Origin of the sequence: Streptomyces sp. NPDC017448, from assembly GCF_044330565.1 — a bacterium.
In the GTDB taxonomy this organism is placed as follows: Bacteria; Actinomycetota; Actinomycetes; order Streptomycetales; family Streptomycetaceae; genus Streptomyces.
Map to the genome: position 1 here is coordinate 47,518 of NZ_JBIRLM010000002.1, position 55,858 is coordinate 103,375.

The 55,858-nt window shown below is 62.1% G+C and carries 61 protein-coding genes and 1 pseudogene; 3 read left to right on the plus strand and 59 right to left on the minus strand.

From position 1 onward, the window contains the following. The 36 genes and pseudogenes from ACH4K1_RS04815 to ACH4K1_RS04990 all read right to left on the minus strand — a co-directional run. Positions 1-231, minus strand: a pseudogene (locus tag ACH4K1_RS04815) (hypothetical protein); the annotation flags it as partial. Next, on the minus strand, positions 228-464 hold the full coding sequence (locus ACH4K1_RS04820) for a hypothetical protein (RefSeq protein WP_398086708.1): 237 nt from the start codon (positions 462-464) through the stop codon (positions 228-230). The pseudogene ACH4K1_RS04815 and the gene ACH4K1_RS04820, both read right to left, overlap by 4 nt. Then, positions 461-931, minus strand: a complete 471-nt coding sequence (locus tag ACH4K1_RS04825) for a MerR family transcriptional regulator (RefSeq protein ID WP_398086710.1) — start codon at positions 929-931, stop codon at positions 461-463. The genes ACH4K1_RS04820 and ACH4K1_RS04825 overlap by 4 nt, the downstream gene beginning before the upstream one ends. Continuing rightward, complete coding sequence (locus ACH4K1_RS04830) at positions 931-1,356, minus strand: hypothetical protein (RefSeq protein WP_398086712.1); 426 nt, start codon at positions 1,354-1,356, stop codon at positions 931-933. Before ACH4K1_RS04830 ends, ACH4K1_RS04825 begins: the two co-directional genes overlap by 1 nt. Before the next feature lie 266 nt (positions 1,357-1,622). After that, positions 1,623-3,275: a DEAD/DEAH box helicase gene (locus tag ACH4K1_RS04835; RefSeq protein ID WP_398086713.1), complete on the minus strand. Its 1,653-nt coding sequence runs from the start codon at positions 3,273-3,275 to the stop codon at positions 1,623-1,625. Further along, positions 3,275-4,219, minus strand: coding sequence for a toprim domain-containing protein (locus ACH4K1_RS04840; RefSeq protein ID WP_398086715.1), 945 nt, complete (start codon positions 4,217-4,219; stop codon positions 3,275-3,277). The genes ACH4K1_RS04835 and ACH4K1_RS04840 overlap by 1 nt, the downstream gene beginning before the upstream one ends. Positions 4,220-4,244: 25 nt before the next feature. Next, positions 4,245-5,546, minus strand: a complete 1,302-nt coding sequence (locus ACH4K1_RS04845) for a DnaB-like helicase C-terminal domain-containing protein (RefSeq protein ID WP_398086717.1) — start codon at positions 5,544-5,546, stop codon at positions 4,245-4,247. After that, a complete protein-coding gene (locus ACH4K1_RS04850) occupies positions 5,543-5,833 on the minus strand; it encodes a hypothetical protein (protein ID WP_398086718.1) in 291 nt (96 codons plus the stop codon). Before ACH4K1_RS04850 ends, ACH4K1_RS04845 begins: the two co-directional genes overlap by 4 nt. A gap of 136 nt (positions 5,834-5,969) precedes the next feature. Then, positions 5,970-6,635, minus strand: a complete 666-nt coding sequence (locus tag ACH4K1_RS04855; RefSeq protein ID WP_398086719.1) for an ATP-binding protein — start codon at positions 6,633-6,635, stop codon at positions 5,970-5,972. After that, complete coding sequence (locus ACH4K1_RS04860) at positions 6,632-7,699, minus strand: helix-turn-helix domain-containing protein (protein WP_398086721.1); 1,068 nt, start codon at positions 7,697-7,699, stop codon at positions 6,632-6,634. Before ACH4K1_RS04860 ends, ACH4K1_RS04855 begins: the two co-directional genes overlap by 4 nt. 70 nt (positions 7,700-7,769) lie before the next feature. After that, a complete protein-coding gene (locus tag ACH4K1_RS04865) occupies positions 7,770-8,837 on the minus strand; it encodes a hypothetical protein (protein ID WP_398086723.1) in 1,068 nt (355 codons plus the stop codon). Between the two features lie 357 nt (positions 8,838-9,194). Then, on the minus strand, positions 9,195-10,928 hold the full coding sequence (locus ACH4K1_RS04870) for a hypothetical protein (RefSeq protein WP_398086725.1): 1,734 nt from the start codon (positions 10,926-10,928) through the stop codon (positions 9,195-9,197). Next, positions 10,928-13,702 (minus strand): phage tail protein, encoded by a 2,775-nt coding sequence (locus ACH4K1_RS04875; protein ID WP_398086726.1) that lies wholly within the window; start codon positions 13,700-13,702, stop codon positions 10,928-10,930. The genes ACH4K1_RS04870 and ACH4K1_RS04875 overlap by 1 nt, the downstream gene beginning before the upstream one ends. A gap of 13 nt (positions 13,703-13,715) precedes the next feature. Then, complete coding sequence (locus tag ACH4K1_RS04880) at positions 13,716-14,540, minus strand: hypothetical protein (protein WP_398086728.1); 825 nt, start codon at positions 14,538-14,540, stop codon at positions 13,716-13,718. A gap of 2 nt (positions 14,541-14,542) precedes the next feature. Next, positions 14,543-16,039 carry a baseplate J/gp47 family protein gene (locus ACH4K1_RS04885; RefSeq protein WP_398086730.1) on the minus strand — a complete coding sequence of 499 codons (1,497 nt, stop codon included), beginning with the start codon at positions 16,037-16,039 and terminating at the stop codon, positions 14,543-14,545. A gap of 86 nt (positions 16,040-16,125) precedes the next feature. After that, positions 16,126-16,527: a GPW/gp25 family protein gene (locus ACH4K1_RS04890; protein ID WP_398086731.1), complete on the minus strand. Its 402-nt coding sequence runs from the start codon at positions 16,525-16,527 to the stop codon at positions 16,126-16,128. Next, on the minus strand, positions 16,527-17,180 hold the full coding sequence (locus ACH4K1_RS04895) for a phage baseplate assembly protein V (RefSeq protein WP_398086733.1): 654 nt from the start codon (positions 17,178-17,180) through the stop codon (positions 16,527-16,529). The genes ACH4K1_RS04890 and ACH4K1_RS04895 overlap by 1 nt, the downstream gene beginning before the upstream one ends. Further along, positions 17,177-18,337 (minus strand): hypothetical protein, encoded by a 1,161-nt coding sequence (locus ACH4K1_RS04900; RefSeq protein WP_398086735.1) that lies wholly within the window; start codon positions 18,335-18,337, stop codon positions 17,177-17,179. The genes ACH4K1_RS04895 and ACH4K1_RS04900 overlap by 4 nt, the downstream gene beginning before the upstream one ends. 16 nt (positions 18,338-18,353) lie before the next feature. Then, positions 18,354-18,638, minus strand: coding sequence for a hypothetical protein (locus ACH4K1_RS04905; protein ID WP_398086737.1), 285 nt, complete (start codon positions 18,636-18,638; stop codon positions 18,354-18,356). Positions 18,639-18,649: 11 nt separating this feature from the next. Then, a complete protein-coding gene (locus ACH4K1_RS04910) occupies positions 18,650-19,396 on the minus strand; it encodes a hypothetical protein (protein ID WP_398086738.1) in 747 nt (248 codons plus the stop codon). A 2-nt stretch (positions 19,397-19,398) separates the two neighbouring features. Then, the gene (locus tag ACH4K1_RS04915) at positions 19,399-23,358 is read right to left on the minus strand and encodes an NlpC/P60 family protein (protein WP_398086740.1); all 3,960 of its coding nucleotides are present in this window, start codon (positions 23,356-23,358) and stop codon (positions 19,399-19,401) included. 146 nt (positions 23,359-23,504) lie between these two features. Continuing rightward, positions 23,505-24,371: a hypothetical protein gene (locus ACH4K1_RS04920; protein WP_398086742.1), complete on the minus strand. Its 867-nt coding sequence runs from the start codon at positions 24,369-24,371 to the stop codon at positions 23,505-23,507. Between the two features lie 42 nt (positions 24,372-24,413). Continuing rightward, positions 24,414-24,992, minus strand: a complete 579-nt coding sequence (locus ACH4K1_RS04925) for a phage tail protein (protein ID WP_398086744.1) — start codon at positions 24,990-24,992, stop codon at positions 24,414-24,416. 12 nt (positions 24,993-25,004) lie between these two features. After that, a complete protein-coding gene (locus ACH4K1_RS04930) occupies positions 25,005-26,558 on the minus strand; it encodes a phage tail sheath subtilisin-like domain-containing protein (RefSeq protein WP_398086746.1) in 1,554 nt (517 codons plus the stop codon). Positions 26,559-26,571: 13 nt separating this feature from the next. Then, positions 26,572-27,264, minus strand: a complete 693-nt coding sequence (locus ACH4K1_RS04935) for a hypothetical protein (protein WP_398086747.1) — start codon at positions 27,262-27,264, stop codon at positions 26,572-26,574. A gap of 51 nt (positions 27,265-27,315) precedes the next feature. Beyond that, the gene (locus ACH4K1_RS04940) at positions 27,316-29,253 is read right to left on the minus strand and encodes a glycerophosphodiester phosphodiesterase (protein WP_398086749.1); all 1,938 of its coding nucleotides are present in this window, start codon (positions 29,251-29,253) and stop codon (positions 27,316-27,318) included. A gap of 1 nt (position 29,254) precedes the next feature. Next, entirely contained in the window at positions 29,255-29,833 is a 579-nt protein-coding gene (locus tag ACH4K1_RS04945; protein WP_398086750.1) for a hypothetical protein, read from the minus strand. Further along, the gene (locus ACH4K1_RS04950) at positions 29,834-30,649 is read right to left on the minus strand and encodes a hypothetical protein (protein WP_398086752.1); all 816 of its coding nucleotides are present in this window, start codon (positions 30,647-30,649) and stop codon (positions 29,834-29,836) included. It lies immediately after the preceding gene. 45 nt (positions 30,650-30,694) lie between these two features. After that, positions 30,695-31,597 (minus strand): hypothetical protein, encoded by a 903-nt coding sequence (locus ACH4K1_RS04955; protein ID WP_398086754.1) that lies wholly within the window; start codon positions 31,595-31,597, stop codon positions 30,695-30,697. Further along, positions 31,597-31,893 carry a hypothetical protein gene (locus ACH4K1_RS04960; protein ID WP_398086755.1) on the minus strand — a complete coding sequence of 99 codons (297 nt, stop codon included), beginning with the start codon at positions 31,891-31,893 and terminating at the stop codon, positions 31,597-31,599. The genes ACH4K1_RS04955 and ACH4K1_RS04960 overlap by 1 nt, the downstream gene beginning before the upstream one ends. Continuing rightward, positions 31,893-32,243, minus strand: coding sequence for a hypothetical protein (locus ACH4K1_RS04965; protein WP_398086757.1), 351 nt, complete (start codon positions 32,241-32,243; stop codon positions 31,893-31,895). The genes ACH4K1_RS04960 and ACH4K1_RS04965 overlap by 1 nt, the downstream gene beginning before the upstream one ends. 108 nt (positions 32,244-32,351) lie before the next feature. Then, complete coding sequence (locus ACH4K1_RS04970; protein ID WP_398086759.1) at positions 32,352-33,350, minus strand: N4-gp56 family major capsid protein; 999 nt, start codon at positions 33,348-33,350, stop codon at positions 32,352-32,354. A gap of 28 nt (positions 33,351-33,378) precedes the next feature. After that, the gene (locus tag ACH4K1_RS04975) at positions 33,379-34,146 is read right to left on the minus strand and encodes a hypothetical protein (RefSeq protein WP_398086761.1); all 768 of its coding nucleotides are present in this window, start codon (positions 34,144-34,146) and stop codon (positions 33,379-33,381) included. Then, the gene (locus ACH4K1_RS04980; protein ID WP_398086762.1) at positions 34,146-35,861 is read right to left on the minus strand and encodes a phage portal protein; all 1,716 of its coding nucleotides are present in this window, start codon (positions 35,859-35,861) and stop codon (positions 34,146-34,148) included. Before ACH4K1_RS04980 ends, ACH4K1_RS04975 begins: the two co-directional genes overlap by 1 nt. 172 nt (positions 35,862-36,033) lie before the next feature. Further along, on the minus strand, positions 36,034-36,501 hold the full coding sequence (locus ACH4K1_RS04985) for a hypothetical protein (RefSeq protein WP_398086763.1): 468 nt from the start codon (positions 36,499-36,501) through the stop codon (positions 36,034-36,036). 586 nt (positions 36,502-37,087) lie between these two features. After that, complete coding sequence (locus ACH4K1_RS04990; protein ID WP_398086765.1) at positions 37,088-37,510, minus strand: ATP-binding protein; 423 nt, start codon at positions 37,508-37,510, stop codon at positions 37,088-37,090. A 198-nt stretch (positions 37,511-37,708) separates the two neighbouring features. Between ACH4K1_RS04990 and ACH4K1_RS04995 the strand changes: the two genes are divergently transcribed. After that, a complete protein-coding gene (locus ACH4K1_RS04995; RefSeq protein WP_398086766.1) occupies positions 37,709-38,569 on the plus strand; it encodes a helix-turn-helix domain-containing protein in 861 nt (286 codons plus the stop codon). Continuing rightward, a complete protein-coding gene (locus tag ACH4K1_RS05000; protein ID WP_398086768.1) occupies positions 38,566-38,763 on the plus strand; it encodes a DUF397 domain-containing protein in 198 nt (65 codons plus the stop codon). Before ACH4K1_RS04995 ends, ACH4K1_RS05000 begins: the two co-directional genes overlap by 4 nt. Positions 38,764-38,822: 59 nt before the next feature. Here ACH4K1_RS05000 and ACH4K1_RS05005 read toward each other — a convergent pair whose 3' ends face one another. From ACH4K1_RS05005 to ACH4K1_RS05115, 23 genes are all read right to left on the minus strand, one after another. Beyond that, positions 38,823-39,218 (minus strand): hypothetical protein, encoded by a 396-nt coding sequence (locus tag ACH4K1_RS05005; RefSeq protein ID WP_398086770.1) that lies wholly within the window; start codon positions 39,216-39,218, stop codon positions 38,823-38,825. Positions 39,219-39,273: 55 nt separating this feature from the next. Beyond that, the gene (locus ACH4K1_RS05010) at positions 39,274-39,639 is read right to left on the minus strand and encodes a hypothetical protein (protein WP_398086772.1); all 366 of its coding nucleotides are present in this window, start codon (positions 39,637-39,639) and stop codon (positions 39,274-39,276) included. Between the two features lie 136 nt (positions 39,640-39,775). Next, positions 39,776-41,347 (minus strand): hypothetical protein, encoded by a 1,572-nt coding sequence (locus ACH4K1_RS05015; RefSeq protein ID WP_398086774.1) that lies wholly within the window; start codon positions 41,345-41,347, stop codon positions 39,776-39,778. A 96-nt stretch (positions 41,348-41,443) separates the two neighbouring features. Continuing rightward, complete coding sequence (locus ACH4K1_RS05020) at positions 41,444-41,713, minus strand: hypothetical protein (RefSeq protein WP_398086776.1); 270 nt, start codon at positions 41,711-41,713, stop codon at positions 41,444-41,446. Next, positions 41,706-41,966: a hypothetical protein gene (locus ACH4K1_RS05025; protein ID WP_398086778.1), complete on the minus strand. Its 261-nt coding sequence runs from the start codon at positions 41,964-41,966 to the stop codon at positions 41,706-41,708. Before ACH4K1_RS05025 ends, ACH4K1_RS05020 begins: the two co-directional genes overlap by 8 nt. A 32-nt stretch (positions 41,967-41,998) precedes the next feature. Further along, on the minus strand, positions 41,999-42,169 hold the full coding sequence (locus ACH4K1_RS05030; RefSeq protein ID WP_398086780.1) for a hypothetical protein: 171 nt from the start codon (positions 42,167-42,169) through the stop codon (positions 41,999-42,001). A 56-nt stretch (positions 42,170-42,225) separates the two neighbouring features. Next, positions 42,226-42,585: a hypothetical protein gene (locus ACH4K1_RS05035; protein WP_398086781.1), complete on the minus strand. Its 360-nt coding sequence runs from the start codon at positions 42,583-42,585 to the stop codon at positions 42,226-42,228. Positions 42,586-42,622: 37 nt separating this feature from the next. Continuing rightward, complete coding sequence (locus tag ACH4K1_RS05040) at positions 42,623-42,925, minus strand: KTSC domain-containing protein (protein WP_398086783.1); 303 nt, start codon at positions 42,923-42,925, stop codon at positions 42,623-42,625. A gap of 276 nt (positions 42,926-43,201) precedes the next feature. Beyond that, positions 43,202-43,384: a hypothetical protein gene (locus ACH4K1_RS05045; RefSeq protein WP_398086785.1), complete on the minus strand. Its 183-nt coding sequence runs from the start codon at positions 43,382-43,384 to the stop codon at positions 43,202-43,204. Positions 43,385-43,639: 255 nt separating this feature from the next. Continuing rightward, a complete protein-coding gene (locus ACH4K1_RS05050) occupies positions 43,640-44,281 on the minus strand; it encodes a hypothetical protein (RefSeq protein ID WP_398086787.1) in 642 nt (213 codons plus the stop codon). 70 nt (positions 44,282-44,351) lie between these two features. Further along, positions 44,352-44,687 carry a hypothetical protein gene (locus tag ACH4K1_RS05055; protein WP_398086788.1) on the minus strand — a complete coding sequence of 112 codons (336 nt, stop codon included), beginning with the start codon at positions 44,685-44,687 and terminating at the stop codon, positions 44,352-44,354. 1,514 nt (positions 44,688-46,201) lie between these two features. Next, positions 46,202-46,543 carry a hypothetical protein gene (locus ACH4K1_RS05060; protein WP_398086790.1) on the minus strand — a complete coding sequence of 114 codons (342 nt, stop codon included), beginning with the start codon at positions 46,541-46,543 and terminating at the stop codon, positions 46,202-46,204. Positions 46,544-46,545: 2 nt separating this feature from the next. Then, a complete protein-coding gene (locus ACH4K1_RS05065) occupies positions 46,546-47,058 on the minus strand; it encodes a hypothetical protein (RefSeq protein ID WP_398086791.1) in 513 nt (170 codons plus the stop codon). 986 nt (positions 47,059-48,044) lie between these two features. Then, complete coding sequence (locus tag ACH4K1_RS05070) at positions 48,045-48,227, minus strand: hypothetical protein (RefSeq protein ID WP_398086793.1); 183 nt, start codon at positions 48,225-48,227, stop codon at positions 48,045-48,047. 49 nt (positions 48,228-48,276) lie between these two features. After that, positions 48,277-48,690, minus strand: a complete 414-nt coding sequence (locus ACH4K1_RS05075; RefSeq protein ID WP_398086794.1) for a hypothetical protein — start codon at positions 48,688-48,690, stop codon at positions 48,277-48,279. Positions 48,691-48,765: 75 nt separating this feature from the next. Continuing rightward, complete coding sequence (locus ACH4K1_RS05080) at positions 48,766-49,083, minus strand: hypothetical protein (protein WP_398086796.1); 318 nt, start codon at positions 49,081-49,083, stop codon at positions 48,766-48,768. Between the two features lie 480 nt (positions 49,084-49,563). Beyond that, positions 49,564-49,851 (minus strand): hypothetical protein, encoded by a 288-nt coding sequence (locus tag ACH4K1_RS05085; RefSeq protein WP_398086797.1) that lies wholly within the window; start codon positions 49,849-49,851, stop codon positions 49,564-49,566. A gap of 1 nt (position 49,852) precedes the next feature. Then, on the minus strand, positions 49,853-50,206 hold the full coding sequence (locus ACH4K1_RS05090; protein WP_398086798.1) for a GNAT family N-acetyltransferase: 354 nt from the start codon (positions 50,204-50,206) through the stop codon (positions 49,853-49,855). A 224-nt stretch (positions 50,207-50,430) separates the two neighbouring features. Beyond that, the gene (locus ACH4K1_RS05095; protein ID WP_398086800.1) at positions 50,431-50,769 is read right to left on the minus strand and encodes a hypothetical protein; all 339 of its coding nucleotides are present in this window, start codon (positions 50,767-50,769) and stop codon (positions 50,431-50,433) included. After that, the gene (locus tag ACH4K1_RS05100; RefSeq protein WP_398086802.1) at positions 50,766-51,134 is read right to left on the minus strand and encodes a hypothetical protein; all 369 of its coding nucleotides are present in this window, start codon (positions 51,132-51,134) and stop codon (positions 50,766-50,768) included. The genes ACH4K1_RS05095 and ACH4K1_RS05100 overlap by 4 nt, the downstream gene beginning before the upstream one ends. Further along, positions 51,131-51,415: a hypothetical protein gene (locus ACH4K1_RS05105; protein WP_398086804.1), complete on the minus strand. Its 285-nt coding sequence runs from the start codon at positions 51,413-51,415 to the stop codon at positions 51,131-51,133. The genes ACH4K1_RS05100 and ACH4K1_RS05105 overlap by 4 nt, the downstream gene beginning before the upstream one ends. 257 nt (positions 51,416-51,672) lie before the next feature. Continuing rightward, positions 51,673-52,188: a hypothetical protein gene (locus tag ACH4K1_RS05110; protein ID WP_398086806.1), complete on the minus strand. Its 516-nt coding sequence runs from the start codon at positions 52,186-52,188 to the stop codon at positions 51,673-51,675. Then, positions 52,188-52,343, minus strand: a complete 156-nt coding sequence (locus ACH4K1_RS05115) for a hypothetical protein (RefSeq protein WP_398086808.1) — start codon at positions 52,341-52,343, stop codon at positions 52,188-52,190. The genes ACH4K1_RS05110 and ACH4K1_RS05115 overlap by 1 nt, the downstream gene beginning before the upstream one ends. A 1,595-nt stretch (positions 52,344-53,938) precedes the next feature. Between ACH4K1_RS05115 and ACH4K1_RS05120 the strand changes: the two genes are divergently transcribed. Further along, on the plus strand, positions 53,939-54,712 hold the full coding sequence (locus ACH4K1_RS05120) for a hypothetical protein (protein ID WP_398086810.1): 774 nt from the start codon (positions 53,939-53,941) through the stop codon (positions 54,710-54,712). The last annotated feature ends 1,146 nt before the right edge of the window (positions 54,713-55,858 follow it).

The following is a 55,858-nucleotide window of genomic DNA, read 5'->3' on the forward strand; positions in this document are numbered from 1 at the left end:
CCGCCGACGGCGGCGAGGGGCCTCCTCAACGTCCTCGTCCTCGTCGTCCTGGACGGGCCGCCGACGGCGGCGAGGGGCCTCCTCAACGTCCTCGTCCTCGTCGTCCTGGACGGGCCGCCGACGGCGGCGAGGGGCCTCCTCAACGTCCTCGTCCGTGGTACGGCGGCGACGGGGAGTTTCCTCCTCCTCGTAGACGTCATCAGGCCGACGGCGGCGGGCAGTTGTGCTCATGGGCGCTCCAGGGCGGGATGCTCGGTGATGAAGGATGCTTCGTCGGTGGGAACGAATGCGAGGGCCCGCCGACGGTGCGGGTTCAGCAAGGTGTCCAGCTCATCGCGGGCGAACTTGGCGGGAGTTACTCCCGGCGGAATGTCGTCGGTGTCGAACTCCACACCGCCATTGATTTCTACGTACTCGTAGTTTCCGACATTTACGCGTTCAACAGTTGCGAGGCGGTATTTCACGGAGCTTCCTCAGGGGTAGCAGGAACAGCGCCGTTCAGAGGCTGGCGAGCCAGCGCCAGAAAGAGATCAAGAACGAGCGAGCGAAAGTTGGTCTGCTCGATTCGCGGCCGGGCTTCATGGAGAATCCCCGTTTCTTCAGCGATTCGCCTGATACCTTCGACCTGAGGCCGGGTGTAGATTCGCTGTCGCTTATCGGTGTGCGAGGAGGGGGATCTCATTCCGCGCGGAATATGCCCCTGTCTCTCCCAGAGACGAATGGTTCCCGGCCTACGGTTCAGTGCGGCTGCAAGGTCTCCGATGGAGAAGAACTCGTAATCCACTCCGTCAACCGAGTAGATGCGCGGGCTGGAAGACCAGTCATTCTCGGGAGTTCGCAGAGGAGGCTCTGACCGAGGGCGGCCGATCTTCTTACTACTGCCGGGATAGTACTCCTCAGCCAGCGTCGAGAAGTTCCGCTCCCAATCCATCAGTCATCTCGCAGCTTGAATGCATAGTTGACCGTGGTATCGAAGAGCGAGTCAATCTCCTCTTCCGAGACCTTGCCGCTGGCATGTGCCTCGTAAAGGGCGTCCATGTCGATGGTGGGAACCTGGACCACCACTTCAGCCTGGATGTTCTTTTCGACGGCAAGCGCTAGCGCACGGTCTTCGTTGAGGGTTGTGGAGATACGCGCTTCGCGCTTGAGCTCATCGTAGGTCTTTTCGCCCACCACTACGGGGGAGGTTAGGGACAGGCGGGTGCTGCCCTTCTCGTCCTGGTCGCCGCGCAGGAGGATGACTTCCATGAGCTCATCCCTCAACTTGTTCATACGGGTAGTCAGCAGCTTGTTCTGCTGGCGCAGTAGCGCCCACTGCCGCACTTTCTCCGCTGTCGGATCAAGGTCCATAGACATGCAGGCAGCTCCTTACAGCTGGCAGGAGACCGGATACGGGAAGAGCCGCCGTATCCGGTCTCCGCGATGCGCCCAGCCTACATGGTAGCCACTTAGATGCCAACTAAGTGGCTACATAGTTCACTAGGAAGCTGTCACCGCGTCACCTGGGCGTGCTGACCAGGGATTCTCTGTACAGCTTGGGCCACACTCTTCTCGACAGAGTTGGTTGATCCGGCGGCGCGTCACTGGCCCGTCTGCTGGGGCGCTCCCTTCCTGGCGCGAGGTCAGGCGGCGGCACGGTTGAGGTGTTTGCCCAGGTGGGCCCCCAGCGTCTCCACGTTGTTGTCGATCTCGCCGGATGCGCTGGCGCCCTTGCGGTCGAGGGCCGCTGAGGCGACCCGGCGCTTGAGACCGAGCTGCTCTCGCTTGCGTTCTTCCAGCGTTCCTTCCATCAGGAAGTCGATGACGTAGATGGTCTTCCACGTGCTGGAGGTACGGCGGTGGCGCGTGTTGCGCTGGTCCTGGGCTCCGGCGGAGACGGCATAGTCGACGTTGATCAAGTGACTGGCCTCGGGGAGGTCGAGGCCGTAGCCGCCCGCGTCTGAGGCGAGGAAGAGGCGGCAGGAAGCAGACTGGGTGAACTTGCTTTTGGCCGCTGCCTTGCCGGTCTGTGTGAGCTGTCCGTGGAAGACGACGCTGCCGTACTCGGGAAGGGCTTCCTGGAGCAGGTGGCCCATGCCTCGGAAGAAGGAAAAGACGATGACCTTGTGGGCGGGGTCCTGTTCCAGGATCTCCTGAATCTCCTGGATGACAGCGTCGAGTTTGGGTGTGGTGTGCACTCCGTTGAGGTAGCCCGCTTCGACTGCCTCGTAGGCGTACTTGGAGCCGGGCCAGGTGGCTTTCCGGGCTCCTTCCTGGCGGGCTCGTTCGGATTCCTCGAAGTCCTGCGCACTCTTGCGCAGGAGGTCCGGGTGGTCAAGGAGCATCTGAGCCGCGAGCATCCTCGCCATGATCTTTCCCTGCGCGGACTTTTCGTCGGGCTGCTTACTTCCGGCGTAGTAGGCGGCAAGGTCAAAGGTTCCCTTTCGCTTTCCTGCCGCTTCGAGTTCCTCCGCCAAGTCCTGGGCGATGCGGCGGTATGCCCTGCGAGTGGGGAAGTCCATCTGCACCTTGCGCTCGGAGAAGGCGACCTTGGGCATGAAGGGGGCGACTTCGGGGTCTTCCGGTGTTTTGCGGATCATGGCTGTGGAAAGAGTGGCGTGGAACTCGTTCATGTTCTTGTAGCGGACGACACCGCCGAAGTGATTGCGTTCCACGTAGGTTTCGTCGAACGTGTCCCAGCGGCCGAATACGTCGGGGTCAACCCATTCCATGATGCTGAAGACTTCTTCGGGCTTTCCGTTCTCGATGGGTGTGCCGGTGAGGGCGAACCGGAATGGCGCCCACATTCGCTTCAGCTTCTTTGACCTTTCGGCTTTGAAGCCTTTTACCTGGGTGGCTTCGTCTACCACGATGCATTGAACGTCGAGTTGTCTGATCTGAGCCCAGTCATCAATGACGTTGTCGTAGGTCGCGATGATGTATTCCGGCTGGGTTTCCCTGATCTGACGGTACAGCTTCGCACGCTTTTCTGGTGAGCCGTCCAGCATCACGCACTGGTCCTCGGCCGGTACGCGTATGTGCTGGTCCTTGACCTTGATCCATCGGGTGCGGACGTCAGTGAACGTGGCCAGCGCTTGGGCCCACTGGAGCTTGAGGGAGGACAGAGCCACGATGAGTGTGGTGGTGACCTCGCCCTCCCCCATGAGTTCCTCGGTGGCGGCGATGGTCACGACGGTCTTGCCCAGGCCCTGTCCGTACGCAAGCAGAAGTGAGCCGCGCTCCACCATGCGGTCGACTGCCTCGTCCTGGTAGGGCCGCAACTCGCCTACAAACATCAGCTAGGGAACCTCACTCTTAGCGGCGAGAGCCTGTGGTCCACGCCGAATCGGATCTCTTTTCCGGACTGAGCTCCGGGGTCTTTGGCTGTGCTCTGCCCGTAGTTGTAGAAGGCCAGCCTCCGTCCCATTCCTCGGTACCGGAGTTTCAGTTGTTGTGCAGATTTCCACCCTGCACTGTCATTATCCAGTGCCAGTACAACAAGGTCTGCATATTCGAAGAGGAGCTGCATCTGCCAGTCGGAAACCGCGACACCGTACGAGGAGACGGCGTTCTCGACGCCTACCGATAGAAGGCGCAGGCAGTCGAGAGGGGATTCGACAAGGACGGCCACTCCTCCTCTAAATTTGTGGAAGCCGAAGAGGTATTTGCTCTTCTCGATGGAGTCCGGGCAGTTCCGGAAGTGCCGTTTGTTCTTCTCCTGCCACCCGAGTAGCTTTCCGCTTCGGTCCCGGATAGGGGTGATCCACATATCTCGGGTAGAGTCCCAGAGCACTCCGTAGTGCGCGCAGGCTTCTTCCGTGAGTCCCCTCTCGATACGTGCGTGCCGGGGTGGCGTGGTGTACAGAGCCAAATCTGCTTCCGTTATCAGCGGGACAGAAGCCTCTTCCACCAACTCCTTGAGATATTTGCCTCTTCCTAGAATCTGGTTGACGCGCTCAATTCCACCCCGTTGGCGGACCCAGATTACTGCGTCGTCCCAGGAACCCCCCAGTACGTCGACTACTAGCTGCACGAAGGGGCCGGTATAGCGGCAGCTGAAACAGTTGAAGACTCCTGTTTCGGTGTTGCAGGACCAGGAAGGGTGCCGGTCTTCCTTCCCGGTGCGTTCCACGTGCATCGGGCATTTCCCGGTCGCCTCTTCTCCGACGAGACGCAAGGTTTGGATACCCAGGTCCGCCAGTGCTGCTGGGATGTCGGCGGGAATGGGGTATTCCCGCACTTCCAGCCACCCTCTTTTGAACTTCCTAGAACGCCCCGAAGTCATCGTCGTCCTCCGGGCCGTCGGATTCGAATGGGTTGTAGTCGAGCTCTTTGGACGTGCCCTTGTCCCAGTCTCGTTGGATGTAGAAGTCCAGCGGTGGGCAGTTTCGGCTGGCGAGAATCTTGATGATCTGTAGTGTGGGGTCTTCTTCGGATGCCTCTACACCGATGACGACGTCCGAGTCCTGGATGAAGCTGCTGCTGTATCCGATGGCTGCGCGGGTGAGTCCGCGTTTCCGGTCGCCTTTCCATTCGAGGGACTGGGTGGAGATGACGATGGGGATCTTGTATTTCTGGGCCATGCGCTTGAAGCCGCGAGTGATGTTGGTAAGCGCCTGGGACGATCCTTTGGCCTCGCCGTTTTCGTCATCCATCATGTAGACGCCGTCGACGAAAAGAATCGTGGGTTTGATCTGGTCGAGTTTCGCTGCGATCCCGGAGAGCGTCATGGTGCTGGAGCGATCTGCGGACAGAACGAAGCTGTGCATGTCCTCCATGGATCGGACAGCGCGCTCCAGCTTTTCCCATTCGGCCTCGGAGAGGGTGCCGTCGCGTAGCCGGGTGAGGGAGACGCCCGCTCGGGTTGAGTCGAAGCGCTCTCCCTGCTCGCGGTTGCTCATCTCGAAGCCGATGAAGAGGGGGCGCTCGCCGGAAAGGTGCGCGGCTCGGGCGACGTCGATCATGAGGAAGCTCTTTCCGGCCTTGGCGTAGCCGGTGAAGGTGACGAGCTGCTCAGGTTGCAGTCCGCTGGTGGCTCGGTCGAGGCTGGTGAAGCCGGTGCTGATGCCTACGAGGCCATCGTCTGCGTCTTGTCGCTGGAGGTACCAGGCAAGGCGTTCGTCGGCTGTCTTGGTGAGGTCCATGTCGTCCGCGATGGGGACGGCGCGGTGGACGGCGGCGACGGCGGCGTTGAGGGCGAGCTCGACTGCTGTGAGGTCGTTGGCCTCCCAGGCGGTGGAGCCTGCTTCCAGGGCGAGTTCGAAAATTGCGGATTTTCGGGCTGTCTGGAGTTCGTTGATGAGGTAGTCGATGGGTTCGTCGACTTGGAGGAAGCGGTAGGTCTCGCGGGGGAAGTCTTGCCGGAGGATGGCGAGGGTCGGAACGCTTTGAAATTCTCGGTGGAAGTCGGTGATGGCGTGCCATACGCGACGGTGCTTGGGGTTTTCAAAGAATTCTTCGGTGATCTGGGCGTTGGCGACGGCGGTCCAGTCGCCGGGTTCTGCGATGACGCGGCAGATGATGCGGTGTTCGATGTCCAGCAGTTGTGGTTCGGTTGTGGTAGTCACTGCTCTCCCAGGTGTGCTGCGTTTTCGGGGAGCAGGTGGCGTCCCAGGCTGCCGTACGTGGCGAAGGCTCGGTTGTGGTCGGGGTCGTAGATGGCGGCTACGTCCGGGCGTGTGATGTGGACGCGGGCGAGCTCTTGTGGAGTGGTGTTCCAGACACGGCGTACCAGTGCGTGGTGGAATTCGAGGCGGGTTTCGATGGGCTCTGGGAATTCTGATCCCAGGAAGGTTACGACTTCCACCGGGTAGGGGGTGTGCTGGATTTTGGCCAGGAGCAGCATGTTGATCATGTACTCAGCGACTAGTTCGCGTGGTGTGGGCTTGCGTATCCATCGGCGCCTGGTGCTGGGGTCTCGGGACGGGATGCCGAGTAGTCCCTCGAATACCACGAGGAGGCAGGGCTGGAAGTCGTTGCTCAGGTCACCTTTATGCACGGCGCCAGTCCTTTCCGCCGATGGAACAGAGGTCGTATGCCTCTTTCAGGAAGGAGAAGAGCGCGGCGTCGTAGCGCTTCCACTCTTCCAGGGGAAGGTTGCTGGTGATGATGGTGGGGAGGCCATGTACGTAACGGGTGCGGAGGATTCGGTGGATCTCTGTGCCGACCCAGCCGGAGGCGGCGCTGTATTCCTTGCCCATGTCGTCGAAGACCAGTAGAGGGGTTTTCATGACGCGGTCCAGGAGTTCCTGGAGTTTGAGTACGCGGGCGAGAGCTTCTTCGTTTCGGAATTTTTCGGCAAGGTTGGTGAATTTTTGCTGGTCTTTGGTTGCCGCAAAGTATCCGGTGACGGGAAGAAACAGTCCGGACAGGTTTGTCTGGTAGTGAACTTCGGTGAGGGCGGCGCAGGCCATGCGGGTCTTGCCCGTTCCGGGGTTGCCTCCGAGAACGAGTCCTTTACCAAGGAGCTCGGGACGTTCGCCGGTCGCGGTGGGAGCGTACCGTTCGGCCCAGGTGGTGATGAGCTGCTGCGTTTGCAGGAGAGCGTTTCGGTTGTCCCCGGTCATCTGTGACTGCGTAAGCCGTAGTCCTTGGTACTGGACGGGCAGGTTGAACCGTCGCCAGCGGCGCGCGTAGTCGATTCGCTCGTCGATCATGCGGCGTTCCAGGCTGCGATGTCCTGGTCCACGTCGTGCGCATCCGGGGCGGGCTGGGGGGCGAGGGAGCCCAGGAAGTACGTCTCCGCGTTGTCTCGGGAGGTCTCCAGGGCGTCTGCCTCAACCGCTTTGCGTGCGATCGTCAGAAGCTGATAGCGGGCTGCGACGAAGTTGATCCACGGGGCTCTGTCGGGCCGGTGCAGAGCCGGGGTGGCGATGAAGGTGGCCATCATGCTGCGGATCTGCTCAGCGGTGATGCCATCTCGTTTCCACTGGGCGATGTTCCGGGCGAGTCCGGCGCGGTTTACCGGTGCGGGTCCTGCCTTGGCGGGCTGCTGGTGCAGAAGGTGGTCAAGTTCCGTGGCCAGGGCGTAGGGGGTATCCAGCTGGGCTTGCGTCGGGCCGGACCGGCGAGCTTGTGTGGTGCTGCGGGGGGCCGGGAAGAGTGCCGCAGGATCGTCGGTGTCGTCGGGGATTTCCTGAGAGGACCACAGGCCGAGCGCAGTACCGGGGTTGAATTCCTCGTCGTCCTGAGCAGAGTTCCGCTTCCAGCTCATGCTGCCTCCTTGCTGGGCTTTCTGGGCCGCTGCCTCTCCCGAAGGGAGAGGGTTGTTGTTCTGGCTCTGGAAAGGTGGTTCTTTATAGGAAGAGGAGGCGACAGTTTCGGGCGTATCTGATGCGACGCTTCCTGTCGTATCAGAGGTGACAAGTTCCGCCGGAATGATCACGTTGCCGCTGAGCAGAATACGGATTTCGTCGATCGTCGCGTGGCAGAAGTTTACTGAGTATCGGTTGGCTCTTCCTGTACGACGGGGGGCCAGGGCCCCCTTGCTGACGAGTTCGTCGAGCGTGCGTTGGATCGTGCGGACCGACTTTTTCATGGATTCTGCAAGCTGGCGCTGTGTGGGGAATGCGTCAGCCTTGTCGCCTTGCAGGTGCTTGATCACGATCAGCAGGTCGTGTGCGCGCCCAGAAAGTCCGAGGAACGCGGTTCCCACGTCTGTGACGACGTACCACCCGCGTTCTAGAAGGTCTTTCCGGGTAGCCTTTGCAGGGAAGCTCATGTATCGTTTACCTCATTGGTGAGTTGCGTTTCGGGGCCCCTGAAGATTCCCTCTTCAGGGGCCCTTCGTGTTAGTCTTCTACGACGGTTCCGGCTGCGTCCATCAGCCCGGTACGCACACCGGCTCGGGGACGCCCGCGTCCGGCCTTCTTCCACTCCTGCGCTGTCTCGTCCCAGATCACCTTGACCGGCTTTCCGGCGGGCTTCGGCTTGTCTGCGGCACCGGAGGCGGCGGGCGCTTCCCGGTAAGGCTCGGAGGTACTCAGGAGGGCGTTGACAGCCTGCATCTGGGTATGGAGCGCGACAGTGAGCGGACTGTACAGGAGGCCGTCGGCCAGGTTCTTCCGCGCGTTGGAGAGATCGATCGCGCTGAAGTAGTCGTACGCCGCGTTCAGAGCATGGTGCACTTCCCGCAACAGTTCCGAGCTCACCTCCACCTGCCCCACCACGAGCGCGCTCTGCGTTACAGCTCGATGAGCGGCGGCGACCTCCCCCTCCAGAGTGGAAGGGCCTTCCGCCGCAGCAGCCGACGGCTTCTCGTCGAGTTCCTTCGGCTTCTCGTCGAGCTCCGCAGGCGCCTGGGCCTTGGAAGCTGTGGCAGGCGGGGTCTCCTGGGGCTCCTCTGCCTGCTCCTCTTCCGTCTCTGCTTCCTCCGTGTCCGGCACGATGGAGACAAGGCCCTGCACAAGGTCGCTCACGCGGATCGCGGGATACTGGTGAGCTAGGTTGATGAGCTGTTCGTCGTCGGGGTCGGACTCATCCCAGCTGACGCAGAGATGCGGCCGGGGCTGGTCGCTGAGGATGTCCACGAGCTCGGTGAGCGGGTCATCGAAGCGCAAGATGGAGTCGACGTACTCGCCGTACGAGTCCAGCGCGTCCCCTAGGGCGTTGGGGACCACGAGGTAGACCTTGGCCTCTTCGACGCTGAGCGCGAAGTTGAGGGAGTGCTTGACTCCCTCGGGGAGTGTGGCTTCGGTCGCCAGCACGTAGAAAAGGATCTCGCCCCAGCGTTCGGGCTTCTCATAGTAGCCCTGCGCGTCCGGGGAGGCCAGGTGCAGGAAGTCTCCAAGCAGGGCGGTGACGTTGCTCTTGCTGGTGGGAGCGTGGCCAGCGAAGGCCACGGTGAGGTCTCTGGGCACGGGCACTCCTGTGTGGTCGCGACGCTGATCAGCGGCGGCAGCACAAGACTACTCGGTAGCTACTTAGATGCCAATTAAGTCGCGACTTAGATGCGAGGAAGCCCCCGGGCTCCCGGCCGCCGGGAAACCGCAGCCGGACCGGCTGAGGCCACCACCTGGTCCAGGAGCAGAAGGAGCCCAGCCACCGCCGCACCCCGCAGCCACATCTCCGGCACCGTGGTCGCTGCGACGGCGAAACCGCCCATAACAAGCCCAAGCAGGGTAGGCGGGACAGACCAGGGCAGCAGAGCGCAGACCAGATGTACCGCCCAGAAGACGGCCAGCACGGTAAACAAGAAATCCATGACTCCCCCAGGGCTACAAGGGCGGCTGAGCGTAGCGAAGTTCGACCTGCATCCCATGTGGCAGAGCAGATCGGGCGATGTCATTCAGTCGATACAGGTTAGCCCGGAAGCCCCGGTAGTAGTGACTGGAAGAAAAATTTTCCGTCCCGGCCCAAAGATAATCGGCACCCGGGGAGTTCCCGTCGAAATACGGGTTGAGCGCCGCTCCTTCCTCGGTCAGCGCATCATCCACCCAGAACAGCGCCCCTACCCCGGTTGCTTGCGCCTCCTCGGAGCTGAGTCGGACGGCGAGAACCACAGGGCCTGCCTCGTTGGGGCCGGTCATGTAGGTCGCCCATAGGCGAATCCATTCCCCTTCGATGAGTTCAGGGTGTTCTGCTCTTGCTGAATCCGTAGAAGTCACTCCGGCGATGACCGGACTGTCCAAGGCCAGTGAGACATTCGGGCAGTTCGGTCCGAGGCGCACATAGATGCTGGCTGTGTACACCGTGGACGGCTTCCTGCCGAAACCACCAACGGATGCGGTAGTCCAGGTAGTCAGCAGCCCGCAGCCCATAAGTGGACTGACACCGAAGGGCGTCAGGTCTGCTGGCATTGAGAACCGGTAGCTTCCTGGTTTTCCCCTGCCTACGGTGGCGTCGTAGGAACCAGGGAAAGGTGCTGATCCGTACCCCGACGACCCCCAGCCCGAGGACGCCGTAGCTATCGACGGATTGTTGACCAGGTTGACCCGGGTGGCCTTGACGTCAATGGTTAGCTTGCGCGGCGGGGTGTACGGCGTGGGCTTTCCGAACACGTAGTACGGATAGGTCCAGATTCGGTGCATGTCCGTGTAGACCACCTCGCCTACCGGCGCGACGTTGTCCCGGGCGTCCCAGCTGGAGTTCACTGAAATACGAGGAACAGCGGCTACCCAGGCGGTGCCAGCTGGAGCGGTGAAGTACTGCGCGACGCTTACCGCCCATTCGCCCCCGCCAGGATGCTTGCTCTGGGTTCTGTACCACCAGGCGGATTCTCCGACTTGTTGGAAGTTAGCGTCGAAGAACATGATGCCCACGGTCCACCATGCCTGGCGTTCCATCTTGACTGCGACGGACCCGCCGACACGCTCACCTTCGGAGCACGGTGTCATTCCCACACGAGAGATGGGAACAATTCCATAGCCCCAGATGCCGTTCGGTTGCGAATGACCTGTGTAAACAATCTTGCCGCTGTGTTTACCTGAATAGGCAGCTTCCGAGGAGCGGGATACCGTGCAGAAGTAGCTCAGCTCGTGCGCGGTGTAGGCGGGTGCCTCTTCCCAGGATGTGGCTGCCCAGGGAAGCCGGTTCCCAAGATTGACCTCCTCGAACTGCACCTGCGAAAAGGCATGAGTCTGCGCGCTGGGCATGTTCGCCCACTTGATCCCCACAGCCGCGTATGCCGCAGAATTCCAAAGAGGAAGCTGCCCCGAGGGGTTGTACTCTTTGGGCGCCGTCGCGGAAAGGAACGTCCGGGAGGCGACCACGTCAGTACCCGAACCAGTGCCTACCGGAGTGATGTCCCGCGTCATTACCGGGTCGGGCAGCGGGCTCTCCCACAGGCCGAAGTCAGTCAGTCCTCCTGCTGGGAGCGTGCGCATCAGACTGGCCGAACCTGAGGACTTGGCTGCGCCGGTTGCGGCGAGCTCTGCCGCTCGCTTGGTGGTGATCAGTGCCGACGGTGCCGCTGATACCGCGTCACCGGATGCGGTAAGAAAACCTGCCATCAGTAGCTCCGCTCGAAGAATCCCACATTGGTGGCAGTTGAATTGAACGCGTCTGTTACGGACCCCAGCTGAACAGGTGCCAGCCCAGCACCCTGATACCGCAGAACTTGGATGGAAGATCCGTTCAGGTTTACGCGGATGCGCGATCCGTCCGGCAGGGGTGCCCATGAAGCCATAGTGGTGAGGGTACCGGAGACCATCTTGGCAATACGTGTACGAGAGACCGTCCAGCAGTTCAGCGAATTCGAGCTGCGGAAGACAAGCCCGTGCTCGGTCCCGGGAGGCGGCTCCGTAGAGAAAGTGAGACCAAGGCTAATTCCGGTTGCCACGTTGAAGGAGAACACCAGGTGGCGGCCCTCCGCGTTCTGATTCGAGTTCCGGGTTGCCCAGTAAAGCATTCCAGAGCCCGCACGCGGCGTGTCTGTACCGACCTTTGACCAGGTTCGCCCGTAGAGGTCTCCAGCAGCAAGGGGGTCTGCAAGATAGTCGGAAGCAGCCCGAGTGAAGGGCACGTGGAGCGGGGCATAGGAAGTCGCGGGAGTGATGGTGGAGATCAAGTTGCCCACCTGGTCATACCACTCGATATACATTGACCGGGTAGGGCTTCCCGATCCCGATAGCCGGGAGGTCCACGCAGACGCGCTGTAGGCCGACTGTGCGGGTCCGACCCATGCCCACTCGGCATTGTCTCCGAGGGCAGCGGACGGCGACGCATTCTTGTTGGCCGTTGAGGCGCGAAACAACTGGGACCGGAACTCTACGGTGTCGCCTGCGTTGTACGCGATCCCGGGTGACCATACCCGGTTGGCGGCCAGGGGAATGCCGTACGAGGTGACCAAGTAGCGGTCTGCTCCGGTGGTGGAAATGGTTTCCGGAGTCCAGTACGTACGGTCGACATCAGGAGATACCCCTACGCTGGGAATCAAGGCCAGATAGTTGCGCCCCCCGTGCGAGACGTATGCGTTGCGCTGGTACACCGTTGTTTCGTTCCATGGGGTTACCATCGCGCGCGGTATGGAGTGGACGCCAAGAGTTGCCGATACTCCGGTTCCATTCTTTGTGCGGAGGATGTTCCGTGTGAAGTCGCCTCCGCCAGAGAGTTGCTGATATCCGGACAGGACTTCTACATTGTCATTGCTAGGGTTGGCTCCCGCCGTAAAGGAAACCTGCTCCCACGATGAGACGCCGCCGGTCAGATGGTTGTCCAACGCATTGGAAAGTGCGGCTGTGTACCGGGTCCAGAACGCATTGTTCGCAGTCGTTCCGCTGGGCGCTACGCCAACTCCCGTGTTAGCTCCTGACGGAGTGTACGAGAGAAAGTCGACCCCCATCTGGTAGCCGTTGTTCACAGACTTCGGGTCCTTGCCGGAGTTCCCGTTCTTGCGAGCGACAACAAACTTTATGGTGTGCGTTCCCGCCGTCAGTGTGTACGTCCCGAGCAGAATGCTGGTGGCGGGCGACGGGGTCTTGGCGTATCCGTCGAAGTACAACGGGATGGGTGCCCATTTCGACGCGTGCACGCTCTGCCCGTCGACCTCGAACCTGACGATTCCGTAATCGTAGGATTTCGTCATACCTACGGCGAGGTCGTATGGGCCGGTAGCGGGGACGGTAAAGGTGAGCGAGGCAGCCTGATTGATGGCATTACTCCTGAAGAGCACCTGCTGGTTGCTGTCCTGACTTCCGGAGCTTTTCTCCTGAATAACGTAGGACGGGACTCCGGACAGCGTGATCGGCAGGAGTTCAGCTTCTTCCCTGACGGTCGCGCTTTTGGCGCTGTACAGGTAGTCCCCGTACTGAACCACGGCGCCGGGTTGGTAATTGATAGACGCGTCCCAGCTACTCCATCGGGGGTAGTACGCCTCTGCCTGGTCGGCGTCCAGCATCAAGTTGCGGCTTATGCTGATGTCGCTGTCGTAGCCGGTCAGGTCATAGATGGTTTCTTTGACCGACTCCAGGGTTCCCCTCCGCTGCCCCAAGTCCGCTGCATGCTCCACGCGGTAGCGGCGCAGCCGTGGCGTGACCGAGGCTTCATTGGAGACACCAAGCTGACTGGCCAGCAGCTCCAGCCGGGAGAGAGGCATGCTGGAGACGCGATGCAGGTTCTGCTGTTCTCCCAGCTCGGTTCGGGTGATCGAGAGGCCCCAGGCCAGTACGGACATGTACCGGTAGAAGACGTCGTTCGTCGGATCTTGAGGTGCTGATACCTCTGTCTGTGCCGTCGCGTAAGCCGTCGGAATGAGCTGGTACAGAAGGTCGCGGTAGCCGTAGTCCCGGACGGCCAGACTTGCCGCCTGGCCCGCGCGGTTCCATGCCGAGCGCACTTGCGTGATCTGCCACTGTGCAACACCCGTGCCTGGGGCTACTCCAATCACGTTGGAGGTCGTACAAGTCCAGCGGAAACCGCCGTAAGACACGGTGTCTCCGGGCTGGTAGGTCGCGGTCGACGAGTACTGCTGAAACTCGCTGGAGAGAAACACCGAATAGTAGTAGAACTTTCCCCCGGTCAGTCCGGAGTCCGTGAAGGAGTTCTGTGGCGCCTGCGCGTTGAACTGGAGAACCGTGTCCCCATCGTCCTCGGATACGGGGAAGCCCGAAGTGTTCCGTACAAGTCGAAGCTCGCCCCAGTTCTGCACACTTACTGGCGTTACCCACGTGACGGTGATTTCCCCGTAGCCCGTCTGTCGGGCATCCATGGGTTCCACGGAGTAAGAGACGTAGACGTCCGCGCCGTAGAAGTCCTCCCCGTACAGGGAAAGAGCATAGGTAGCCATAAGTTCTCCGAGCCTAGTTTTCCGGGTCGAGCTCGTCAGGGAGGTAGAATGCCGTCATCGTCGGCACACTTCCAGGTAGCGCCCGGATATAGGTCAGCTGCATACGCGCGGCGGCACTCAGCGTCTGCTTGTTGATCGGCGCTGGGTCCTGGGCGATGTAGTCGTGGCGGACTTCCAGATACACACGGTCCCCGGCAAAGAGGTGCACACCGCAGGAGGCCGACATTCTGTGCCACCCGCCGGACCGCATAGGTACGCTGGATTCCCCCTTCGCGATCTCGTAGGGGAAGGACTGCGTACTGATCCCATCGATTTTCAGGCGTACCCAGACGTTATGCTCCACATCTACGCTGCCGACCGGATTACGCATGGTCGTGGTAGAGGTGACAATCCACCAGCCATCCTTGGGAATGGTGACGTAGAACCCGGGCGAGTAGGCTCCGTCTGTGTCGAGCACCTTGCTGGTCCAGCGCACCTTGTACCAGTCGGTGGGGTAGGCCACGTGGTTGTTCGACTTGGTCGGAGGAATCCCTGTTCCTGACGCGAATACGTTCGCGATGGGAAGACTCCAGCCATTCTTGGAAGCGTCAAGCAGGGTATCGATGATGCGCTGCTGCTCGTCGATTTTCTGCTGTGCAGCGTTAAGCCGGGCAACGACCGTGGGGTACCGTACCGTAGTGCCATTCGCCCGGGTGTACGTGTGGGGGTTAATCCCAAGGGTTCCTTGGATAGCACCGATTTCATCCTGCACACCGTTCATGTGTGCAGCCATGACGTACTCGGTGCCGTCCTTGTGGTCGGTGAAACGCCGCACGATCGTCGGATAGTTGGCTGCCATGGTCAGACTCCGCCCACTGCGCTGATGTTGATGGTTCCTGCCACCGGGACCTCCCACTCCCTGCACAGCACGTCGGCAGTCCCGGTCTGCACCTGGTCGGCTCGCGCCATGACCGGGATCTGGATGTACAGGACCCCAGGAAGGCCGTGTACAGCCGCGTAGGCGTCTGCGATGGTGATGCGCTGCCGGAACGTCGTCCTGGACGGCGCCAGGAGCTCCTGGAGGGCCTGCGTGACCAGAAGCTGCGTGTCTGCACGCCGGTACTGCGGCATGACGCCCACCACGACGGGGTTCGAGGGAGTGCCGAACGCTACGGGAATGAGTGTCCCCGTTTGGACCGTCACCGCAGTACCCGCCATTGCCCGCGCCTGGAGGTGCCGGGTTGTGGCTTCCAGCAGCCCTTGGGACGGAGCAGAATTCAGCGCTCCCAGAATGAAGGTAGTGATGAGCGAGGACGACCCGGCGAGCGCGCTGGCCTTGTCCACCCCGGGTACCGCTAGGGCCAGGCTGCTGTAATCCCGGACTGTGACCGCACGGTTCTGTGTTCCCCAGGCCCGGGACGCGTTACGTCGGATGCTGTCGGTGCTTTCGGCGTCCCAGCCCCCGCTCATTTCGCTGCTGGACAAGACGCTGACGCCTGGAATCACTGAAGCCACGTCAACCAGCTCGTTCGCCGCGAGATTACCGCGACTTCCACTTCCCACACGGTAGGACAGCATCAGCGGAATTCCTGCCTCGGGAACAGCTCCGTTGACGTCGTCGCCCAGCAGCAGAACCACAGATCCGTCTGCTTCCACGTTCGCTTCGAATACGCGGTCGTCCGAAGTGGCGTCCAGGAGCGAGGAGGTGAGAACCCATTCCACAGGTGCGCCCGGGTACACAGCGAAGAGGCGCACGGTGGACAGATCGACCGGCTTGCTCGGAACGGTGAAGCGCTGGTCTGCCGTTCCATCGGATACCGCGAGCTCGACCACGGAAATGGTCTGGTCGCTAGCGTCAGGCCGCGTAAGGGTAATCGTGGAGGTTTCCTGCGTCGCCCCTTCCACTACGGGAACGTCGGCCACGCCTCCGCTGGGAGGGACCGAGGCAGCCTGTGTGGTTTCAAAGATCAGCGGGCCTTGCAGGTCGTCCTGGAAGGTGGTGATGAACTGTGTACCGACAGGAATGGTTACCGGGGTCAGCTGAGTCTCGTCGCTGCGCAGCGATACTGTCCCGGTGGCTGCTTGCGCGGGGTACGGGGTATAGCTGAGCAGTCGAGCGATATCCAGGACAGACGAACGCTGGGTGGCGGTACCAAGATATGCCTCTCCCACCAGCCGGTCCTGGTAGTAGGACAGTGTATCCAGGCAGTAGGAGAGCAGCTCCACCATGACGACGCCGAAATCTGCCGGATTACGGGTCGTCCATTCCGGAATGGCCGTGCGCGCGTAAGAGAGCATGGCCTCACGAAACCCGCGAAAGTCCTTGGCTGTGTAGTCGATCGGGGGTGGTGTTGTCACGCCGCTCCTCAGTTCCTGTACTGGCAAGATCCGGGAAATGTATCCGGCAGGCCAATTCTACGAGGTGGGCGATGGCATCGGGTAGTTCAGCCTATGCGGCGTACATCGCCATCGCTTCCGATGCGTACCGAATACTGGGTAGCGGATGCCGCCTGTACTGGGTCGCCAGCGGAGATATCGACATTCACCCCGATGATCTGAGCGCCGTCGGAGCTCAGGATGGGCTCGACCGAGGCGAGGCGCGCGGACGGTTCCCACATAGCCACTGCCTCCGCCACCATCTGCTCCAGCTGAGCCTGTCCGGCGACGGCGTCCCAGGCGAACAGCACGTCGATGGTGCGGACTCCGAAGCTGGCACGCATAACGCGCTGGGTAGGAAGCGTGGCCACGAGTGCTCGTACCCGCTCCGAAAGCGACTTCACCGGATCTGTCACCGTAGCGACTGCACCGTCCGGACCGATCCTGAAAGGAATTGCCATTTGGCGCATCAGCTGTGCCCTACTCGTTCGATGTAGAGGTGTCCGTGCTGCACGAGGACATTACCTGCCGAATATGAGGATACGTTCCAGTGCGGAACTACCGTGATAGCAGCTCCCGCAGCAACGGTGGAGACAAGATACCGGTGGCTCGCCTGCTGCCTGGCTGAGTTAGCGCTGGTCAGCCCCCACCGGTCCGTCGGGCCCTCTTCATGTTCCCCGGTAATCTTCCATGTCATCCAGACGGTACTTTCCGCACCGTTGATATTCCGAATACGTCCGCTGATCGTGACCCAGAAAAGACCGCTCGGCGGCACAGTGAAAGAGAGCGAGGGCCACTGGGCTTCGGTAAAAGCAACCCAGGTCGACGTCGGGCTGTACGACGGCTCGGACACCTGCTGGGATACGAGCGGGGCAAATGGTTCCGGGGGAACGGGAGGGGCTGGGAGCGGCGGTATGTACGCAGGGTAGGAGGCGTCTCCTCCCTGGTAGGCCACCCACACGGTTTCCCCCACTGCCGGAATTCGTCCCCCTGACTGAATCGGGGGCGCCCACCCGGTTGCCGCCGATCCGGATACCTGGGGCACTTGCAGGCGGACGCGACCGTGGTTCAACGGGTCGGCCGTGCTGATTACACGGGCCTGCCGCAACCCCTCCGTGCTCATGCGCGCCTCCTGCGGGCATTCCACCGGCCGCCGACCAAGGCGTTCTCTGTGACGGGGAGGCTTGCGGTAGGAAGGGTGGTTAGGCTGGTCGGCTGATCCCGACCAAGCTCTACATCGGTGTGGAACGTCGACCGTGTCCGGTCCACGTGGTTGACGGTGATGCGGTGGTGGGCGCTCAATACCATCCACCGTCCCTGGTACTGCCGTGTGAGAGCGGCTCCGCCCAGCTGGACGACGCATCCCGGTCCCAGCCGGACGTCGCCGTCCACGGTGGCGCTCCCCCGCACCCACCACAAGTCGCGGCTCGCGGCAGCCTGAACTACGGAGGCCGCGTCCGTGTAGGACTGCACCACCTGCTTCGTGTCGAACCGGCTCACCTGGGCGGGGACGGTCTCGCTGCTCACGAGGTCCCAACGCGGCGCGCTGTATGCGGCGGCTGAGATCTGTCCGGCCGGGGAAAGTCCCATGGAAGTGTGGTGAGCGCGAACAGAGCCGGAGGGGTCGGTCTCGCCAGACACGGCTTGGAACGCGGTCATTGTGTCCTGCCGACCGGGCATCTGGTGCTGTTCGAAGCGGGGTTCGTACCGCTCCAGTGGCTGCCGGGGATCGGTGAGGGTCAGCAGCGTGCCGGACATAGCGAGCCGCCACCCGATCTCTTCCGCCCTGTTCTGCAAGAAACTGAAGTCCGACTGAAGTGCCTGTTGCCGCACGCCGAAGAGCCGGGCGTGGTCGGGAGCCAGCACAGCCATACCGGCCTCCTGCCCTATCTGCCGCGCCATGTACGCCGCCGTGCAGGTGCGCCAGGTGCGCTGGCGCGCGGACTGCATGTGCTTGGTCGCGCCCAGGAGCGTGTAGCGCACGTCGATCGTCTGTCCTCCTGCAAAGTGCGGTTGTCCTGAGGTAAGCAGAAGTTCTGGAGAAACGACGTAGCCGACGAATTCGCGAGAGATACCCGGGGTGGGCCCGTAGAGAATACGTACTGCCGTGTTCTCCGCCCACCAGAGGGAGGGGGGAAGTCCTGAGACCACTACTCGGAAGGAGTCGGACAGGAAATAGCGCACAGTGATTTGCGCCCACTCGTGCATTCCGTCTTCACGGTGGACATCCAGAGATAGGACCATGGACTGGAGCAGTACCTCGGGGCGCTGGACTCGCACCCAGGGACTCCATGCGCTACGCGGTGCCACGAGGCAGCCTGATCAAGGTTCCGGGGGATACGGCTAGCCAGTCCATGACTTCTGGATTCACTTGAGCGATTACCCAGCCCATGGTGTCGTCTCCGAACTGTTTTGCCGCCAGTACGTCCAGACGGTCATTCTCGCGCCAGGTGTAATCGGCCACGGTGGCGCTGATGGACGGAGGCCGCCGGGGCATGAGCGTTTCACGCGTGATGCCGTCTCGGCCGGTGATGAGGCTTGTTTCGTGGTTCGCATAGCGGGAGTCTGCCCGGATGGTCATTTCTGTCCTTCCTACTCTGCGGTTTCGACGTCGGAGTAGTCGGAGTCCCAGGAGTTTTGCGACATGAGGTTCATGGATATACCGACGACGCATCGCATAGGGACCATCATCTGGGAGAAGTGAGTCCAGTCCAGCTCGATTGAGCTGATGTATCCATGGTAGGCGAGGGAGTGAACACCACCGAACATTGCGGTGACAGGCGTGAGGGGCATAGGGCCCACGTCGCCATTGGATATGAGTGTCGGCAAGAAATCGTTGCTGTTGTCGACGTACGGCGGCCGTACTGTTCCTGGGCGCAGCACCGAGTTGGTTACCCGGTTCGCTTTCGGCTGGAAGATGCCAACGACACGGTAAAGCGCGGCAACGTCTACCCAGACGCCGTGATCTTGCGGGGTCCAGCCCGTCAAGTCTCCCGGGTTGGATACTTTTGAGCGGCCCCATACCTCGTACGTGCGGTCAAAGAGCAGGTTGAACGAGACCGACGCCGAAAGAGGGATGTTCCAGTTCCCTTTATCCAGAGGATTGCGGTATGCCTGGGGGGTGATTGACACGCTGCTGGTCACGTCTGTTTGGTGGCTTACCTTGATGGCGGGCGGGTTGTACAGGAAATTCAGCATGTACTGGACGTCGCCCACCCCCTTGTCCTGGATGATGAAACCGCGAGCTATCCCCGAAGCGTTGTGGTTGTTCACCGGAGTCAGGTTCGTGAGGGTGGTTACCCGGGAATCGAAGGGTGGATTGGCGATCGGCATAGGCATGGTTAGATTCCCTTCGCGAGCTGGAGCATTCTCGGCTCTGCGTTCAATGCTCCGACAAAGGCCGAGGCTGCCTCCACGGCAGCGGACTTGCTCATGGCCCCCTGGACCGTGAAGTTGACCGCACCCTCATGGAAGTTGATAGTGACCCCGCTGCGGCTTCCAGGGGTGGCGCTGGCCCCGCTGGCGTCCCTCATGTTCACCACGTCGCGCATAAGAGCGGCCCGAATGGTGTCGGCCTTCGGCTTCTCGATGATCATTTCACCCTTGTGCACATTGGCTACATGATCTTCAGGGATTTCCCACGCACCGACGTCATATCCCTTGCGCGACTTGTTCGGGTCGGCCTGCTGCACACGGCTGATATCGCGGTAGCGCGATTCGATGTAATTGGCCGAGGCTGCGACGGACGCGGCAGGGTTGAGCGGGTCGTTGGGAAGGCTCTTGGCTCGGTGCGCCTTGAACGTCGGGCCGATTACCTGCATCAGCCCCTTCGAGGGGGTTCCATTCTTCGCATTGCTGTCCCAGTTATTCACAGCGTTCTTGCGGTAGTTGGACTCCCGGTAAGCAATGGTGACGAGCCCACGTGCCCACTTGGCGCCCGAGACGCCAGCGGCAGACATACCCTTCTTAATGGCGGTCTGAACCCAGCCGGGAGGTGCCGGAATATCCTCGAACTTTCCGTCGATCTTCCCCCACTTGTAGCTTCCGATACTCGCCGCTCCCCCAGCCCCCTCCTCGCCGCCGCTATCCGCTTCTTCGCTTCCAGCCGAGGAGCTACCCATGGGAGTGTTCAGCAGGGTGTGCCGTACACCGGACAATGCCGAAGTAACCGCCTCGACCTCCTCTGTGGAACCCACGGAGTCCGACAGCACCATGGAACCGCTGTCGCCCCCTGAGTTGCCACTTTGAGGCTGCTGAGTGTTGTCATCCTGTTCGCCGTCGGAATCGTAAGAACCAACAGCGCCAGTGATACGCCGGATCTCCTCATACTTGCTGTACGTGGACGCAGGCACAACACGGATCTTCAGCCCCGTACGCGGAGCCTCCACGATCTTGTTGTTGCCGAGGTACATCACGACGTGCCCCGGATTCGGGAAGAGCAGGTCACCAGGCCGGGCGCTCTTCAAATCCTTGACACGCTTTCCCACGCCCATCTGCTGCTGAGATGTGCGCGGTATACGTACGCCAGCCTTCCGGTAGGCATGCTGCATGAGGCCAGAGCAGTCGAATGCGTCAGGCCCGACACCGCCCCATTGGTACGGCTTTCCGACTTCCGCCAGAGCTGCGTTAATGGCGCTGCCCGCAGATTTGCCGGAGACGGTAGAACCGTTCTTCGCCTGAGAGGACTTCTCTTTCTTGTTTCCGTCCCCACCACCGACACCATCATTACCGGTGGTGCGCGATCCGCTTCCCGCAAAGTTCTGGTAGGCGCCATACCCGAGGCCGATGGCACCGCCGACAGCCGCACCCACACCCGTGCCGATAGCAGGAACGATGGAACCGATCCCGGCACCGATCAGAGCCCCAGAGCCGCCGCTGGTGGCGATGCTGACGGCCTTCTGGCCGCCCGAGCTTTCCACGTTCTGCTCCACCATGCCGCCGACACCGTTGACTGCCAGCGCTCCCAGCCCCCAGAGCCCAGCGCGGCCCGCAGCGCCGCCGAACCGGGCCGTCGCGGCACCGCGCGTTCCAGCAGCTGCCGTCCCCCCGGTTCCTGCCAGCGACCGCATTCCCATAAGGCCACCAGCGGCGGAGAGCAGTCCGCCGCCACTGCTGGCTAGGCTCATTCCGGCTGCGGCACCTGCTGCGGACCCCACAGCAGGCCCGAAGACGCTGCCCCACCCCAGGGAGCTGCCCAGCAAATGCTTGATGCCCGGGGTGTTGACGATTTGGTTCAGCCAATTATGGAAGGTTTCGAGAGCTTCGTTGGCGAGCTTTACAGCGGGGCCGAGCTGGTCGAGAAGGTCGTTGACCGACGATGCCTTTGCCGCATCCTTGTCCTTTTGAGATTGAAGGATGCTGTTGGCGACACCGAACTTTTTCAGCCGGTCCTCTGCTTTGCTTCCCTTAGCCCCTCCAGCCGAGTATTCAGAGAGCAGTTGGTCGAATTCACTGCCGGACAGCCCGTTGTTCTGCGCCGTGTTTCGCCCGGTCATGTAGTCCTCGATGGTCTTCACCATCGAGGCGTCTCCGCCGACCGAATTCACATAGGCTTGAACGTTCGCGTGCAGCGACCCGTTCTGTCCCAAGGATGCTTTGAGCTCCTCGGGAGCGATGGCGTTCTTACCCTGGAATGTACGCCGCATGACTGAATCGGTGAACGATCCCAGGGCGTCCCTGTCCACTCCCCCGCCTCGGCTGAGCATGGGGCGATAGCCGAACATCATGGCACCATATGTGCCTCGGTTTGACGTCATCGACCCGAGGGTTCCCGCCAGGCTGCTGGCGTCTGCCGTGGGGTCCAGATAGGCCATATTCTTGATGTTCTGCATGTACCGGGACATCTGCGGGTTCGCAGCCGATGTTGATCCGGGCATCAGGTCGGTGAAACCCGAGTTCCGCGATGCGATGAAAGCGGCAGCGGAAGCATCCTGTGTGCTCTGCGCCCAGTTGATGGTGTTCATTCCGAGAGACCCGAACATGGCCTTGCGGAGATGGTTCACCGAGGAGCCGCTCGTCCCGTCAGTACCCGCGATTCCGCCTCCGGCAATGGCGGCCCACTGGGCGTAATTGTCTAGCGGTACCCCCATCTTGACCAGGGCTCCGCCCCAGGAACCCAGCTTGTTCGCTCCCCGGCCGACGTTGAACGCCAAATTCCGCCAAGCGAAAGGAGCGCCACCGGACGGCGTGCCGCCTCCGCCACCGCCCGTGGGCCCCCAGCCGCCGTGAAAGCGGTTCGAGTCCCACTGGTCGCTGCGGTCGTCGTCCAGGTCCGTCAGATCATCCTGCACGCGCTCGGACCGGGAAACTGCGCCAGCCCGTGACGTCGTTGTCGTACGGACCCGGGTGGAGAAGCCACGCCCGTCGTCCCGAGGGGCGCGCACAGAGGTGGTGCGTACCGAGCTGCCATCCGCCCCGTGCTCCTCGGTGAAGGTCTCGTGCCGCTCCAGGCCGCCGGGAAGCGGCACCGTGCGGGACCGCGTGGAGGACCAGCCACCGTCAGCACGCCGGAAGGTGTCGCTCTGCGCTGCTCCTGGACGCCGCAGCGAGGCAGGCCCGCTCGTACCGGCAACGAAGACCCTGGAACCGGCCCCAGAGGACTCCGCACGGTACGCAGCTGCTCCGTCACTGCGGTAGGTGGAGTACCCGGTGGAGGCGTCGATGGTGTTGCCTGAGTTGATCCACCGGGTCGGCCTTGGCCGGGATCGGTGCAGCTCGGCCAAGTTGTACGGGACGGTGAATCCGTCCCCGCTCTGTCGCTCGGTCCAGTCGTCGTGGGTGACCATCCCGCGCGCATCCACGGTGGTGGTGCGCTTGCGGGACCAACTGCCCTTGGCACCGCGCGGCGCCTGGTCAAAGCTGGTGACGGTCCGACCGCCGTCCGGCTCCTGCTGCACCTGGAAGGTCTGCTGGTACGGCACAGCCATCTTCGGAACGCTGACGGTCCGCGACCCAGCCCGCGAGGAGGCACCGGAGCTGGAGCGCCCGGTCTCAGCGGTCCACCGTCCGCTGACTTCCTCTTCTCCGGCCTCGCCGTCACCGGATGTTCCCATGGGGGTGACCGAGGTCGTACGAGCACGGCCAGTGCTGCGCCGCCGTCCTCTGCTCTGCCTGCCCGGCCCGCGCTCTTCGCGTTCCTTGCGGAGTTCGGCAATCAGGGCTTGCTGGGCTCGGGTGTTGGCGTCGATGGCGCGTTGGAGGTGGTTGCTGCCTGCACCCATGATGCGCCCGCCGCCCGGGTCAAGGACGGGCTCCTGCGTGTCTCCTGCACGGCGGCCCTCGCCGTTGTCGTTCTCAGGCATTAAGGGTCGCCCTCCTCTCAAGCTCCCACATGGCGTACTGGGCCCAATAGCGGCGCTGCCGGACTGACATGGACCACACGTCGTGGAATCCCCACCCGGACTTCACGCGAGTGACGGTGTCGATTTCCTCGTACACCGTCTCCAGGTCACTCTCCGCGAAACAGGTCCGGCAGTTCGAGAGTCAGCCGGACCTCCTTGCCGCACGCCTCGTGGTCGAAGCGGATGTCGTCCAGGAGCGGTCCCGGCTGTGTCTCGGAAATGAACCGGATGAGCGTCCGCCGATCCGACACGGACAGCGCCTTCGCGAGCTCCACGCCGGTGCGGGTGTCCGCTACACCGTTCTTCGTGACGGAGACCAGGCACGCCGCAAGGAGGAGCGAATTGCGCTCAGGGATCGTGGCGTCCGCGTTCTCGAAGATCGACTCCTGTGCGGCGCCGTCAGGGAGTCGGACGACGGCGGACTTTCCTGCCCGCAGCTCGACCGTGTACTCGTGACGCGGCTTTACCTCTTCCAGCGAAACACGGTCGATCCGGGTAAGGTCCACCTTGGCATCGAAGTACTCGTCGCAGTGCGGGCACTGCACGTTCTGCGCGGTGATGTGCTTGCCGAAGGTCGCGATGCGTACGCCAAGCACCAGCTCATCCCGGTCCCCGATCAGGAGACGCCGGATGGCCTTGGGGGTGGCGGGTTCATCTCCGAGGCGTACGACGGTGCGCTCCAGCAGCATCGACAGCCAGCGGGCGAGCGATCCCTTGACCCGGGCCAGTGCTTCTTCGTCCTCGCCGGTCATCTCGCGCACCTGAGCGTGCGTGACGAGCTCGCCGTCCCAGTAGAGCCCGCCTCCCAGGGTGACGCGGTCGTCTTCCGGGAGAGGGATGAGCGGTGCCTCCCCGACCGATTCCGAAAGTACCTGTGCGACCTGTGCGTTGACGCTCTCGGGACTTGAAAGCGCATCCTCTACCGAGGTTGCTTCGCCACCGATTGCGTCAAAGTCCCACTGAGGGTCCACCATCTTTTACTCCGTATTTTTCGATCGGGGAGGAGTGCCCTACGGTCAGAAGGAAACGACCGAGGACGGACCAGCGTTCTTGTTCGCCAGCTTGAATTCCCAGCCTTCATGCGCAAGGCTAATCTGGTTCATCAGAACTCCGTTAGCGCCCGCGTCCAGAGACCCGAAGGCGAGCGAGGTCGGCCAGGCACGGTGAATTCGCCAGGCCGCCTTTACCGCCCCCTTAGCGGTGGTGCTCGGGTGGTCGATGAGGTAGATCGTGACCGTGGACCGGAAATTCTTGGACCCGTCGTTCGCGCCCGTCCCCTGGATCGCAACGAAGATGTCCTGAAGCCACTTGACGAGACCCTGGTCGTTCTTGGAGGCGATCACCCCCTTGCTCAGGGTGATAGGTGCGAAGTCCGACTGGCCGGGGAGTTTCTGCGTAGTTGTGTTGTGCCCGCCCTGCCGGTAGGAGATGACGTCGGTGGTGACGGAAAGACCGTCGACCGACATGAAACCGAACTGTGGGCTGAGGTCGCTCAGGTGCGGATTGTCGAAGAGGACCCTGAACTTGAAATTCCGTAGTGGGTCCGACGCGAGCGTGGAGCGAGAGTCGTATTGCGTGACGATTCCAGATGCCATGTGCGTAGCTCCTTAGCTTGCGAGGCTGTCTTCGGCCGTGGCACCGGAAGCCATCTGACCAATCTTGATCACGACGAATTCGGCCGGGGTGGTCAGTGAGAGGCCAATCTCGATATTGACAGCGCCATTGGCGACGCTGTTGGGCGTGTTGTTGGTCGCGTCGCATACGACGTAGAAGGCTTCGGCGGCAGTGGCTCCCCGTAGGACCCGTGCCTGCTGAAGAGCGGAGAGCTGGTCCTGGAGCAGCGAGGTGATCTGTCCCCACAGGTCTTCGGAGTTCGGCCGGAAGACGGCGAAGTTGGTGGCCTCGGTGACCAGGCGAGTTACGTACATGAGCGTGCGCCGGATGGCGACGTAGCGGTCAGGTCGGCCTGCCTTGAGCGTGCGGGAGCCCATCGGGATGAGGCCCTCAGAGCCGGGCACGGAACGGATGATGTTGATGCCGAGCTCATTGAGCGTGTCCAAGTCGGCGTTCTGGAACCGGACTTCGGGAGCTACTGCACCGCGCAGCGGGAAGTCCGCGCCAGCGGGCGACTGCTGCGTTCCGGCTCCAGCGTCGGCCTGGGCGAAGAGACCGAGCATGGCCCCGCCAGGAGGCAATACGCGCGTCGCACCGACGGCCTGGGAACTCGGGTCCTGGCAGTGGAGCCACGGGCCGTAGACCGCCGCGTAGCTCGACAGCGTGTAGGGGGTTCCCGAGCTGGTGCCCAGAGGACTGACGTTCTTGAAGTCGGTCACCGTGGACGCGTACGTTGCCGCAGCCCTCGGGCTGTCCACCACCACGAACCGGTTGCCGCTCGCCTCCGCCCAGGCGATCACGGGGTTGATCACCAGTGGGTCAGTGACCCCCGGCAGGTTGACCGTCAGCAGCGGCTCCACCGCGTCCAGGAGCTTCGTCGCGGCCACGAGGTCCGGGGTCGCCGTCCCGTTCAGTCCGCCCGCCAGCGGGGTAGCGGTCTGTTCGGCCGGACGGTGCTTGACGGTCCAGGCCCCCGTGCCGGTGTAGGTGGCGGAGATGTACTGGCTGCCGCGTTCGGACGCGGCTCCCACCATCGCGATCAGGTTGCGTGCGTCCGACGGGTTCAGGGAAACATCCACGTACTGTTCGACCGGTACCGACGTGGATGACCCCTCCCGAATGTAGACGTTGAAGCGGCCGGTGTCCGTCCCTGCCGCAGTGATGGAGATCAGGAGTCGGTTGCCCGTCGCGCCGGGCGCCAGGGCCTTGATCGTGAGAACGGACGACGGAGTGGTCTGGACGTCGTTCAGAGTGACGGAGGCGACCACAGCGTCAGCCGCCACTGCGCGGACCACATAAGCCGACCCGCCTCCGTTGATCAGATACTGGTGCACCGCGTGCGGCAGGTAGCTGGTGCCGTCACCGAATCCGCCGAAGTACGTCTTCCACTCTGCCCAGGAAGAGATGAGTGTAGGCCCTACCGGACCCGCGTCGAACTTGCCGACGAAAGCGGCGATAGCCTGCCCAGGAACAGCAGGTGTAGTAACGAGCGGGGTGAGCGACTCCGAGACAAAGACGCCCGGCCGCCCCACCGTAGATACAGCCATTGGTTCTCCTCAGTTAGCCCGGCTGACCGGGTATGTAGGGGTGTACTTCCAGGTCCACCGTCTCGACCATCGGAAGCGGCGCCGGGTCACCAAGCAGGAATAGTTCGGTGGATACACGAACTCGGTATGTGGCCGTGAAAAGGCGCTTGCCGTCCGAATCGCGTCCCGCACTCATCTCCGGCCCCCCGATGAGATCGAGCCTCCGCACGGTGTCGTCCTGCGGAATCGTGAGAAATCCGAAGCGCTCGGGAAGAAACTCAAAGCGTGCCAGGCGTGCTACGAGCTCGGTTCGATGCTGCACGGTTCGACAGAAAAGTTGCACCTGATAGTCGATCTCATACGGCACGGGCATCTCAGCGAAGAGTGGTACTCCCTGAGCCGCGACACCTTCGGGAAGCGTCTCGATATGGACGAACCCCCGGTGCTCCCTTTCCGGTGCGCGCTCCACTGAGATCTGGGTCAGCATGATCAGAGGGTAGGTAACGTCTTCGAATTCGTCTTCAGGTACACGGAAACGCACGTCCACTGGAATCGGTCGGGCAACAGCTGAGGCTCCTACCGTGAGGCCCGTCAGCTTGGCCTTAAGGGCTCCGTCTTCGTTCAGCAGCCACGGCATGCAGAACTCACCTCTGCCTTCGGCAGAAAGCTCGTGATGATGCCAGTTGGTGCCATCAGCCTCTCCGGATGACCTGTTTCTGATCGTCACCCAAGAATGACACGAACTACGTAAACCCTTATAGGCCCGCCTCGGGAAGAGTTACGGCAGATCGACGACCTCGACATTACGGAAATGAGCTACCGCCGCCTTGGTCGTGACTGACCCTCCACTGAGATGCATGTACCTTCCGCGATGCTGGGAATCAGTGACGACGAGCTCTACTGTCGGCACAACATCAGTCCGCCGCAGAATGACCTGTGTCGCTGTGAGGTCGACCTGAAAAGACATAGCCCCGCCTGCCACCGGTGCCGCCGTTTGAACTTCCGCCAGTTTCACACCCGACGTGTTTCCTGCTGCGTGGGTGTACAGCTGGAGAAGTCCTTCAACCCTGAATACGAGGTGATAGCCACCGGAGGCGTTGGCCTGGTTGAAGCCGTACTTCTCATCGCTGACCTTGCCGAAAGCAATCCCCGCGTGCTGGTTAGCGCCAGGCAAAGTATCGAACTTCATGTCGAAGAAGATGCGCGTCCCCCCGGGCCCTACCGGAGACGGACCGAGCCGCCCCAGGACCACAGCCTCGTTGGGTACGGCATCGATCCGGACCCACCCCCCGGTCTCGTCATACTTGAGGGACTTGGTTCCGTCGTAGTTGGCAGAGGGCAGATTCCCGGGGGATTTGATCCGTGAGGCGAAATCATCCCTTGTGCCCAGAGCGGTACTCCGCCGCACATACAGATACTGGGCGCACATCATTCCATGCACTCCGAGAGAAAGCAGCCTGTCCCTTTCTCCTCTCCTGTGCACCTCCCAGCAGATAACCTTCTTACCTCGGTCCACCACATTACGAATTCTGGCGTCTGTCATCGTGTACGGAACGCCCCAAAAATCTATGTTCGCGTCAACAGCATTGAGTTCTGCATCCGTGCTGTTGGCGTTAACGTACCCCCACACCTGGAACCCGTTCGCGCGAGCCCAGGGCAAGCTGTTGTGCTGAAAGAACTGCTTCCAGACCACAGACTTCTGAGCTTGCGGATACTGATTCAGGAGAAGCTGTTGCAGAATAGGCACCGCAGCGCTCGACTTCGCTTCGAGGAAAATAACGACCTTACCCAGGAAACGGTCGAGAACTTCACGCAACGTCGGAATGGGCTGATCCGTCCACCCCTCCCCCAGCATGAGCTTCCCGTTGGTCAGAACTCGATTCTTCAGCGCCGCGTACGTCCACGTCGAAACATCCCCGGAGCTGTAGGTCGTCCGGTCCAGAGCTTCATCGTGCAGGCAGACCAGAACACCGTCAGCGGTGACGCGTACGGACACCTCGATAGCCAGAGCTCCGGCAGCAACCGATGCCTCATACGCAGCCATCGTGTGCTCAGGGAACTCGCCGCCGGAGCCGCGATGGCAGATGTAGAAGGGCGTCGTGCTCATGAGAGAGGAGACCGTGATGACCGCTTGGGGCAGGAACGCACTCTGCGCGTGTGCCCGGTCCCCGTGGGGGTCCACAGCTACCCGGTGATCCGAAACAGCGGCAGCAACGTCGGTGGACACCGCTGTCTTGTCTGCCTTCGTCGTCGAGAGCTGTGCTACCGCCGAGGCAAGCGCGCTGGCGGCGTGAGCGCGGTCTCCGTGGGGGTCAACGGCCGCTGAGTGCGTCGTGACCGCCGAGGCGATGTCAGCAGTCACGTCCGCCTTGTCCGCCTTGCTGGCGGTCAGCGCGGAGACGGCCGCTGAGAGGGCCTGGCTGGCGTGCGCACGATCCCCGTGAGGATCAGCCGCTGCGGTGTGTGAGGTCACGGCCGAGGCGATCTCTGCGGAGATGCCGCTCGGTGTCGGAATGACCAGGTCACCGAGAGCAGCGGTGACAAAGGCACGGTCCCCATGGGGATCTACCGCAGCAGAGTGTTCCGCAAGAGCTTCGTCGAGGGCCAGCACGACATCGGACTTCTCAGCCTTGGCCTCGTTCAGGTGCCGGATTGCTGCATTGAGCTTGACGTCCCAGTTGAGTTCCAGGTCGTCGGGAAGGTCCAGTTCCGCCATTTCAGTCTCCGTACATTCCAGCACCGTATCCGCCCACACCGAACCCCTGAAAACGCGCGAGCGCCTGCGGGTCGCGGGCATATTGCACAAAGAGTGGGTCATTGACAATCTCATCGGGCTTCAACTGCACTGCATTCAGCTCAACGACAACGTCAGTGCGCTGAATTTGCCCCTGCACGGTGATGGACAGCAAACGGAAGAGTTTGCCGTCATACGCCATCCGGTCACGCAAGTAGGCCGAGGTACGCAAATCCGTGTTCGTCAGACCAGTCCGCGAAAGCTGACGGAAACCACACGTCACACGCAGCGTGTCGTTGGTATAAAAACCACCCTCATGCAGCTCGTTCCCCCCGAAGCCGTGCAGCACGTCGAGCACAGGTACCTCGTGAGGACCGATGAACTGCCGCCCCTCTTCTACCGCCTCTTCATAGACGGAATGCTTCTTCGACTTCTCATAGTCGAAACGCCAATAGCTGACCTGGTCGCCATAGGCGGGCTGATAGCCGCGCAGACCATCTCCGATCTGCTGCACTTCAACTTCCGCCGACCACCGACCACGCTTCCAGTCCAGCCGGGACATCTACCACCACCCCCAGTATGAGATGGAAGGAATACCCGAGGCGTCCTCATCCTGAGAGTCCACAGAAGGTATCTTGCGCTTGGGCAGAGAGTGGTCGTCGTACTCCTTCGCTGTGAACAGCGGCACATAACGTCCTGTGGTCCTACTCACCCGGCGGAGATCATGCATCTCAATCCGCCCCAAACCCACATTCAGCTGTGCGCAGATATCGCGGTAACGTTCCTCAACCAGAGAAATTTGGTTGATGATCTGTTCGTACCGCTGACGACGCGAAATCTGCGTACCGTCCGGCGTGGTGACATCTACCTCGCCCGCCGCATCCGTCGCCAACACCCACAAGGCATTCAGCGTCACCAACAAGGCCACCGGTAGCTCTTCCACTGGAGGTAGGGTCTCCAGTGTCAGCGCTTCATCCCGGTAGCGGATGAAGCCGTGCTCATCGCGGTACCGCGACCGCACCGTACGTCCCTTGGAGTGCTGAAGCAGCGCCTCCGTGAGCAGCTGCTCAAGGTCCGCGTCCGAGAACATCCCGCCGCCCATGCCGGACACGACGAGAGTGTGACCATCAGCCAGTGGAGAGTAGGCGGTTCCCAGCAGAACCCGCCCAGCCCGAGAATCCAACGTGAAGTCCTGCGGCGCCGTCAGCTCCTCGCTTCCAAGGGGGGAAGTGACCGACACGGTAACAGCGTCTACGTTGATCGCAGACAGGTCGTACTGATCCAACTCGCCAGTGCCGACGAACACATCACGAAATGCGGACCCGAAGTCGCCAAGCTCCGTACGAGCACGCTCGATAATGCTAGACCGGTCGGCCAACTGACTCACTCCTTACCTGCACTTAGCCACCCGGGTCGAACTGCGCTAGCCGAGCGTCATCGATAGGGCACCGGCAGATATCTGGAGACTCTCGTTCTGTGCCGCTTGCCCAGCAACGTCGAACGCCCAGGTCATCAGAATTTCTTCGCTCCGCTGATCGGTCAGCGTCATGTCATCGCAGTAGAAGATCTGTCCGGCGGCCGACGCAGTAATCCGAATGACGAACTTGCACTTCGTTACGTTAAGCAGCCGCAGCATAGGCGTGCGGATAGCCTCGATCCAGGTGTTCGAGGTGGCATTGACAGAAGCGCCGGAACTGGTAGTAACCAGATTCCCCACTGCGTCGTACCATTCGACATCAACGATAACGGGCACGGTCACACCAGCCGCGTACACCCACACGCCCGCACGGTAGCTATGATCCGTCACTACAGACGTAAACTCCGCAGACCGGACGCGCACTTCACCAGACGCAACAGACTGCACCGCCATCGATGCTGCACCCGACTTAGCTTGCGTCGTTGACCGCGTCAGCGTGCAATTCGCGAGCGGCTCCCACCCCGAGACGTTCGTTTCGCTGCCGGAAGTGTTGGCAGACAGCAGGTTTCCCGTTACAGCCGGAGCTCCGGAACCCAGCAGCGCGCAATGCGTAACCGGGAACAGGAGACCACCACTTGACGTAAAGGGACCGAAAAGGATGTTGGTCGCGTTCTCAATGCGGGCGGGCTGCCCCGGTGACGGGATACTCGCCGTACTGAAAACGGGGACCTGCCGAAAATATCCCGCACCGGAGGCTTCGGTCAGCTGCGTCGTTCGCGGGTCCGTCGGTGGAGCAGACGTCATAAGGGCAAGGCTCAAGGACTGAGGAGTCGGAGCAAGATCCAAAGAGCGCCCCGACAGATAGTTCAGAGCCGCCTTTGCCGCCCGCGCTGTGATCGACCCAGGCATTACTCGGCCTCCTCGTTCGGCGCGAACATGAGCCGAAAGTCCGACTCGGAGTAGGCGAGAAGCCTCTGCTGCTCGATCCGCTCCCAGTTGCCACCGGGACCGTAGCCCCAATCGGTGTACACGTACCGGGCAGCGACTGTGTACTCCTCTGTCGGGGAGTAATACTCATCCGGAGACAGATAGAAGGCGATCGTCACCTTGGCACCGGCAGGAATTGCTCCTAGCCCGACGCCCAAGTTGTTCTTGAGCGTCCAGGTGTCACCGACGACGATCTGCGCGGGCGGCGGAGTAGACATCAGGCCCAGACCAGACCCTTCTCAAGGAGGTGCTCAGCAACATGCGCCGGAAGGTCGTAGGTACGGCCTTCCTCCAGCTTGTAGTTGTTGTTGACGCCAATGGTGGCCTCAACATCGGCGGTGGCCTTGACGCGCATCTTGGCGCGCTTGACCTCGACCACGGCACCGTCCTTTTCGATGGTTTCCGTGTCCGCGCCGGAAAGGTCAACCGGCTGGAGCTTGTCGGCCTGGCTGGACGCCTGGAGCATGGTGAGCTGGCGAGACTTCTCTTCCAGCGTCTCCGCGTGCTCCTCCTGGAGCTTCGCAGAGAGATTTCCGGTCAGGTCACCAGCGCGCTTACGAGGAGGCATGCGATTCTCCGGTTTGTTGTATGAAAGACGTTCGGGTACAGCCTGGCACTTCTGGCAGAGATAGTGGTACCGGCGCGGACCCAATCGAAGGGTCCGCGCCGGAGTGGGTCAGTTGGTTTCGCTGATCACCACTGCCTGGTCGGTGATAAGCCCCAGGCCCCAGATCGAGTACCACGCCAGCGCGTGTTCACGGCCGAAGTCCAGAACACCGCCGTCGCGGAGTTCGACAGGCAGAGAGATGGCATGCCCGAAGGCGTTGTCCCCGATAGTGATGGCCTGGTAGACCGGCGCCGGAGAACCCGTGTTTCCGTTTGCGACCTGTGTTACCTGGGTCGTCTCGATAAACACGTTGTCGTTGATCCTGCCAATCTCGCCTAGCATGAACGAGCCTGGCTGGGTGTACTTTGTGACCTCAATCCACTCGGGGTCATCACGCAGTCGGCGCGACTGGTGCGGGTGCACGAAGGTGACAAAGCTGTCCCCGAGGCGAGGAACGTTCTTCGTCGCCAGGGTCTCGGTAATGTCCTTCGTCAGGGCAGCCGTGAAGTCGTACTGGCCGGTGAGCGCAGCGCGGTTCGCGGCAGGAGTTCCCCGGTCGTACGGAGAAAGCGGCGAGCGCTGGGCCTCGGTGAGCATGAACTTGTCGTAGCCGTAGAGCACGGAGCTGGCCTGGAGAAGGGTGTCCCTGGCCTGAGCATCGAGGTACATGGCCATGTTGCGGCCGAGGAGACGCGAGGCCGTGGCCATGACGTCGTCGAAGGACGCGTTCAGCAGAAGCTCCGAGACGGCGATTGCCATGCCGTGCTCCGCCACGGTGATGGAGAACATGGATGCCGCGAGAGCGTTGGTCTCCATGCGCACACCTTCAACGAGCTGCTTGGCAGCCGGAAGGTTGTTGTACCGGGCGAAGTTGACCGTGAGCCCAGGCTGAACTCCGAGCTCGGTCTTCTTCACGGCGAACTGCTCGAAACGCAGGATCGGCATTGACTGGAACAGGATTTCCTTGCTCCAGATGGTCTGAATGACCGGGCTCAGCTGCGAGTTCGCGCCGCTGTAGTTGGTGGGGTTAGCCGAAAGGAACGGCGTACCGGTGATGGCATTTGCCATGGTGTTAGGTCCTTAGAACTCGGGGGTGCTAGCCGAACAGTCCTCGGTTGCGAGCGTCTCCCCCGATGAACTGGCCCCGCACCTTTTCCGCGTACTCCTTCAGCGACATGTTCGCGATGTCGTCCCGGGAGTAGTTCTGCGTGGTGGGAAGCATGTCCATCGGTCCGGCCGAGTTGAATCCGGCCGGTGAAACGCCCCTTTGCTGCGCGCCGAGCTGCTGCTGAGTTCCACGAACCTTTTCTGCGATTGCTGCGCTCTTTGCCTTGAGCCGCTCAATGGAGGCGTCGATCTCCTGAGCGGTGTTGCCGTCCACCAGGTCGATCAGCTCGGGAGCGATGTTGCTGCTCTCCTCGGTGATACGGCGCTGGGTGTAGTCCCGGAGAGCGGCGAACTCCTTCTCCTTCGCCACGAGCTCACGTTCGACCTCGCGCTCCTTCTCCAACTGGGCGATGCGCTCGGCCCATTCGGCGTTGCGCTGGTCCAGGAGCTCCTTGGCGGACATCTCCGCCTCGCGCTTGGCCTTCGCCTCTTCCTCGGCCTGCTGCTGGGCTGCCAGGGTGGCCGCCTCGCGGTCCTCCCGCTCCTTGCGGAGGGTCTCCAGCTCGGCCGTGATGGTGGGAAGGGTGCTGGTGGTCTCCCGGAGCTTCTCCAGCTCGCGGTAGAGCTTGTCCTTCTCCTGCTGCCGGGCACGGGCGAGGTCGTCCTCGGTGTACGTACGGGGCGCGGAGGGCTGTCCCTGCGGGCCGTTATCCGGAGCGGGCGGAGTGATCTCGGACGAGGGGGTGGGCATGGTCATTATCTCGACTCCTGTGCCGTGTCGTTCTCCGAATTTCGGCGCGGCAGGGTTCGAGTCCCATGGGCCTGTGTCACGAGTTCTGTCAAAACTTTGTGTGCGTCATTCTGTGGCGCCAGCCCCAGATTCATCGGGCTGGTTGCCGGTTGCCCTTCACTCGCGGGAGTGGCGGGCGCAGGCGGGGTAACGCCGTCTGGCGCTATTCCCGTCTCCTGGAGAATAGCAGAATTGATCTGGGCCCTTAGCATGTCGAGGGCGCCCTGCTCTTCGACATCCTTGACGAGCTCTTCGTAGATCTCCTGCATCTTCTCGTCAGGGAATTCTTCACCGAGTGCCTTGAGCGCACCCCGCTTGGATTCCAGGCCGAGCTCCATCATCATGCTGATTTCGTTGAGCTTGACGAGGACGTCTACCGGCATAGGCTCCGGCCACTCGCAGGTGGTCAGGTATACCTCGGGGTCGGCCGGGTCTATTTCGGCGTCTTGGTCGTCGTGTCGAATTCCCTCGGTGTCCGGGTCGAACCGCAGCATCTCCGGCTCGAAGAGGAACAGCGTGCGCAGGGCGAGCTCGTTGATTCTCCGGAATCCGGTCTCGTAGACCATCTTCTTGATGTTGGTCTTCTGGACCATAGGGGCGTATTGAATGGCCAGGGCAACCCCGGCCGTGTTTGAAACAGCCTGGACCTGGCCTAGCGCCGTTTCTGGCACGCCAGTCATTTCGTGCATCATGCGCTTGAGCTGGTCCATCAACGCCAGAGGTCCATCCAGGTCGACAAGGCCATCCAGGTTGTTGATCTTCGCATCCTTGTTGGGGATGGACCAAACCTTCTTCGCTCCACGCTCAAGGTTCGACGCCTTCGCCCCCAGCACTACCGTCACCGGTTCGGCGTGATAGGCCACGATTTCGCTGATCTGTGTGGCGGTCTCGTTGTACTGGCGGTTCAGTGCCAGTACATCCTGCATATCTGAAAGGCCCCAAGGGCTGCCAGGCACAGGGGTGTTCGGGATATGTGCGACAGGGATCGTTCCCAGCGGGTTCGGGCGAGGGTTGACTATGCCTTCGCCCTCGATCAGCTGGTCGTTGATGTACTCCGCGATGGTGTCATCGGTGATGACTTCGGCGTAGGTGTACGCCTGACGTGTCCCATCTGTCCCGATGCCCCAGAACCGATACTTGAGCTTGAACCTGATGAGGCGTTCACGGTCGTGCGGATGCCATTCAGGAAAGCAGTGCGCGGAGTTCAAGGGGAGGATTCGCACTCGGGCCGGATGCTGGTTTCCAGCCGGGTCTTCATAACCCGGATCGTAAGCGACCTTGATGAACGCGTCACCGGAAACGCTGCCCTGAAGACCCATTTCCCACACGAGGGCCTTTTTGTTGTTGTCCACTTCCCAGATGCGCTTGAGGAGCGCGGGCACAACATGCTCGTACTTCTTTGATTCCGAGGTGAAGTGCACTCCTCGTCCGAAGGCGAAGTTGACGCCGTACTCGGTGAGGGCTCTGGCGTAGTTTGCCGTGACCTGGGTTTCCCCGGGGGCGGCGCGGTAGGCCCACATGTAGCCGAGATAGGCGGCCCAGTAGGAGGCGTAGCGGGCCATGCGCTGGCCGTGGACTTCGAATTCTTCGTCCGACAGTTCGATGAGGCCGAGAGGGCTGACCGATACTGCAAGGTCGCTCGCTGCTGCACGCATTCCGGGAGGTGCAAAAGAGATCGACATACTGCCCCTTGATTCAGCCCCGGTACGGGGTTCGCTACGGAGGCGCTGAATACAAGGGTGATCACGAATGCGCTGTGGCTAATCCTCGCATAGGAGTCGGTCGTGCTGGTAAGCGCATGAACGCGTAAAGGCCGCTCCCGGTTAGGAGAGCGGCCTTTGAGGTGAGCGATTGTCAGACGACGGTGTAGGAGTTGGACGCGGCGGAGACGGCGGTGCTCTGGAGGCCGACGGCTGTGACGGTGACCGTGATCGATGCTCCTACGGTGAGGCCGGAGAGGGTGGTGGTGGTCAGAAGGCCGTTCACGGTCTTCTTCTGGCCCGAGGACGCCTCTACGAGGTAGCCGCCGCTCGGCCTGCTGGCGGAGGCGGTCCAGGTGATGGTGGCGCTGCCAGCGGTGCCGGACGCGGCGACCGTCGGCTTGCCGGGGGCGGTGGGAGCGGTGTGGGCCTCGGGCTCGTTGCGCTTCTGCGAGGTGTGGGCACCGTAGTACTGCGGGGGTTCCTGCGAGACGTCGGCGCCGTCGGCCGCGTACTGTGCCCGGACTGCCGCCGCCCGGTTGGTGTAGGAACTCAGCGGGGGTGTGCCCGAATTCTGGCTGGAGCCAGAGGCGGGCGGGGTGTATCCAGGCCACTCGGACATAGGAACCTCATTCTGTGATCTACGCGTATTAGGAACAGCGTAATGAGGTTCCCGTCGGCAGAGGTAATGGAAGGCCCCCAGCCGTCGAGGAATTCGCACGCCCGACTGCTGGGGGCTGTCTAGTCAGCGCAGAACAACGCGCCTTTCAGTAGTCGAAACTTGGCAGGAAGCAGAATTCAGCTCACAGACAAGTTGTCTCCCCCTGCGAATCTCCGCGCGGGCCGTGCGTTCCCGAGCATGTGGCCGCGATAGTGGGCGCGGACCCGCATCACGTAGTTGACGCCCGGTCCCGGTAGTCGCAGTAGGACCATGTCGCCTGCCTCCAGCGGGGCAACCAGCTGCTGGAGCTCGTGAGGTCGGTTCAGCCACCACCGCGCCGCCGCTGCCGATTCGGGGTCGGAGTTGAGGTCGTGCTGCTCCAGGTGGTCTGTCAGCCAGCGCAGGGCCTCGGCGGGGCTCGTGGCTTCGTGCTGGGCGAGACACCAAACGTGGGCCGCGCCCTGCTGGCTGGCCTGTGACGTACATGCGTACGAGAGGTACAGGGGGACCGCGTCCTTGACCCACCAGCGAACGCGAGCCGGTGAGTTCACCACTGCCCCAGGCCCGAGCGCACGGTCAGGCCGGGAACAGGAACCGAACACACGATCCTCTTGCCGTGGTTGGTGATCTCGACCATCCAGTGCGGGTCCAGTTGGGAGACGAGGAACATGCCCCTGCCGTCCAGGTTCTCCAGGCTGGGGGTCCGAACCGAGGGGGTGTCCCAGGAGCTGTCGCTGACACTGATCCGACAGGAGGCACCGCGTACGATGATGCGCACTAGGGACTCCTTGTCGTGCACGTGCTTGTACACGTTGCTCAGGAGCTCCGTCACGATCAGCAGAACGTCGTCCGTGATCTTTTCCAAGCCCTGGCTGCCGAGGTAGCGGGCCACTTCGAGCCTCACCTCGCGTAACGCCTGCGGTGCTGTCCTGACCGTCCGTGCGTAGTCCTGGGCCGTGACTGGGGACATGGCCTCTCCAGATGCCGGGGGGGGGTGCCGAGCAACCCACGCTGCGTCGGTTGCTCGCGTCGTACCCTCATGTTGCTCGCTAGAAATGTTTCTCGCAAGCAACTGGCACCCAACGGCACGATCAGAGCAGGAAGTTGGCATATGACTCGCCGTTCCGCAGCGCCCACCGTGTACTCTGCCGCGAGAGGAGGTAGATCGTTGACAGAAGCTGGGCCCACAGTCCATCGCCGTCTCCTGGGACAGGCGTTGCGGGGCCTTCGTGAGAGTGCTGGTCTGAGCCAGGCGTCGGCCGCCGCGCAGCTCGGCATCCAGACGTCAGCGCTCAGTAAGATCGAGAACGGCAAGCAGCGCGTCTTCCCCATCCAGCTGCCCAGCTATTTCAGGGTGTATCGCTGCGAGGACACGCCGGAAGCCGAGCAGATTCGCCAGCTTGCTTCCCTTGCCGCGTCGGGGAAGCGCAGCAATCTGCTTACCCTCTACAGCAACGTTGTTCAGAGTCAATTTGCCCCGTACCTGGCCATGGAAGAGCTTGCTGATAAGCACGATGGCTATAGCTGGGTCGTTCCTGGGTTGCTGCAAACTGAGGATTACGCTCGCGCTCTTGTTAAGCGGAGTCACCAGTGGCGTTCGCCCAAGAAGATTAAAGACTTCGTTGACCTGCGTATGGCGCGGCAGAAAATTCTACACCGGGATAATCCACCCCAGATTTGGACGGTGCTCGACGAGGCGGCGCTGCGTCGCGTTGTTGGTCGCCCGCACGTCATGCGCAAGCAGTTGGAGCGGCTCTTGGAAGCATCTGAGAGCACGCCCCACCTTCATATACAGGTGCTACCGTTCAACTTCGGAGCACACAGTGGTATCGATGGTCCGTTTCAAATTTTGTATTTTCCGGCAGGCCCACCAGTGGTTGTGGTGGAGTCCATGACTTCAGCGCTTTACCTCGAAGAGGTGTCTGATGTCAGCAGGTACGAAACGGCTATCAACTACCTCCGCACCGAGAGTCTCGGTGCGGATGCTTCCCGCCAGTTCATCCACAACGTTCTCAAGGAACTGACATGACGCAGGACATTATGAATGGTCTCAAGTGGGCCAAGAGCAGCTACTCCAGCGGGGGCGCGAACTGTGTTGAGCGCGCCGTAATGGAATCGGGTGCGCTCGCGGTTCGTGACTCCAAGGACATCTCGCTGGGTGCTTTTGTTGTAGGACCGGATGCCTGGCAGGCGTTTATCGGCATGGCTAAGACAGCTGCCTGATCTGCATACGACGAGGCCCCTCACTCCACTGGCGAGTGAGGGGCCTCGTCGTATGCAGATCAGTCGCGGATAACCGTGGGGGCCACACGCTGGTAGTGCCCGCCGTCGCGCTGGACGGTCTCGTACTTGACCTCGGCGGCCGGTGAGACTCCGTGGCCGAACTCGCCAAGGAACGTGGGGCTCTCGGTCCAGGCGGCGGAGCCGGGGTGAGATCGTTCGCTCATGGTCTCGGCTGCGGACTTGATGTAGACGGATCGGTTGGTGTCATGGGGGCCGGTGTCGTATCCCTGGCCTGCGCCGGTCAGGAACCCGCTGGGGACGTTGGGGTCGGTGACCAGGCCCTCCTGGAAGCGGAGAGGACCGCGCCGTCCGGGGGTGGGTGTGGCTCGCCCGGTTTCGTAGTTGACGCCCGCCTGCTCCGGGAAACCCGGGGTGGGGGCCAGATTTCCAGCCATGTGATTCTCCTTCGACGTCGTATGTATCAGCGTAGGCATTCTCTGGATTGGGCTGTTAGTACGTGGTCGGTGAGTGCCATCCGTATGTCGGCGGCATGGAGTCGATGGGGATGATGAAGGAATCATCGACCTTGAGGGAATGCAGCAGAACTGGGCCGGTCTCTGCTCTGGATGCTGGCACATTGATGGCGAATTGCCAGCCGCCGGGGATGCCCTCCCGGATTGTATAGGTGAAGGGCTTTTCCAGGGCTTCGGAGTCGGAGGAAGGCAGTGTGATGTCGAGTCGACCGTGGAGAAATTTGTAGGCTCGCACGCGGGGCATGATGGTGGTCCCGGTGGCTTCGTCGCGGTAGGTGGCGTTGGGTCGGACCAGGAGACGGCCGCTCTGTGGCGCTCCCTCGTCGTCCAGGTAGGTGGCCACGACGTTGACGAGTGGGATAGATGGAGGGAAGAGCGGGTCCGTGCCGCCTCCGCCGGGGGGGATGTAGGTGTGGTTCTGGGAGGTCCAACCGGGGCGCCACCAGGCGTCGTTGGGGTTATAGCCTTCCATGGCGCTCCTAATTGGAGTAGAACATGTTTTCAGATGCTTCGACTTCGGCAACGGCGAATTGCTCCGAGATGCTCACGCATATCGCGAGGCTGTCCACGAAGTCATCGTGGGCGCCGGTTTCGTCGGGGGCCTCCACGATGACGTTTGGGCCCTCGTACCGGATTTCTGCGTCTTCCATCTGCTGCCGGAACTTTCGCCATACCCGCAGTGCACGAGTTTTTGCGTGGGCTGGCCAGCCGATTTTTCCGTCACGCATGAGGTCCATGAGGTAGCGCCAGCGTTTCGACTGTGCGCCTCGGTCAGCGGGTACTCCGACGATTTCCACCCCGGGCATGAGTACCTTGAGGCGAGATATGACTGTGTCGCCTACACCGCCCTGGTCGACACCGATGGCGAACACATGGAAGTTGGAGAGGTATTCGACGATACGAAAGTACTGCTCTTCCCATTCGACGCCGGTCAGGTCGAGCCAGCTGATGACACGGTGCTCGAAGCGGCCGAATTGATCGGGATAGTCCCAGCCGACCCAGCAGACGGTAACGATGGTGGAGTCGATCTTTCGGGCTGGGTCGATACCTACGATGACGGGCGACTTCATCCAGGCATGCTGGATCTGCATGGACTTGTCCCCCAGGCCATCGAGCTTTTCGGCGGTGGTGAACATTCCTCGGTCGAGAAGCCAGATCAACCGGTAGCTCAACTTGAATTCGTCGGACTCCTGGCCGATACGCAGGATCTCCTTGGAGACGAACTTTTTGTAGTTCGAGTTGTACTTGGAGACCGTTTTCCAGTCGGCTTCGTAGTGGTCCTGCCGTGCGCCGCGTTTCGTTCCCGCCCGCTTGTTGATCTGGATGGTTTTGTAGAAGACGCCCTTGGTGTAGGTCGGCGTTCCGGTGAAAACCATGGTCGCGTTGGTGCTGGCACCCATGGGGGCGACGGACTTGTTGATGACCTTTTCGTCTGCACCCTGGCATTCGTCTACCAGGATCAGGTGATACGTGCGGCCCTCGATCTTGGCGCGCGGGTGGCATGTCGTCTTCCTGACGAGGCTTCCGCAGTGCTTGAGCTTGAGTTCCTTGCCCCGGCCGACGACCTCTTCCCCGATTTCGGGATCGGACATGAACTCCAGGGCGGCGTCGGAGGTAAGACGGGAGACGATACGGCCATAGAGGTTGTCCGCCTGTTCGTCCACCGGGGCGAACGCGCCGACCCAGACGCCTTCCGCGAATTTCCCCAGAAGGTCGGGAAACATGACGGCAAGTCGCGGCAGCAGAATCATGCACGCGGCGGTGACATTGGCTACGAGTTCCGACTTGCCTGCCTGGCGGCTGATAAGTGCGGTGATGGTCGCGCCGTCCCCGATGATGAGGGACTGGATGATGCGCCGGGCGATAGGTGTCTGATAGGGCCGCAGGGGATGGCCGGAGATCTCATCGACAAGGATCAGGATCTTGTCGGTGATGTCGTCCACGAACTCTTGAGAGAGCTCGTCCAGGACGACTTCGGTGTCAATCCTCGCCTGACGTTCCTCGGCGGTTTCGTCAGATTCGACGCTGTCCGAGAGCAGCTCTTCGTCCACGATCTCCTGCATATTGCCCCAATCGGTACATGTCGCACCTTTGAGGCTAAAAAGAAAAGCCCTCGGAGTGTTAGTCCGAGGGCTTTTCCGAGGTGGTCAGCGGGACTTCTGCCACCGTTCGGTCTGCTGCTTGACGAGATGTCCGCCGTACGCCTGGCTCTTGCCGAGAGCCCGTCCCACGGCGGAGGCGCTGATGCCGAGGCCCTCGTGCAAGGCGACGGCCCAGGGGCCCAGCGTGCTGTCCTTGACGTGCAGCGGCGGATAAAGGTGGCAGGGCTTGTCGGCGCAGTACACCGTGGCCATCCGGCTCGTCACCGCCGTGAGGAACAGGAGCGTGCCGCAGACGGCGCAGCAGTGCTCACGCATCCTCCGCCCGCCCTTCGCCGTGGGCCTGCTCCAGGTGGCGCTCCAGGCCCTTGATGAGGGCCCGGATGAGTCGGGGGTCGTCCGGCATGAACACACCCGCGCGGTACGCCCCGGCGCGGGTGTTGAACTGGCTGATGTCCAGGGTGTCCGGCAGGCCCGCTACCTGCCTCTGCCGCAGGTGCACTTCCAGCTCGCCACCACTCTTGTACCGGCCTACGATCCGGTCGCGTACGGGTACGCCTTCGTCATCCATGGGTTCAGTGTTTGCTGGCAACCGCTGTACTGTCAAACCTGGCGACGGCGGTGCAGTTCGTCGCTCAGCGCGACCAGCGTAGCTACACCCCGGTCGAACTCGGCCAGGTCTGCGGCGTCGCCCGCGCGGAGGTACTCGCTGAAGGCCCTGCTCATCTCCGACCCGGCGACGTCGAGCCAGAGGAGCATCTGGTCGGTTGGCATCTTCCGGACGCGGCGGCGCAGGGGGGATACGAGATGCAGAAATCGCGGTGGGAGCCTCATTCGTCGAGCCCCAGCATCTGGAGCAGCTTCCACTCCTCATCGGGGTCTGCTGCCTGCTGGGCGACGTTCTCCCGCGCCTGCCGCTCGAACCGCTCTTCCAGATTGCCGTCGGCGTCATAGAGATCGATCTCATGCGCCGTGAATACGCGATCGAACATCTGCTCAGGCGTGAGTCCGGTGTCGTGCCACCGTCCGAAAAAGAAGACGACGCGCAGCGGCCAGAGGCGCACAAAGAAGGCGTGCGAGGTGCGGCATTCGTCATCGATCTCGTTGAGCTCGTACCGGTGAATGAGCGGAGTTCTCGGCTTCACCCATGAAAGGCCGACATAGCGGCCCAGGAAATCTATGGTCCTCATGTCCGCATCCTAGGAGCCCGGGGCCGGGCTGTTGTAATCAGCGAATACGGGCGTAGCGGTAGTTGTTCAATGTCCGGTTGATGGTGCGGCCTGTCGACAGGTTGCGCTTGACCATGCGCCACACCCGATAGGGCACGTCGTAGTACTCATAGATCGGCCCATTGAGAGAAGTCGCGCTTTCTCCCTCGGAGAAGAGAATACGAACCGTGCGTGATCGGCCGTCGTATCCGGCGGCCTGGGTCCGGCGACGACGGCCGATCTCCGGGCCGATGGTGTTCGTCGGCCGGAAGGGCAGGAGCTGTGCGCTGTCCGTTCCGCCCGAGGCCAGAAACCGCTCCATCGCCCGTTGGGTGCGGGGCCAGGACGCCTGCTTGGACTGAGCGATGGCGCGGGCCTGAGCTTGCCCGTGGAGCCGGTTCGGCCCATAGCCGCCCTTCCCGTCGCCTGAGCCGGTATCACGGGGCCCAGTGGGCGTCTGGAGCGTCGTCTGCCGCATGACGTGGACGTCGCGCGCGGACCCAGGCGCGCGAACGCCCCGGACCTTCGGCGTGGGGCGCACCTCAGACATACGGGACGCCAGCGTGGGACGGGGACGTTTGCGCGGCTTAGCCATGGTCTACCTGCTCTGCACTGTCCAGCCGGGCTCGTCCTCCGGCGTACGTTCGGCTGGCGCCCGGACGGCGCTGTGCACCAGGACGCCATCCTTGTAGACCTCCCCGTCCACATGCATGGGGAGGATGCCGGAGTAGGTGTCCGGTCGGCTGCGGAATTCCTCAGGGGCGGGAGGCGGGGTGCTCATCGCTGCCTCAGGTGGTCTACCGGCGCGAGGCAGTCACCGCAGAGCGAGATGGGCTGATGCATGACGGCCCCGGTCGTATGTACGGCTTCCCTGTCCGGGTGGTTGTCGCACATCAGTGGCGCGCGTTCCTCCAGTAGCGGTTCACGCTGACCACCCGGCTTCTTCGCGACAGACATATAGCCTCCAGAAACAAAAATGCGCCCTACCGTAACGATCAGAATCAATCGTACGGCGAGGCGCATTTAGGCCGGTAGCCTACCCGGCTGCCCGGAGAATCCGAGTGATGTCCGGTTCGAAGTACCCCGGGCCCTTGAGTACCTTCCCGTCCTCGCGGAGGATCGCTTGGGAAGTGGCAGGGTCCAACTTCGACATGTTGCTGGCATGCACCGCGTCGAACACCAAGGCCAGCGGAATGGACCAGGCTGTCGCGAAGGTGTGCACTGCGTCCCCAAGCTGCTGGATATCAGGCGCGAGTTCTTCATGCATGATCTCCAGCAGCTCGGGCTCGTACTTCCGATCCATGCCCCGGAAGTAGTCGTCAAGCGAGATTTGCAGAAAGTCGCTCGCCCACTCCACCATCATTCCCGCATGGAACCGATTGCGGGTTGTTGAGGTGGAGCGGGGATCGACGAACGGAAGGTCGAGAAGATGCGCGGTACCGGTAGTGACGTACAGGAGGTCAGCGCATTCCTTGGCCAGGTGCGCCTGATTCTGCTCCGTCGGATTGTGCTGCACATCTGATATTGCTTCGATGAGCTCTCGCGTTTCCTCCGCGATCAAGGTGGCTCGGAGAGGAATCAGCGCCAAGCGTTCGATGGGAGCCAGCTGACCGTATGGCTTGACGTCGAATGCCTGATGGAACTGCGCGAGGGTGGAGCGGTAATGCTGGCGGGTCATAGAGCTCCTCGGAGATAGCGCTGGATGCGCCACACTCTAGAACCCTGCGACTTAGATGACAACTAAGTCGCTACCCGTGCTTCTCGACCCACTCGCGAGCCTCGGGTCCGTCGCGCAGCTCAACGGCATACTCCAGCTCCTCCTGCGTCAGCGGCCCCTGCTTCCGAGTGAGGGCTCCGTTCTCGATCAGCACCTTGCGCAGGTCGCCGTGTGAGACAAGCTCCTTGTTCGGCAGTTCCAGCAGGGCGGACTGCAACTGGCCGACGCCGACGCGGGCCGCCATCCAGTGCAGCATCTCCTCCTCCAGATCGGTGCGGCATTCTGCACAGAGCGCCAGGTAGTGGCCGCTGCGGGAGTTGAGGGAGAGGTGGGTGAGCTCGCCCGGGGGGACTGGCTTCCCGCACACGATGAGCTGATCCTTCTGGGGGTCCTGCCAGTTGTTCTTGCACTGGTACTCGCCAACGGCTGCGAGCCCTGGTCGAGACTTCGGCCTTCCGAATGGACGCATGATGCATCTCCTTGGGTGGGGGCCCCCAAGATAGCGAGACGCCACATAGTTAGCAACTATGTGGCGTGGAAGTTGGCAACCCTGCTAGGGCACCAGGTCCAGATCCGGGCGGGTCAGATGAGCGGCGGTGATGCAGCGCTCCTGCCACCTCATGCCGGGCAGGACCCTGGCCTTACGGTGCTTCCCCTTCCCCGCCTGCGGCTTCACCAAGGTCTGCGCAGCCGAGAAGGCTGGCGCGACTGGTTCGGGCGCCCAACCGGGCAGGGGGTACCGTGCCGCAGGGAGAGAGGCGACTGAGAAGGAGGCGTTGCGTTCCCGTGCAGGGTCCGTCTCCTCGGCGTCATCGAGGTTCGTCGGGGGGATCAGTGGTTCGGAGATGCTTGCGGCAGGACGCGAGGGCCCGCCCGCCCCGACACCGAAGAACAGAGCGGGAAGGGTAAGGACCCCGGCCAGCAGCAGCCGAAGTGCATGCGTCTTCACCTTGCCGGGTTCCTTCGGGGCCGCGTGACGGCGGCGGCGCACCGGCTGCTCCGGCCTTGAGGGCGGAACCCCTTGCGTCTCCGGCGGTACTGGCGCACACAGCTGCCGAGGGCGCTCCCGACATACCCCCGCGTCTACGCCTACCGCAGTCTCGTACCGCTCACTGGAGGCGTAGTACTTCTCCCCCGAGAGGGGGTCCTCCACCTCGATCAGCTCGCCAGCCGCCACCGCCACCGCGATCGTCCTGTCGGCCAGTCGCCGTTCCCAACTAGACATGGAGCCCCCGTCCCACTCACACGACCCCTGACGATCGCGTCTTCGAACACCTGTACCCATCCGGCGAGATCAACGTACTACAGCGCTGTCCGACCGGACCAGGCGCGAGGAGCGCTGACTATGCCAAGGTCAGAGGCAGAACGGAACAGTTCCTTCACAAGTTCCCCACGCACCCTGGCGGATTTCCTGCATATTCCGACCGCAGATCCCAGCTGTCAAGCGATCAACCAACTCAAGCGGACTGCCGCATTCCACGACAGGCTTACCCGGCCCAGGTCATCGAGTTCGAAGCGAATGGTTGCCCCGCTCACGATGTGACGAGTATCACAGTACCTCATGACGTAGCGTCACGGCCTGGCCAAAACCTACAGAAAGATCGCGCTAGCGCACGACACCGACTAGACGGTCTACGTCGTCCCACTCGACCGAAAAACCCCTGCTTCGCGCGGCCACAAAGACGTCCAACAGCACGTCAGAGGACATATAGCACCCCACCGGCCCCAGCAGAACCAGAGAAGATCCACGTGCCCGCCCCAGCAAAAACTTCACCCCCAAGGGGTACGCAACGAACTTTTGTTCCATGTCCGCACGCTGGCACCGCCGCACATACTCCTGAGCCGCCCGAAACGACCAGCCCATGACCATGCTCGGCGCGCTCACGCCGCCTCCTCCGCGCCGTCTGCCCATACCTGGGACATCAACTCCGAGAACTGACGGTCCTCGTCACCCGCGCCCCCCGGCAGGGCCAGCACCACACCCTCGGCAGCGTCCCGCGCCTCATCGACCAGGTACGTGCTCACCACCGTCCACTCCCCCAAGTCCTGCCACCGCGCATAGGACTGACGGACGGCCAGGACGATGTACTCCCCCTGCCCGAGCTCCAGAAGGTCCCCCCGGCTCAGCAGCGGCGCGCTCGTTCGAATGCCGCCCGCAGGGCTGATCTCCAGCGTCCGGCCGTCAGCCTGGAGCAACTCCACCTTCAGCGTGTGCTGACTCATCGTCAGGCACCTCCCACACGCCGCGCGAGGTCCCCCGGAGTGACATCACCCGGAATACGCCCGTCAACGAAGAGGTGGAACCCAGCGTCCTGAAAGCACTGATCCACATACTGCGAGCAGATCATGGCGTCTGTGTCGGCAACGAGTTCACGCAGCCAGGCCGGTCGAATTCCCAGCCGAGCAGTAGCCAGCGACAGATAGGTGGCTACCGAGTAGGGAGTACCGAGGTAGTGGTACGCGGCATCAACAACGCCGTCCCGCTCCTTGGACGTGAGCGTGATCCCCGGGCTCGACCAGAGAATGGTGTCGTCCCCCTCGTACTGCGCCAGCGATGCGAGACGGGCGCCCCCGGGGGCCGCCTCAATGATCTCCCCGCCGCCGACGTAGATGAAGGCGTGCTGCCAGTTATGCAGCCCATCGCCGTTGAGCCATTGCCCGAACTGAACGAGGCGTCCCGTGAAACCGTCTATCTGCGTCAGCCCGAAGTCACCCGGCTGCGGAATGAAGGAAGTCATACTTCCCACCCAATACGCACCGGCCCGAGAAGTGTTAGTTTCCGTGATCATGAAAGCAGCCCCAGGCTTTTCGCCTGGGGCTGCTCTACTGACCTAGGAATCACACACACACTGGCTACTCGGCTGCGTCGATCGCCCGCATCCCTGAACAGTGAACGTTCCGGCAGCGCCAGGCACGCTCACTGAACAAACTGCGCTGCCCCTTCTCCATAGCGCTCGAACCGCAGACGGGACAAGCGAACCCTGGACGCACCTCCGAGCGAGGGTAGAAGACCTGAAGGTCTTCGTTGCGCTCACAGAGCTCCTGATGCGGATACTGCTTTCCTTTTTTCTGGCCATTCACGCACGGAGTGCAGCAGTAGTCGGCGGCGCCACTCGGCAAGGCGAAGGTGTACCGACCACAGTCACACTTCACCGCAGGGTATCCCCGACCGTTCAAACTCTCCGAAGCGTCGCTGCTCTTCTGGTGCCCCATGTCCGACATGCTCCCTCTTCGGTCTGAACGAAAGAAAACCCCGTCCGTCGGTCTCCGGGGGTTGAGTCCAACGGACGGGGCGCTCTATCGAACGCTCACCAGCTGCGCCTCCCCGCCGGTGGTTGTGGGCCAGCTGGTGAGCGTCCATCTACGTCATCTGTCAGCACAGGGAGGTCCACAGATGACGCGGGCGGCCTTGGCCCCGGGGCAGGCGGTCAGTACCTGCCCCGCCTCCGCCCACTACCGGGTCGCCGGAAGCGGTCTCCGGGACCAAGGCTGCCATCCGGTCAGAGAAGCCGCCTTCCGCAACTAGCACCGCCCTGACCGGACTTCACCATGAAAACAGCCCAACCACCCACTGCGCAACCTTTCTTGCGAGAAACCATGCGATTCTCCCAAGTTACCTCCTGGCGGAGACCGAACCACTACACTGCCCCGCCCCCGCCGGAAGCCCCAGACACGCAGAAGCCCCCACCCGGAACGAAGTCTCCGGGTGGGGGCTTCTGACCTACTACGAGCCGTAGTTCTCCTCCACGTACTCCTTGGCTGCCGACGTCGCATTGTCGAGACGCTCGTTGGCCTTAGCCTCCGCAGCCGTATCTCCGCTCAGCCGAGCAGCCTCTGCCGCGTTCGCAGCGTCGTACGCCTGGCGACTCGCCTCCGCGAAACCATTACCACTCTTGATTCTTGCCATACGAACACCCTAGCCGCCCGCGCACTTCACCACCGAGGAACCTGAGAACTCACCGGGAAGAACTTACGCCTACAAGCCTCAGCGAACCTGTGGCCAGAACCTCATGGTTAGTGAACACCCTGCCCAGGTGCACCTGACGCGAAAGCTCGGCAGTCCACTCAGCGTCGGGCAGATCCCGATACCGAGCAGAATGAACAACGCGGCAACGCAGCGCCTGCATGAGCAGCCACTCAGCAACCTCTCGCTCCGGAGCACGACGCCCCCACAGTCGCTCAATCACTTTCCACACCTGCCCCTCTGGCTGTTCCTCCTCCTCCTCCTCCACCAGGAGCAACGCAACAATGCCTACATCGCCAATACCCCGCGAATCACTGGACCAGCTTGTGTAGGCAAGCGAGACATCGCCCAGGGGAAAGACCGTTACCCTGGACTTCCCCTTGTCGGGCATATTCATTTTCTGCATGTGACTACCTCCCTGCACAGAACGGCCGAACGGGCTGCGGGGTCACCCCGCAGCCCGTCCAGGACTCACCTCAGATCAGCAGCCGCCGTCGCCGCAGCAGGCCGGAGGGTTGCACTCCGCCGGAGTACGCCACATCCGCTCGTCCACGTAGAACCCCTGCGCCCGAATGGCCTCTGTCACGTCGACCATCATCCCGGCGTCGACCTTCCGGCTACGAGGGTCGTGGTGGATGACGTACCCGAACCGCGCGGTGCACCACTCCGCGTAGTCCTTCGTGTGGAGCAGGAAGGCGTGCCAGGCCGGGTCCACCACCTTGCTCGGAGACAGCGCGGCACGTGTGCGCCCCATCGTCTCCACGAAGGCGAGGCCCTGGTCCATCACGCGCTCAGCCACACTGCGCTCCAGGCCGTTCTCCTCCGCAAGGAAGTCGACAAGCCGGGCGAAGAGCGCAGGAGGGACGACAGTTCGCCCCTGAACCATTTCCAATGCGACCGCAGTCATGCGATGCTCCTCTTGTGTGCACGGCGTGGGGGATGTCCTCATGCCGTCGTACGCATCGGGCCCTCGGGCCCACAGGCGCCCCGATCGGTCACCGCCCAGGTATCCCGGTCGGGGCGTTCCCATGACAGCAGCCCACATGCGACTGCGCAACGTTTCCCGTAAGAAACGCTGCGCAGCACAAAAAGTGGACTATGCCGGTCGTATAACCCCCCTATCTTCAGCCCACGTCCGGGCACGAGTGGCCGTCGCACGACCGGCAGTGATGCTGGTCGGACACCACCCTGACGATCTCCGCTGCCAGCTCGTCCCGGCTGCGCCCCGACTCCAAGATCCGAGTCACCTCCGCCAGCAGCTGCGCCCTCTCCTCCTCGGTCACAGAAAGTCCACCTCCTTCCGGAGGAGCTCTGCGTGCAGCTCTCCGAGCGAGGCCGTACCCGTCTCCGGGTCGAGGAAGCGACCTCCAACAGGCCCCTCGTAGAACCCCCCAACCGCCCCCGTCGGCGCATCGTGGAGCGTCTCAGTGAGGGCAGCTGGGAACTTGAACGGGATCTCCCACCGCACCCATACCGAGCCGCCAGAGGTGCGACTATTCCGCGCGTCCTTGATCCACCCGTGGTCCTCGGGTACATAGCCATCCGGCCACCGAACGAAGAACGGCATCTCAATACCCGCCTCTCGTGAGCGCCTTCACTCCGACACGGAATTCATCCGGCTCATCCTTGAAGACCACCACACGTCCCTCGAACCGAAGCGCGAAGGGCTGCCCGTCATCCAGGACCTGAAACCCTCTCGCCGCATACCAATCCACTACTGACTGGTCCCGGTTCATCTTCACCAGCAGATATTGACAACCCCGCAGACTAAGCGCCACTTCGCAGGAGCGCAGCAGGCGGGTCGCAAGGCCCTGGCCACGCTTGTCGACATCCACTGCCAGCAGCTGAATCTCCGCCAGCGCCACACCCAGTCTCGTCCGCTCCTCAGCACTGGCCCCCTGCACGTTGCTGATCAGCAGCACAGGCGGAGTGGTATAGAGCAGCCCAGACACGGAGCCACCCGCAGGGCACGCCACGAAGACGTGCCCCGTACCGAAGGGGACCTTGACTCTGCCTCCGTGAGCATCGACGTAGCCACCCAGCCCCTCGTCCTGGGTCGCAGGTCCCTCGAACCCCCCTAGGGCGAGCTCTCCAAGCCGATGCACGGACGCACCGTCCCCCGGCACCGCGAGACGGACCTTGACGCTCACGTCTCCTCAGCCGGAATCTCACGTACCAGCTTGGGACCGGGACCGAGCTTCCCCATGCACTCGCCCACGAGCGAGTTGTGCCCGGCCAGCGCAGCCGGGTAGGTCCGGTACTTCACCAGCCGGTCCTCAGCCCCCTCCTCGCTGACCAGAGACTCGAAGATCTCCCGGCTTCCGGTATCCATCCCGGTCCACACGGTCGAAACATGGAAGTGCTTGCTCGGTTCGCCCTCGCTCTTCAACTCAGTGGCGCCTACGCGCACATACTTCCGGTCGTGCGACAGCGCGTAATGACGGTCTCCGTCGATCGGCGCCCCGTCACGGTCGAAGTAGCTCATCGGTACTCCCTCGGAATTGCGCGGGCGTCCCCGTCAACCCAGTCGTGCTCTTTGCCGTGAAACGAGAAGTGTCGGTCCCCATGCTCCGGCTTTTCACCGCACCACTTCCACTCCCCCTGGTAGGTGAAGTAGGCCGCGAGGCAAAAATCCTCTGCCGACTTCGAAGGAACCATGTCCTCCCACTGCCAGTAAGGGATATCAGGCGGCGGAGGAACCAGGTTCAGCGGCCCCAAGGCAGCATCGACAAGATCCTCCGCATCCCGCTCGGACGCCCCGGCCGCCCGCGCATTCGCCACCATGTCTCCGTAAAGCTGCGGGGGAACAGCCCGAAGCTCACCTGGTACATACCCAGCGATCGATTTCACTGCTGTTCCTCACTCTTATTTGACTGCCATGTCCGCATAGCCATGGCACCGATGCAGAACCATTCCATGTCGGCTTCCGTGACGTCGATCGTGGTGTCGCCCACTCGGAACCTAACTCGGTTCGCGCCTGCGCCTTGGTCAGAGGTGATTTCCCACCCCGGCTCCACGAAACCCTCCCTCTCCCACTCAGGCAGCAGAAGTTCGTAGTCGGTGTCGAACACCAAACCATCTACATGGAAAGGCGCGTTGCTCGAAACTTTTGACTCTTCCTGCTCACTCATCGCTTCCCCTTACTCTCTCGGCCGCATTCACGACACCGCAGATACGGCCACTTCCGCGCTGACGTCTTGAGCTGCACGCCAGCCAGCGATCCTGGAACAGCTTCCAGCTTGACTACCAGAACCAGGTCTGCCCTCATGCACGAACGGCAGAAGTTGCCCGCCACCGGGTACTCCGTGCCAAACTCCAGCTCGTCCAGAGCGCCCAGGAGCTGCTCCAGGGTCGTCAGGCCCTGTCTCCCATCAGAAGGTTCCATACGTCACGTGCCTCCTCTACCGGTCCACTGAGCACTCGCCATGTCCCACGGCCCGCCCTTGAACTGCCCCGGAAACCGCTTCTCCATAGTCTCGATACGAAACGCGTTCTCTTCCATGGCCAGCCGCTTCGCTTCTGCCAGCGCCTCGGGCAGCTCCCACATGAACGCAGCAGGCACACCGCTCATAGGCTCCCAGCCGTCACCCGTCCACACGAGGACGTCGCCGTCGAAGATGCCCCAGCGGTCGCTCCGGTTTTCCCAGTCCCGGCGCACCTTGTAGCTGCTCGGCTTCTCAACGTCGGTGTGCCAATACACGCAGCGGTACTCGGAGACCTGCGCCCCGATATTCTTGCTCTCATACCGAGCAATTACCTGACGCAGTATGTCCGGTACGTCTTCGCGACGGAGCTTTCCCGTCACATCCAACTCGCTGCCTTTGCCGCTGATGATGATGTCCCAGTCCCACTCCGGCTCTGGAACGGGTTCCTGCTCCTCTGTGCTGCGGGCGCCGGGCGGCATCAGACGTCCCGCCTCTCCCCGAGGTACCGGCCGGTCTCCTCCATCGCGCGACGCTTGCGGGGGTCGGTCGCCTGCTTCGGACCGTGGTCCCACCAGGTCGGCCTGTCCGGCACGATGACGATCTTGATGTCCTGCCGAGGTGCCTTCTCGCTCATGCTCCAACCTCCGTGCCCGTGTGCGTAGTACCAGACGTCGTCATGATCCGCATCATCCCCCCTTTGCCCCCTGGATGTCACACGCGGCCAACTGATTAATTCCCCTGGTGTTACTGTCCCGGTTTGCCTGGTGTGTACCTACGTGGGACATCAGGGCGGATTAATTCCATTCGAATTTTTAAGGGTGGGGGGTCTCGATTTGTCAAGCAAATATCGAGTTTGCTCACGTGGCCTGGGTCACACCCCATGTCGGACATGACGGGCACGCGTGACCCGTAACACTCGTTATGGGTCACCGAGACCTTAGATACCACGGGACGTCAAGCTAGTTGCCAACGATCACACGGGCGGCAGCAAAGTCAAGCAAACTGACGCATCAAAACCCAACACCCGTGTTACATGATCACTTGCCGACTCATAAATGCACTCGCGCCACCCGGAAAACCACACATAGTTAGCCAGACTTAGCAAGTATTTAGAGGGGGAAAATAGAAATAGCCACACGGAAGCGAAGTTCCACATAGCGGAAGCCCCTTGCCAGCACGCCCACCGAGCCACTACGGGCCACCGGGCGACGGCTCACCCTGCCGACCGCAGTAGCCACCCCTCTAGCTACCTCTCTCCATTGCAGGGGGAAGGGCACGGCTCACGCTTCCCCCGAAAAATGGCTTCCCCGGCCCTGTAGGGCACGCTCGCCCCCCGCTCTGGCGCTCAACACCCGGACGCCCCCCTAGGGCCGTTAGAACGGCACACAGCCGCTCGCCCGTATATATGTGGACACAACGGACACAGGAGGGCCGCAACCCCCGCCGGACATCGACAGGCAGGCTTGATAGTCACGGACTATGTCGTCATTGACCATGGATTAAATGGCGCACACGCGCCGGATGCCTTGGATTTAAAGAACGGACATAAGGCGCATCGTGCTGTATGGCGCGACACGATAGGACTCGCCACAGTTGCACTACACCTTGTCACCATTTACATGGGCACAACGGACACTGCTAACCAGTAACTTGACGCTACGTCAGAAAGAATTTCAAGATCTTTTGGAGAGACATTGGTGCAGGTCAGAGCGCTGTATGGCGCGAATCTTCATGATCATTCTTCAGGGGTTGTTGCGCACTACGCGGGGGCCGTGCGTAACTCGTCATGTTCAACCGCACGACAGCACGACAGCACAACCCACCCGCCCAAAAGGGGGCTCGGGCCAGCGGCGAAAGCCGGTACCGGGTGGAGATCGAACTAGGGACTATCGCCCCGCCCGCTCACACAGGGGAGGAAACGGGGAGCCGCTACTACAGGGCAAGGGGTAGTCACGGGTTAGCGATCTTTGGCAGAGACCGCCCGCGCCGCGAATTTTGCGGATAAGCCGTGCATAGCCAGGGATCACGCCCGTTGGGGCACTCATGCGCGTGCCTTACCTAGTCAGCGATCACACGAGGGGTCGCGCAGACCTAGGCCAGTCCATAGGCATATGGACGTAAGCGCCTAGCAGCGACCGCGACGCACCCCCCATTTCCGGGGGGTGTCCCCAATCCCCTAGCCCCCGGATCGGTCAAACGGTCCGGGGGTACTGGATAGACAGAAGGGAAATGATCGTGACTCACGTCATTGGTCAGGCTGGTAAGACTCCGAAAGGTGTCACGACCGACCGGAACGGCGAACGTGCGCGGGACATTGCTCCGGCCGCACGCAAGCGCGGGACGGGCAGTCAGGCACTCGGGGAAAAGCGACAGGTTGTGATCATGCTTGGTCACAAGGTGCCGTATCCCCTTATGGGTGACCGGCGCGCACTCATGGCCCCGAATTACAAGGGTCCGAAAGGCGTGCCGCGCGCTTCCCGCGCTTTCGGAGTTGTGGAGTTCGCGGGTCGAACCTGTGTCAAGGTCCACGGCGCAACGGACGACTACCGGCAGGCGGTAAGCATCGCGCAAGTAACGGCGGGAAGACTTCACCGATGGCTCACGCGCGAGATTGCGCGTAAAGCCGCTAACGGCGGCTCGGTCATCGGAAAGCCTCTCCCCCCGGTACAGGTCATCGACCGAACGGGTATCTACCCCGGGCCTAAGCGTCCGCGTAAGACCAGTACGGCCGCGCCTAAGCGCGAGGCTGCGCCGGTAAGCGTCCGCACCATGACCGATGCGGAGCGCGTGACGTATGACCACAAGCGCTCAATTCAGTCTCAAGGTTCCTGCCCCGCGTGCGTGGGCACGGATTCGGAGCGAGTGAAGAACGCGCGTTGCGTCGCAGCGCCAGTCAGTGAAGGCGTAGCGCAGCTGCGCGAGGAACTGGCGGAAGTTGCGACACCCGTGCTCACGGCGGAATCCATGACCGCAGCTCTACAGGCGGCATCCAAGGAGCAGTGAGCTAGGGCACCAAGCCCCGGTAAGGGTCAAACCTTACCGGGGCACTGGCGTGCGCCAATTCGGGCGCACGCCCTGAAAGGGGTGGGTATATGCGCCGTGAGTCCTTCCAGACCACGAAAAGCCCGGTCACACCGGCTCGGCAGAGTGTTCGCATCATGCATCGGCAGTGTGTGCCCATGTGTGACGGGCGCGAACTACTCGGCGGAAAGCTGTACGCGGTTGTCCTGTATGAGGGCCCCCGCGCAAAGCGAGTGATTGCGGCAGGCAGCGAACTTCACTACGTCGCCGGGGTGGCTGACGGTGTGTACTACACCGGAGATCTCTCGTTCGTCGGTCTGGAGTCGTGCGCCGATCTGCCGGTTCCCATCGGGGGGTCGGTACGTCGATAGGGCGACGTTAAATAGGCACTTAGGCCCTATGCGTTAGACGCGAGTCCGATCGGGCTCGCGTCTAGGGTGCGCGCGTCAATCCGACGCGAGCCATGAAAGGGGATTCGAGATGATCACCATCTCAATCAACGGGCGGACAGTAGTTACGCACAAATGCCCGCACTGCCACGAGGGCAGGTTTGTGGAGGACCCGACGGGCTACCCGCTCGGCCACTACCGGCCGAGTCCCATGTACAGGCGGGCAGGAGTCATGTATGAGCTGAGCGCCCTTTGCCCCGGAGAGGGGCGGGCGTACTGGCAGGTCGTAGCTCCTTACCGTTCGGCCGTGATTATCAAGGCGATCCGGAGTCTCAGCACGACCCGGTAAAGACAACCCTAGGTACGGCGTTACGGCCGTAGGGATCGACGCCCGCCTAGGGTGCTCAGCTTGCCACGCGGTGAGCTGGAAAGGGGAATAGTTCAATGGTGGTGAATAAGAAGGGGCTCGACTTTCGGGCGCTCTCTGCTCGCAATGACCTCACGTGGTCCGAGCTTGCAGCCATCCCGTGGGACAACGTACCGACGCGCGGGACGGATGAGTTCGATGTTCACGCTCGATCCGTTGCCGGTAAGGTGCGTGATTTTTCCGAGTTCTACACTCCGGAATGGCGTACGTACGCCATGAGTGTTGAGAACTGGCTCATCAGGTACTCGCGAGACCACACGCATCCGTCCCTGCGTATCTGACATGCAAGGCACCCGAAATCCGTCAAGGCGG

Bases quoted from the DNA above. Each gene is read 5' to 3' on its own strand.
- ACH4K1_RS05030 (WP_398086780.1), bottom strand. From the start codon at position 42,169: ATGCCAACCGACCAGATGCTCCTCTGGCTCGACGTCGCCGGGTCGGAG.
- ACH4K1_RS04965 (WP_398086757.1), bottom strand. From the start codon at position 32,243: ATGCCTCCTCGTAAGCGCGCTGGTGACCTGACCGGAAATCTCTCTGCG.
- ACH4K1_RS04975 (WP_398086761.1), bottom strand. From the start codon at position 34,146: ATGACCATGCCCACCCCCTCGTCCGAGATCACTCCGCCCGCTCCGGAT.
- ACH4K1_RS05050 (WP_398086787.1), bottom strand. From the start codon at position 44,281: ATGACCCGCCAGCATTACCGCTCCACCCTCGCGCAGTTCCATCAGGCA.
- ACH4K1_RS04825 (WP_398086710.1), bottom strand. From the start codon at position 931: ATGGATTGGGAGCGGAACTTCTCGACGCTGGCTGAGGAGTACTATCCC.
- ACH4K1_RS05120 (WP_398086810.1), top strand. From the start codon at position 53,939: ATGATCGTGACTCACGTCATTGGTCAGGCTGGTAAGACTCCGAAAGGT.
- ACH4K1_RS04890 (WP_398086731.1), bottom strand. From the start codon at position 16,527: ATGCGCCAAATGGCAATTCCTTTCAGGATCGGTCCGGACGGTGCAGTC.
- ACH4K1_RS05020 (WP_398086776.1), bottom strand. From the start codon at position 41,713: ATGCGTGAGCACTGCTGCGCCGTCTGCGGCACGCTCCTGTTCCTCACG.
- ACH4K1_RS05060 (WP_398086790.1), bottom strand. From the start codon at position 46,543: ATGAGTCAGCACACGCTGAAGGTGGAGTTGCTCCAGGCTGACGGCCGG.
- ACH4K1_RS04940 (WP_398086749.1), bottom strand. From the start codon at position 29,253: ATGGCGGAACTGGACCTTCCCGACGACCTGGAACTCAACTGGGACGTC.
- ACH4K1_RS04835 (WP_398086713.1), bottom strand. From the start codon at position 3,275: ATGTTTGTAGGCGAGTTGCGGCCCTACCAGGACGAGGCAGTCGACCGC.
- ACH4K1_RS04985 (WP_398086763.1), bottom strand. From the start codon at position 36,501: ATGTCCGAGTGGCCTGGATACACCCCGCCCGCCTCTGGCTCCAGCCAG.
- ACH4K1_RS05070 (WP_398086793.1), bottom strand. From the start codon at position 48,227: ATGGCAAGAATCAAGAGTGGTAATGGTTTCGCGGAGGCGAGTCGCCAG.
- ACH4K1_RS05035 (WP_398086781.1), bottom strand. From the start codon at position 42,585: ATGAGGACCATAGATTTCCTGGGCCGCTATGTCGGCCTTTCATGGGTG.
- ACH4K1_RS04870 (WP_398086725.1), bottom strand. From the start codon at position 10,928: ATGGCAGGTTTTCTTACCGCATCCGGTGACGCGGTATCAGCGGCACCG.
- ACH4K1_RS04920 (WP_398086742.1), bottom strand. From the start codon at position 24,371: ATGGTGGACCCTCAGTGGGACTTTGACGCAATCGGTGGCGAAGCAACC.
- ACH4K1_RS04980 (WP_398086762.1), bottom strand. From the start codon at position 35,861: ATGTCGATCTCTTTTGCACCTCCCGGAATGCGTGCAGCAGCGAGCGAC.
- ACH4K1_RS04910 (WP_398086738.1), bottom strand. From the start codon at position 19,396: ATGCCTATGCCGATCGCCAATCCACCCTTCGATTCCCGGGTAACCACC.
- ACH4K1_RS05115 (WP_398086808.1), bottom strand. From the start codon at position 52,343: ATGAGCGAGAAGGCACCTCGGCAGGACATCAAGATCGTCATCGTGCCG.
- ACH4K1_RS04860 (WP_398086721.1), bottom strand. From the start codon at position 7,699: ATGAGCTTCCCTGCAAAGGCTACCCGGAAAGACCTTCTAGAACGCGGG.
- ACH4K1_RS05000 (WP_398086768.1), top strand. From the start codon at position 38,566: ATGACGCAGGACATTATGAATGGTCTCAAGTGGGCCAAGAGCAGCTAC.
- ACH4K1_RS04970 (WP_398086759.1), bottom strand. From the start codon at position 33,350: ATGGCAAATGCCATCACCGGTACGCCGTTCCTTTCGGCTAACCCCACC.
- ACH4K1_RS05005 (WP_398086770.1), bottom strand. From the start codon at position 39,218: ATGGCTGGAAATCTGGCCCCCACCCCGGGTTTCCCGGAGCAGGCGGGC.
- ACH4K1_RS05045 (WP_398086785.1), bottom strand. From the start codon at position 43,384: ATGAGCACCCCGCCTCCCGCCCCTGAGGAATTCCGCAGCCGACCGGAC.
- ACH4K1_RS05095 (WP_398086800.1), bottom strand. From the start codon at position 50,769: ATGAGCTACTTCGACCGTGACGGGGCGCCGATCGACGGAGACCGTCAT.
- ACH4K1_RS05040 (WP_398086783.1), bottom strand. From the start codon at position 42,925: ATGGAGCGGTTTCTGGCCTCGGGCGGAACGGACAGCGCACAGCTCCTG.
- ACH4K1_RS04830 (WP_398086712.1), bottom strand. From the start codon at position 1,356: ATGTCTATGGACCTTGATCCGACAGCGGAGAAAGTGCGGCAGTGGGCG.
- ACH4K1_RS04945 (WP_398086750.1), bottom strand. From the start codon at position 29,833: ATGTCCCGGCTGGACTGGAAGCGTGGTCGGTGGTCGGCGGAAGTTGAA.
- ACH4K1_RS05110 (WP_398086806.1), bottom strand. From the start codon at position 52,188: ATGCCGCCCGGCGCCCGCAGCACAGAGGAGCAGGAACCCGTTCCAGAG.
- ACH4K1_RS04960 (WP_398086755.1), bottom strand. From the start codon at position 31,893: ATGTCTACTCCGCCGCCCGCGCAGATCGTCGTCGGTGACACCTGGACG.
- ACH4K1_RS04880 (WP_398086728.1), bottom strand. From the start codon at position 14,540: ATGGCAGCCAACTATCCGACGATCGTGCGGCGTTTCACCGACCACAAG.
- ACH4K1_RS05065 (WP_398086791.1), bottom strand. From the start codon at position 47,058: ATGACTTCCTTCATTCCGCAGCCGGGTGACTTCGGGCTGACGCAGATA.
- ACH4K1_RS04905 (WP_398086737.1), bottom strand. From the start codon at position 18,638: ATGACCATCCGGGCAGACTCCCGCTATGCGAACCACGAAACAAGCCTC.
- ACH4K1_RS05025 (WP_398086778.1), bottom strand. From the start codon at position 41,966: ATGGATGACGAAGGCGTACCCGTACGCGACCGGATCGTAGGCCGGTAC.
- ACH4K1_RS04925 (WP_398086744.1), bottom strand. From the start codon at position 24,992: ATGGCATCTGGAATCGTCACGCAATACGACTCTCGCTCCACGCTCGCG.
- ACH4K1_RS04915 (WP_398086740.1), bottom strand. From the start codon at position 23,358: ATGCCTGAGAACGACAACGGCGAGGGCCGCCGTGCAGGAGACACGCAG.
- ACH4K1_RS04850 (WP_398086718.1), bottom strand. From the start codon at position 5,833: ATGATCAACATGCTGCTCCTGGCCAAAATCCAGCACACCCCCTACCCG.
- ACH4K1_RS05085 (WP_398086797.1), bottom strand. From the start codon at position 49,851: ATGCCGTTCTTCGTTCGGTGGCCGGATGGCTATGTACCCGAGGACCAC.
- ACH4K1_RS04895 (WP_398086733.1), bottom strand. From the start codon at position 17,180: ATGAGCACGGAGGGGTTGCGGCAGGCCCGTGTAATCAGCACGGCCGAC.
- ACH4K1_RS04955 (WP_398086754.1), bottom strand. From the start codon at position 31,597: ATGCCTGGGTCGATCACAGCGCGGGCGGCAAAGGCGGCTCTGAACTAT.
- ACH4K1_RS04990 (WP_398086765.1), bottom strand. From the start codon at position 37,510: ATGTCCCCAGTCACGGCCCAGGACTACGCACGGACGGTCAGGACAGCA.
- ACH4K1_RS05075 (WP_398086794.1), bottom strand. From the start codon at position 48,690: ATGCAGAAAATGAATATGCCCGACAAGGGGAAGTCCAGGGTAACGGTC.
- ACH4K1_RS04855 (WP_398086719.1), bottom strand. From the start codon at position 6,635: ATGATCGACGAGCGAATCGACTACGCGCGCCGCTGGCGACGGTTCAAC.
- ACH4K1_RS04930 (WP_398086746.1), bottom strand. From the start codon at position 26,558: ATGGCTGTATCTACGGTGGGGCGGCCGGGCGTCTTTGTCTCGGAGTCG.
- ACH4K1_RS05105 (WP_398086804.1), bottom strand. From the start codon at position 51,415: ATGAGTGAGCAGGAAGAGTCAAAAGTTTCGAGCAACGCGCCTTTCCAT.
- ACH4K1_RS04875 (WP_398086726.1), bottom strand. From the start codon at position 13,702: ATGGCTACCTATGCTCTTTCCCTGTACGGGGAGGACTTCTACGGCGCG.